The sequence below is a fragment of the Kitasatospora sp. NPDC033851 genome (assembly GCF_055576085.1).
Map to the genome: position 1 here is coordinate 1 of NZ_JBVIRL010000032.1, position 56,802 is coordinate 56,802.

Sequence of the window (56,802 nt, forward strand, 5' to 3'; positions counted from 1 at the left end):
TACTGCAGGGGGGACCCTGTGGGAGAGTAGGACGCCGCCGAACAATCATTCAGAAGAACCCCCATCCGGATCCCGGATGGGGGTTCTTCGCGTTTCCCGGAAAATCGGCCGGACCCCGCCGGCCGGCCCCTGCCGAGTGACCCCCGCCAAGTGGCTGGTCCACCGTCAATATGCCGCTAAAACCGCCTGATCAGTGCATTGATCAGCGGAAAATCGCTGCTCACGCCGTAGTCTCGAAGGGGCGGGGAACAGGTGTCCGGGGGTGGCTCCCGGGCATGGCCGGATCAAGAATGGTGCTCATGGGACGAGGCAGGCTGCGCATCTACCTCGGGGCGGCCCCCGGGGTCGGTAAGACGTACGCCATGCTCGCCGAGGCGCACCGGCGGCACGAGCGCGGCACGGACGTCGTGGTGGCGTTCGTGGAGGACCACGGCCGCCGGCGTACCGCGGACATGGTCGCCGGGTTGGAAGTCGTGCTGCGGCAGCAGGTGGTGCACCGGAGCGCGCGGTTCTCCGAGATGGACCTGGACGCCGTCCTCGCCCGTCGCCCGCAGGTGGCGCTGGTGGACGAGCTGGCGCACACCAACGTGCCCGGCTGCCGCAACGAGAAGCGCTGGCAGGACGTCGAGGAGCTGCTGGCGGCCGGGATCGATGTGATCTCCACCGTGAACGTGCAGCACCTGGAGTCGCTCGGCGACGCCGTCGCGGGCATCACCGGAGTGCGTCAGCGCGAGACGGTCCCGGACGAGGTGGTCCGGCGGGCCGATCAGATCGAGCTCGTGGACATGTCCCCGCAGGCGCTGCGGCGGCGGCTGGCGCACGGGAACGTGTACGCGCCGGAGAAGATCGACGCGGCGCTCGCCAACTACTTCCGCCCCGGCAACCTGACCGCGCTGCGCGAGCTGGCGCTGCTGTGGACCGCCGACCGGGTGGACGAGTACCTGCAGAAGTACCGGGCCGAGCAGGGCATCGAGGGCACCTGGCAGGCCCGGGAGCGGATCGTGGTGGGCCTCACCGGCGGAGCCGAGGGGGCGACGCTGATCCGCCGGGCGGCCCGGATCGCGGCCAGGGTCTCCGGCGGTGAGCTGCTCGCCGTGCACATCTCCCGTTCGGACGGCCTGGTGGGCTCCGGCTCGCCGCAGACGCTGATCGAGCAGCGCGCGCTGGTGGAGAGCCTCGGCGGCTCCTTCCACGCCGTACTGGGTGACGACCCGGCCGCCGGGCTGCTGGACTTCGCCCGGGGCGTGAACGCCACCCAGATCGTGCTGGGCACCAGTCGGCGGCCCGCCTGGCAGTACCTGTACGGGCCGGGCGTCGGCACCACGGTGACCCGGGAGGCCGGGGACATCGACGTCCACATGGTCACCCACGAGCACGCCGGGCACGGGCGCGGCAGGATTCCGGTCCGCCGGATCACCGACCTGGGCCGGACCCGGACCATCGCCGGCTGGTTGATCGGCCTGGCCGGTCCGCCGCTGATGGCGATCGTCCTGACGGCGATCGGCGGGCTGGGGCTCTCCACCGACATGCTGCTGTTCCTGTCGCTGACGGTGTGCGCGGCGCTGGTCGGTGGGCTGCTGCCGGCGATCGGCTCGGCGCTGGTCGGCTCCTCGGTGCTGAACTACTACTTCACGCCGCCGCTGCACACCTTCACCATCAACGAGCCGCAGAACATCATGGCGGTGGCGATATTCACCATCGTCGGCATATCGGTGGCGTCCGTGGTGGACCTGGCGGCTCGCCGGACCCACCAGGCGGCCCGCAGCCAGACCGAGGCGCAGACGCTCAGCGCGCTGGCCGGCACGGTGCTGCGGGGCGCGCCGAACGGGGACGGGGTGCTGACCGCGCTGATGGAGCAGGTCCGGGAGACCTTCGGGCAGGAGAGCGCCGCGCTGTTGGAGCGCCCGGAGCCGCTCGGCCCCTGGGTGCCGGTGGCCACCGCCGGGCCGCGGCCGCCGGAGCGGCCGGAGACGGCCGACGTGGACGTCCCGGTCGGCGAGAGCCTGGCGCTGGTGCTGCGCGGCCGGGTGCTGCCCGGGGCGGACCGGCGTCTGCTCGGGGCCTTCGCCGCGCAGGCCGCCGTGGTGCTGGAGCGCCGCCGGCTGTCCCGGGAGGCCGTCGCGGCCAGGCGGGAGGCCGAGGGCAACCGGATCCGTACGGCTCTGCTGGCCGCCGTCTCGCACGACCTGCGCACCCCGCTGGCGGGTATCAAGGCGTCGGTGAGCTCGCTGCGCTCGGCGGACGTCGACTGGGATCCGGAGGACGAGGCCGAGCTGCTGGCCGGGATCGAGGACGGCGCCGACCGGCTGGACCACCTGATCAACAACCTGCTCGACATGAGCCGGCTGCAGACCGGGACCGTCACCCCGCTGATCCAGGAGACCGACCTGGACGAGGTGGTGCCCTACGCGCTCGGCGGGGTGCCGCCGGACTCCGTCCGTCTGGACGTGCCGGAGACGCTCCCGATGATCCGGGCCGACGGTGGGCTGCTGGAGCGCTCGCTGGCCAACCTGGTGGAGAACGCCGTCAAGTACAGCCCGGACGGCGTCAAGGTGCTGGTCAAGGCCGATGCGCTGGTGCAGCCGGGGGTGCCGGGCCGGGTCGAGCTGCGGATCGTCGACCGCGGGCCGGGGGTGCCCGAGGAGGCCAAGGAGAAGATCTTCGCGCCGTTCCAGCGCTACGGCGACGCGCCGCGCGGCGCCGGCGTGGGTCTCGGGCTCGCGGTGGCGCGCGGCTTCGTCGAGGCGATGGACGGCAGCGTCACCGCCGAGGACACCCCCGGCGGCGGCCTGACCATGGTCGTCAGCCTGCCGGCCGTCGAGCGGCCGCCCGAGCCGGCGGAGTCGCCCGAGCCGCCGGAGCCGGGTGAGCCGAACGGCGGCGGGAGCGGCGCGGTCTCGGAGCTGATCACATGAGAAGGAAAGCCGAAAGCCGAAATCCCGTTCCACAGTCCTCAACTCACGACAAGCCCTGAAAGGCGGAGCCCGTAAATGACCCGGGTCCTCGTCGTGGACGACGAACCGCAGATCGTCCGCGCGCTGGTGATCAACCTCAAGGCCCGCAAGTACGAGGTGGACGCGGCCCATGACGGCGCGAGCGCCCTGGAACTGGCCGCGGCCCGCCATCCGGACGTCGTCGTCCTCGACCTCGGCCTGCCCGACATGGACGGGGTCGAGGTGATCCGCGGGCTGCGCGGCTGGACCCGGGTGCCGATCATCGTGCTGTCGGCCCGGCACGCCTCGGACGAGAAGGTCGAGGCCCTGGACGCCGGCGCCGACGACTACGTCACCAAGCCGTTCGGCATGGACGAGCTGCTCGCCCGGATGCGGGCCGCCGTGCGGCGGGCCGAGCCGGTGGCCGGGGAGGCCGACTCGCTGGTCGTCACCGAGAGCTTCACGGTCGACCTCGCCGCCAAGAAGGTCAACCGGGACGGCGCCGACGTACGCCTCACCCCGACCGAGTGGCACCTGCTGGAGGTCCTCGTCCGCAACGCGGGGCGGCTGGTCAGCCAGACCCAGCTGCTGCAGGAGGTGTGGGGCCCGGCCTACCGGACCGAGACCAACTACCTGCGGGTCTACCTCGCCCAGCTGCGCCGGAAGCTGGAGCGGGACCCCTCGCACCCGCGCCACTTCATCACCGAACCGGGAATGGGATACCGGTTCGAGAGCTGACCGCCGTTGCCCCCGGCGGCCGTACGACCTGCCGCCGGGGGCCCGGAAACCGGTACCCTTCCGACATGAGTGGTGACAACAGCAGTGGCCAGCCGCAGGGGCGGTTCCGCCGCATGCTCAGTCGGCTGACCTCCTCGGCCGAGGAACTGGACGCCGAGGACCTGCGTCAGGAGAGCGCCGCGGAGTCGGGATGCAGGCCGATCGCCGGCTGCGCGGACCGCGACCTGGTCACCGTCGCGGGCACGCTGCGCACGGTGACGCTCCGCCCGCGGGCCGGGGTGCCGGCCCTCGAGGCCGAACTCTTCGACGGCACCGAGGCCTTGGACGTGGTCTGGCTCGGCCGTCGCTCGATCGCGGGCATAGAGCCCGGCCGCAGGCTGGTCGCCAGCGGTCGGATCAGCCACGCGCGCGGGCGCCGCGTGCTGTTCAACCCCCGCTACGAGCTGCGTCCGGTCGGACACGGGAGCGAATGAGCGTGAGCAACCAGCCCGGCGGCGATGCCGCCCAGCTCGACCTGGCCCACGACGCGGCGGCCGAGGAGGCCGCCCGCAAGGCCGCCTCCAAGGAGGCCGCCGACACGGTCATGAAGGCCTTCGGCGGCGTGCGCGGCATGATCGACATGACGCTGCCCGGCCTGGTCTTCATCGTCACGTACAACCTCACCCACCAGGTCAGCACCTCGGCCTGGGCCGCGCTCGGCCTGAGCGCCCTGTTCGTGGTGGCCCGGCTGGCGAAGCGGGAGACCATCCAGCACGCCTTCAGCGGGGTGTTCGGCGTCGCACTCGGCGCCTGGATCTCGATGAAGAGCGGCAAGGCCGAGGACTTCTACCTGCCCGGCCTGCTCTGGAACGTCGCCTACAGCCTCGCCCTGGCGGTCTCCGCGCTGGTGCGCTGGCCGATGATCGGGGTGATGCTCGGCCCGATCACCGGCGAGATGTTCACCTGGCGCAAGGAGAACCCGGGTCGGCTCGCCGCCTACACCAAGGCGACCTGGGCCTGGGTGGTGATCATGGGCCTCAAGCCGGTGATCCTCTTCCCGCTGTACTTCACCCACAACGTCAACCTGCTGGGCTGGCTGAAGGTCGCCCTCGGCATCCCGCCGATGCTGCTGGCGATGTACGTCACCTGGCAGATCCTGCTGAAGGCGCCGCCGCCGATCAAGGCGCCGCTGGACGACGAGGAGGAGCCGGCGAAGTAGCCGTCTCCGCACGGCCGAGGGCCCGCACCCGTTCGGGTGCGGGCCCTCAGCCGTGTTTCGGGGTCCTACCGTCCTACTGGGCGCCGGAGGTGGCCGACAGCAGCTCCTCCAGCTCCTCCTCGCGCTCCTGGGCGGCGACGAAGAGCAGCTCGTCGCCGCCCTCCAGGGTGTCGTCCTTGCCCGGCACCAGCACCCGGCCCTCGCGGATGATGGTCACCAGCGCGGTGTCCTGCGGCCAGGCCACGTCGCCGACCCGGGTGCCGACCAGCTCGGTGTCGGAGGCCAGGGTCAGCTCGACCAGGTTGGCGTTGCCCTGGCTGAAGCGCATCAGGCGGACGAGGTCGCCGACGCTGACCGCCTCCTCGACCAGGGCGGACATCAGGCGCGGCGTGGACACGGCCACGTCCACGCCCCAGGACTCGTTGAAGAGCCACTCGTTCTTGGGGTTGTTCACCCGGGCGACCACCCGCGGCACCGCGTACTCGGTCTTGGCGAGCAGCGAGACGACCAGGTTGACCTTGTCGTCGCCGGTCGCGGCGATCACCACGTGGCAGCGCTGCAGGGCGGCCTCGTCCAGCGAGGTGATCTCGCAGGCGTCGGCCAGCAGCCACTCCGCCATCGGCACCCGCTCCACCGAGATGGAGTTGGGGTTCTTGTCGATCAGCAGGACCTCGTGGCCGTTCTCCAGCAGCTCGCCCGCGATCGAGCGGCCCACGGCACCGGCCCCGGCAATGGCGACCCGCATCAGTGACCCTCCTCCTTCGGCCCCTGCGCGAACGCGGCCTCGACGGCCGTCAGGTCGGCCCGGCGCAGCATCACGTGCACCAGGTCGCCCTCCTGCACCACCATCTGCGGCGTGGGCAGGACGCCCTCGCCGAGCCGGGTGACGAACGCCACCCGGGTGCCGGAGGCCTCTTCCAGCAGGCCGATCCGGTGGCCGACCCAGCGCGGGTCGTACGCGACCTCGGCCAGCTGCACGCCGCCGCTCGGGTCCTGCCACAGCGGCTCGGCGCCGCTCGGCAGCAGCCGGCGCAGCATCTGGTCGGCGGTCCAGCGGACCGTCGCCACGGTCGGGATGCCCAGGCGCTGGTACACCTCGGCGCGGCGGGGGTCGTAGATCCGGGCGGCGACGTTCTCGACGCCGAAGTTCTCCCGGGCCACCCGCGCGGCGATGATGTTGGAGTTGTCGCCGCTGGAGACCGCGGCGAACGCGCCGGCCTCCTCGATGCCCGCCTCGCGCAGGGTGTCCTGGTCGAAGCCGACACCGGTCACCCGGCGCCCCTTGAACCCGGCGCCCAGCCGGCGGAACGCGGTCGGGTCCTGGTCGACCACGGCCACCGAGTGGCCCTGTTTCTCCAGCGCTCTCGCGAGGGCGGACCCCACGCGGCCGCAGCCCATGATGACGATGTGCACCGGCGCTACCTCACCCGTTCCGTCGGGGTACTGACCTGCGCAAACACCGTTCATCTCCCTTTCTCGCCCGGCTGTCCGGGACGAGCGTTCTCGTGGGGCGCCGGCCTCGGCAACACCCGACAATCCGAGTGTTGCCCACCGACTCGTATCCGACACGCTAGCCGGTCCATAGAACGCAGTCGCGACGAAGGGGGGGACAAACGGCGGAGCCTTGTCCGGGAAGCCCCTACGATTCCTTAACGTGCCTATGCCGAAAGACCTTCCGAAACGCATCCTGATCGGGCGCGCGCTGCGCAGCGACAAACTGGGCGAGACCCTTCTCCCGAAGCGGATCGCGCTGCCCGTGTTCGCCTCGGACGCGCTCTCCTCGGTCGCGTACGCCCCCGAGGAGATCCTGCTCACCCTGTCCATCGCGGGCACCTCGGCGATTCACTTCTCGTGGCAGATCGGCCTCGTCGTCGCGATCGTCATGCTCGCCGTGGTGGCCTCGTACCGGCAGAACGTGCACGCCTATCCGAGCGGCGGCGGCGACTACGAGGTCGCGACCGTGAACCACGGGCCCAACTCGGGCATGGTGGTGGCGGCCGCCCTGATGGTCGACTACGTGCTCACCGTGGCCGTCTCCACCACCTCGGGCGTGGCCAACGTCGTCTCCGCCGTTCCCTCGCTCCGCGGCCACGAACTGACCCTGTCGGTGATCGTGGTCGTCCTGCTGATGGGCATGAACCTGCGCGGTGTGCGCGAATCCGGTACCGCCTTCGCCGTTCCCACCTACGCCTTCATGATCGGCGTCATCGGGATGGTCGGCTACGGGGTGTTCCGGCACTTCGCGCTCGGCCAGGACATGCCCGCCGAGAGTTCCGGCTTCCACCTCATGCCCACGCCCGGCAACGGTTCGCTGGCGGGCTTCGCGATGGTCTTCCTGCTGCTGAAGTCCTTCTCCTCCGGCTGCGCCGCGCTCACCGGCGTGGAGGCGATCTCCAACGGCGTGCCGGCCTTCCGCAAGCCCAAGAGCAAGAACGCCGCCACCACGCTGCTGATGATGGCGAGCATCGCCGTCGTGATGTTCATGGGCATCATCTGGCTGGCCCGCCTCACCGGCGTCCAGATGGCCGAGAACCCCGCCGAGCAGCTCGGCGGCGCCGCCTCCGACTACCACCAGAAGACCGCGCTGGCCCAGATCAGCGAGGCGGTCTTCAACAACTTCACGCCCGGCTTCTACTTCGTCGCCGCCGTGACCGGCCTGATCCTGGTGCTCGCCGCCAACACCGCCTTCAACGGCTTCCCGGTGCTCGGCTCGATCCTGGCCCAGGACCGCTACCTGCCGCGTCAGCTGCACACCCGCGGTGACCGGCTGGCCTTCTCCAACGGCATCATCCTGCTGGCGATCGCCGCGATCCTGTTCGTCATCGCCTTCGACGCCGACCCGAACCGGCTGATCCAGCTCTACATCGTCGGCGTCTTCGTCTCCTTCAACATGAGCCAGTCCGGCATGATCCGGCACTGGACCCGGCTGCTGCGCACCGAGGCCGACCCGGCCAAGCGCCGCCACATGCAGCGCAGCCGGGCGATCAACACCTTCGGCCTGGTGATGACCATGGCCGTGCTGATCGTCGTCCTGGTCACCAAGATCAGCCACGCCTGGATCGCGATCGCGGCGATGGTCGTGCTGTTCGTGATGATGAAGGGCATCCGGCGCCACTACGACCGGGTCTCCGCGGAGCTCATCGCCGCCGAGGAGGCGGACGACGTGGTGCTGCCCACCCGGGTGCACGCCATCGTGCTGGTCTCCAAGCTGCACAAGCCGGCGCTGCGCGCCCTCGCGTACGCCAAGCTGGCCCGCGCCCACACCCTGGAGGCCCTCACGGTCAACGTGGACCCGGCCGACACGGCGGCGCTGCGGCAGGAGTGGGACGAGCGCGGCATCGAGGTGCCGCTCAAGGTGCTGGACTCGCCGTTCCGCGAGATCACCGGGCCGATCCTGGACTACGTGAAGAACCTGCGGCGCAGCAGCCCGCGCGACGTGGTCTCGGTCTATATCCCCGAGTACGTGGTCGGCCACTGGTACGAGCACCTGCTGCACAACCAGAGCGCGCTGCGGCTCAAGGGCCGACTGCTGTTCAAGCCCGGTGTGATGGTCACCTCGGTGCCTTGGCAGCTGGAGTCCTCCGAGCGGCGCAAGCCGCAGAAGGCCTGGTCGGCGCCGGGTGCCGTCCGGCGTGGCGAGCCTCGGGCGCCGAAGGCCGTAAAGTCGAAGGATTCCGTCTCCACCGGTGCGAGCGCCGGCGACACCTCCGACCGCAGCAAGGACTCCTCCCAGTGACGCGCAACACTCCGCCCCGCTCCTCGGGCTCCTCCGGCAAGGGCTCCCACCGGGGCGGCTCCAAGCCCGGGCAGGTCGCCCGGCCGCGCTGGGGCCGGCCGTCCCGTCCGGAGGCCACCGACCGCGACGGCCTGACCGCGCGCACCGCGCCGGTCGTTCCGGGGGAACCGACCCCGTCGGAGGACCGGACGCCGGTCCGGGACGCGGGCGGCAAGAACGCGGGCAAGGGCACGGCCGGCAAGGGCGCCGGGAAGGGCGCTGCGAAGGGCGCGGGCGGCAAGGGTGCCGAGAAGGGCCCCGCCGGTACCGGCGGGGCCGCTCGGAAGGCGCCGCGCAAGCAGGCGGTGCGGCCGCCGAAGGCCCTGCGCACCGCCGCGCGGGTGCCGCGATCCGAGACGCCGTCCGGCGAGCCGCTGGCCGGACAGCGGTACGAGGTCGAGATCGGCCCGGTCGCGCACGGCGGCGGGCACTGCGTGGCCCGGCACGAGGGGCGGGTGCTGTTCGTGCGGCACGCGCTGCCCGGTGAGAAGGTCGTCGCGCTGGTGACCGAGGGCACCACCACTTCGCGGTTCCTGCGGGCCGACGCGGTGGAGGTCCTGGAACCCGCCAAGGAGCGGATCGAGGCGCCGTGCCCGTTCGCCGGACCCGGCAAGTGCGGCGGCTGCGACTGGCAGCACGTCACCCCGGGCGGGCAGCGCAAGCTCAAGGCGGCGGTGCTGACCGAGCAGCTGGCCAAGCTGGCCGGGCTCACCCCGGCCGAGGCGGGCTGGGACGGCAGCGTCGAGCCGGTCGGCGGCAAGCTCCAGGCCGGGGAGGTGCCGGCCTGGCGTACCCGGGTCCAGTACGCGGTGGACCCGGAGACCGGGAAGGTCGGCCTGCGCAAGCACCGCTCGCACGACCTGCAGCCGGTGGACCGCTGCCTGATCGCCGCCGAGGGCGTCACCGAGCTGGGCATCGAGGCCCGGGACTGGCCGGGCGTGGCCTCGGTCGAGGTGTTCGCCGCGTCCGGCTCCTCGGACCGCCAGGTGGTGCTGACCCCGCGGCCCGGCGCCCAGCTGCCGCTGGTCGAGCTGGACAAGCCGGTGTCGATCGCCCGGGTGGACGAGCAGGGCGACGTGCACCGGGTGCACGGGCGCAGCTTCGTGCGCGAGCGGGCGGCCGGGCGGACCTGGCGGATCAGCAACGGCGGTTTCTGGCAGATCCACCCGGAGGCGCCGGACACCCTGGTCGACGCCGTGCTGGACGGCCTGGACCCGCAGTGGGGCGAGAACGCGCTCGACCTGTACTGCGGCGTCGGCCTGTTCGCGGGCGCGCTGGCCGACCGGGTCGGCGAGGAGGGCGCGGTGCTCGGCATCGAGTCCGCCAAGCAGGCCGTGGTCGACGCCCGGCACAACCTGGCCGCGCTGGACAACGTGCGGATCGAGTGCGACCGGGTCGAGACGCTGCTGCCGCGCACCGGCATCACCGCCACCGACCTGATCGTCCTGGACCCGCCGCGTTCGGGCGCCGGGCGCGAGACCGTGGCGCACCTGGTCGGCCTGGAGGCGCGCCGGATCGCGTACGTGGCCTGCGACCCGGCGGCGCTCGCCCGGGACCTGAAGTTCTTCAGCGAGGGCGGCTACCGGCCGGTGTCGCTGCGGGCCTTCGACCTGTTCCCGATGACGCACCACTTCGAGTGCGTGGCGATCCTGGAGCCGACCGGGAAGTGACCCGTTCGGCCTAATCGGCCGATTCGGCCTCATCGGTAGGTTCGGTCGGTCTGACGCTGGTCGGAGGCTGGTCGGACTCAGGAGGCGGTACCCGCTCGGCGGGTGCCGCCTCCTCGTCGTTGCACGGCGGGGCAGGGCAAGGCAGGGCGGGCCGGATCGGGCCGGTCAGGGCTCGTTGTGTTCCTCCTCGTCGGCGCTGTGCGGAAGGTCGATGCCGTGCTGGGAGGCGAGCCGGAGGAGCGAGGCGACCCGGCCCTCGTACGCCTGGACGCCGTCGGCGTCCCCTTCGGCCCGCGCCGCCATGAGGTCCCGGCGGGCCTGGGCGAGCTGCTCGCGCAGCTCCTGGTCGAACATGGCTGTCATTGCCGGCCTCCACACCGGTCGGTGCCGCTCAGTGGATCGCTCAGGGGAGTTCAGAGTCCCGGATGGTGAAGGACTCTTCAAGTCTCGCTCCTCCTGCCGGGGGTGGGGTGGCGGTGGGCGGGTATGGGAGATGGGCGGCCCGGAGCGGTGGCGGGTGACGGCTTCGGCTGCGGATGGCGGGTTCGACCACGGCTTCGGTGACGGGGAGGTTGCGTGGGGGCGTGCGGCAGGTGTGCGGGCGGTGGGCGTGCGCCCTTGTTGTGCTAGCACTTCGGCGCTAGCTTGAAGGGCATGGCCAAGAAGCAGCTGAACGTCCGTGTGGACGCCACGACCGCGGAGATGGCCCGGGAACGGGCGGAGCAGCAGGGGATCAGCATGAACCAGTACATCGAGCGCCTGGTCCAGCAGGACATGGGCGAGTCCGGCCGGGCCTTCGTCGACGCGGCCGCGCAGTTCATGAAGGAGTACGAGTCGGCCTTCCTCGCCGAGTTCGGGGAGCCGGGCGATATCCAGGACGTGCGCCGTTGAAACTGGAGGTCGACCTCTCGTGGCTGCTCATGACCGCCGAGCAGTACACGCCCGGTGACCCGCAGGTCACCGACTACGGCTCGCTGCTCGCGGCCGTCACCCGGCACCAGGCCGAGATATTCGACATCGCGGTCTACCCCGAGCCGCAGGACCGCGCCGCGGCGCTGATGCACCAGCTGATCCGGGTGCCGGCCCTGGAGAAGACCAACGAGCTCTTCGCGACCGCCGTCGCGTACGCCTACCTCGTCGCCAGCGGCTGCACCGTCGCCACCACCGCCCGCGAGGTGCGCAGCCTCTCCCGGGCCATCCGCGAGGGACGGCTCGGGGTGTCCGGCGTCGCCGAGCGGCTGGCGGCGTGGGTGGTGGACGAGGCCGAGGGGGAGGGTGTCACCGGGGCGGACGAGGAGGACGAGGACGACGACTGACCTTCGTGGCCGTCGTCCCCATCGGCCCCATCGGCCGCATCGTGGCTGCTGTCCCCGCCGTCGCCGTCGTGTCTCGCTGGGGTGTGTCCGCTGCGCCACCGGCCCGGCTAGGCCTGGGGCGAGGCGGGCTCCGCGATCAGGGCCGTCGCGAACAGGCGGAAGCCGGCCCGGCGGTAGATCCGGGCGACGTCCTCGTCGGAGGCGGACAGGAACACCGTCCGTACGCCGTTGGCCCGGGCGTGAGCGACCAGGGCCGCCGTGACCGCGAGGCCCAGGCCGCGCCGACGGGCGGAGGGCAGGGTGCCCACGCCGACCAGCTCGCCGACCGGGCCCACCGGGTTGTACTGGCCGGCGGACAGGACGTCGCTGCCGTCCAGCGCGGCGGCTAGGGCGGTGACGCCGTCGGTGATCCGCTGCACGGTCCGCGCCACCCCGCCATCGGCCGTCAACCTCGCCGCGCTCTCGGCCAGTTCGGCCGCGCCGGCCGCGCCGATGGCGGTGCCCGGGGCGCCGAACGCCACGTGCGGAACGGCCACCGCCTCGGCCAGCTCGGGCGCGTCCGCGGCCAGTACCCGCACCTCGACCCCCTCCGCCGGTACCGGCGCCGGGGCCGGCTCGTCCTGCGGGCCCAGCACCAGCAGCGGGTGCTCGTGCACCGTCAGGCCCGCCGCTTCGGCCGCCGCGCGCAGCTCGGGGTTCTGCTCGGCCACCCACTCGAAGGCCTCCGGAACGCCCAGCTCGCGCTGCCGCTCCAGCACCCGGCGGACGTCCTCGGCGGTGGCGGCCGGGCCGTCGTGACCGAGCGTCGGGCGGGCGTAGTAGTGCCAGCCGGTCTCGCCCCTGCGGACGAAGAGGGTCAGCGGGCCGAAGTCCTCAGTACGGGCGGCGCTGCGCGGTACGGCGTCGTAGTAGTGCTCGATCTCGTCGAGCAGCGGGCGGTCGGGAGCATGATCGTCAGAAGTCACGGCGTGCATCCAAGCAGGCGCGCGGGTGGGCTGCCACCGATTTGCGGGCGCCGATCCGGCCGGTCGGGGGTCGGACGGGAGCGCTTCGGGCGGCGATTGTTGCCGAACGCTTACCGGTCCGCAGCGATCTTGTGCGCACACAGCGTGCATGCTGATGCTTTTACAGCTCTGCCGAGGGGGACGGCGGACGTCTGAACTCGGCGAGGCAAGGGGGAAGACAGGCCCATGAGGCTCTGCTTTCTGGTGGAGGAACACTACCGGCACGACGGCATGCCGCTCGATGTGGCACGCCAACTCACCGCGTGGGGGCACCGGGTCGACGTGCTGCGCCCCGGGGACTCGCTGCTGGCGATCTCCGAGGCGGTCCGGGCCGGCAGCCACGACGCCTGGGTGCTCAAGACCGTCTCCGGCGGGCCCGGGCTGACCCTGCTGGAGGCGGCCGCCGCCGTCGGCCTCACCACGGTGAACGACGTGCGCTCGATCCGCGGCGTCCGGGACAAGGCGCTCGCCGCGGTGATCGGCCGTACCCGAGGGCTGCCCGTCCCGGTGACGTACGCGGCCGCGCGGTGGGAGCGGCTCGCGGAGATCCCGGCGGCCGAGTACCCGCTGGTGGTCAAGCCCGCCGACGGCAGCTCCGGGCGCGCCGTCCGGCTGGTGCGCAACCCCGACCACCTCTTCGAGGTCGGGCCCGAGCTGGCCGGGGAGGGGCTGCTGATCGCGCAGCCGTACGTGCCGAACTCCGGCACCGACCTCAAGGTGTACTGCGTCGACGGCGACCTCTTCGCGACGGAACGTTCCTCCCCGCTGCACCCCGGGCAGGGCGTGCGGGAGCGGCAGGTGCCGCTGCCGGCGAGCGTCGCGCGGATCGTGGCGCAGGTCGGCGAGGTGTTCGGGCTGGACCTGTTCGGGGTCGACGTGCTGCTCGGGCCGGACGGGCCGGTGGTGGTCGACATCAACGACTTCCCGAGCTTCCGGCAGGTGCCGGACGCCGTGGCGAGGGTCGCCCGGGCGGTGCTGCGGCTCGCGCGCAGCGGGACGGCCGTCTCGGTGCCCGGCGAGCCCGCCGCCGCACTGGTGTCGGCGGGCGGGGTGCCGTACGGGCAACTGGGCTTCGGCGAGGGGGAGCTGCTGTGAGGGTCGGGCTGATCGCCGGGGACCCGGGGCACCCGGTGCTGGCGGCGACCGCCGCGCTGCTGGTGGAGCGCGGCCATGAGGTGGTGGCCGTTCCGCCCGTGGGGCCGGTCGGGGAGGCCCCGGGACTCGCGGACCTTGCGGGACTTGCGGGACTCGCGGACCTTGAGGGACTTGCGGATGTCTACCTGCTCAAGGCTCGTACGCCCCAAGCGCTGGCGCTGGCCGGTGAGTTGGAGCGACGGGGCGCGCCGGTGGTCAACTCGGCGGCGGCGACGGAACTCTGCCAGGACCGGGTGCGGATGGCCGACCTCGCGCGTGCCGCCGGACTGCCGTTCACGGCGACGGTCGACGCCGGACGACTGGGCGAACTCGCCGTCCCCGCCTACCCGTTCGTGGTCAAGAGCCGGCACAGCAGGCGGCGCGACCTGGTCGCGCGCGTCGACGGCCCGGACCGGCTGCGCGAACTCGCCGAGCGCTGGGCCGAGGAGCCCGTCGTCACCCAGCCGTTCGTCCCCGGGACCGGCTGGGACCAGAAGCTGTGGGTGATCGACGGGCAGGTGTTCGCCGCCCGGCGGCGGTCCGAGCTCGCCTCCGAGTCGGGGGAGTCGGGGCCGGCGGCGGACTGGGAGCCGCCCGCCGAGCGGGCAGCGCTCGCGCTGCGCGTGGGCGAGGTGTTCGGGCTCGACGTGTACGGGGTCGACCTGCTCGACGGGCCGGCCGAGCCCGTCATCGTCGATGTCAACGCCTTCCCCGGGGTCCGGGGTCGGCCCGGCGCGCCCGAGGCGCTCGCCGGGCTCGCGCTGCGGGTCGCGGCGGAGCAGGGGCGACCGCTGGTGGGGCGGGGGTGAACGCCGGCGGAGCCGGGCCGGCTGCTGGTGGGGCCGGGGTACCAGGCCGGACGCCGGGCCGGTTCGCACGGTCAGGCAGGAGGGGTCGTTAGGCTGGCTGGCGCCCCGACCGGCCGGGGCGCACGGCGAGAGAAGACGGAACGTTGCTGCAGGACATCGAGCGCTACCTGGCCTGCCCCCTCTGCGCGCAGGCCCTCACCCGGCACGACCGCAGCCTGCGCTGCACCGCCGGGCACAGCTTCGACCTCGCCAAGCAGGGCTACGTCAGCCTCCTCGCCGGCGACGCCCACACCGGCACCGGGGACACCGCCGAGATGGTCGCCGCCCGCGCCGACTTCCTCGCCGCCGGGCACTACCGGCCCATCGCGGACGCCCTCGCCGAGGCCGCCACTGAGGCCGCCCTCGACGAGGCCGCCGCCGCCGCGCCCGCCGGTGAGCCCGACGGGCTGGTCGCCGACCTCGGTGCCGGCACCGGCCACTACCTGGCCCACGTCCTCGACGCCCTGCCCGACCGGGTCGGCGCCGCCCTCGACATTTCCAAGTACGCGCTGCGCCGCGCCGCCAAGGCGCACCCGCGGATCGGCGCCGTCGTCTGCGACGCCTGGCGCCCGCTGCCGCTGCTCGACGGCTCCGCCGAGCTGATGCTCAACGTCTTCGCCCCGCGCAACGGGCCGGAGATCCGGCGGGTGCTGCGCCCCGGCGGCACCCTGCTGCTGGTCTCGCCCACCGCCCGACACCTGCGGGAACTCGTCGACGCCCTGGGGCTGCTGTCGGTGGACGAGGAGAAGCAGCGGCGGATCGACGAGAAGCTCGGCCCCTACCTGACGCCGGTGGGGCGGCGGGAGGTCGAGTTCACGCTGCGGCTCGGCCCGCAGGACGTGCGTACCGTCGTCGGCATGGGGCCCAGTGCCTGGCACACCGATCCGGAGCGGCTCGGTGCCGCGCTCGCGGCGCTGCCGGACCCGGTCGAGGTGACCGCCTCGGTGACGGTGGCCGCCTACCGGCGCTGAGCGCTTCGGGGCAGCTCGGGCCGCTTCGGGGCGCGAGCGGGGTGGGCGGTCAGCGGGTCGGGGTGGGGCGCCACGTTGGGATGAATCTGCCGTGCAGGCACGTTTCTGCCGGTCGGCCTGAGGCTAACGTCCGACGGGTGAACCGCGACGCCACCAGGCCTGCCGGGCCGGCCCCCCTCCGACCGGACGCCCCAGGGCCCGACCGGCCGCCCGTGCCACGCCCCACCGTCGAGGAGCTCCGGCTCACCTCGTTCAAGTCCTACCGGCGTGCGGTCCTGCCCCTCGCGCCCCTCACCGTGCTGCACGGGCCCGCCGGGGTCGGCAAGTCCAACGCCCTCGACGCGCTGGCGGTGCTGTCCCGGCTCGCGCTCGGCGAGGAGATCGCCGACTCGCTGGACGGGCTGCCCGACCGCACCGGCCCACTTGCCCTGCCCGTCCGGGGCGGACTGGACGGTTGCGTCCCGCACGGGCGGGACGCGATCATCCTCGGCTGCACCGTCCGCTCCCCGCACGGCCGGATCCGGCTCGACGTCGTGATCCGCACCGACGGCCCGGTCCGGATCGCTCGGGAGTCGCTCACCCTCGACGGCCGGACCCTCGTGGACACCGGCGAGCAGGACGTCCGCAACCGGCGGGTCAACGTCTGCTGGCACAACGACACCCGGCAGGGCGACATCCGGGCGCCCTTCCCCAGCGGCACCATGATCACCGCGCAGCTGCCGCTGCGGGTCGCGGGCTCCTCGGCCGGCGAGTGCCTGGTCCTGGCCGCCACCGAGGACCTGCTCACCGCGCTGCGCGAGGTCTTCCCGCTGCACCCCGTCCCCGCCCTGATGCGCGGCTGGGCCCGGGCCGACCCGCAGGCCCGGCTGCGCGGCAACGCCGCCAACATCTCCGCCGTCATCGCCCGGCTGGGCAACGAGTGCCCGCGCCGGTACGGGCAGCTGCTGCGCGTCGTGCAGTCTGCCGCGCCGCACCCACTGCTCGGGCTCACCGTGGCCGAGCGCGAGAGCGACGCGGGCGTACGGCGCGTCCTGGCCGTCTTCGACGAAGGCGTCCTCGGGCGCACCGGCGCCGACCAGGCCTCCGACGGCATGCTGCGCCACCTCGCCTTCGCCGCGGTGCTGCTGACCGGGGCCGGGGTGCTCGACCTCGACGTGGCCGCCGAGGTGCCGTGGGCGCACCGGCAGCTCATCGTGCTGGCCGAGGACCTGGGGGCCGGGCTCTCCACCGAGCAGGCCGCCTCGCTGCTGCGACTGGCCCGGGAGATGGCGGAGCGCAGCCAGCTCCGGGTGGTGGCCGCGCTGCAGGAGCCGGCGGCGGCACGGGAGGCACTGGGCGGTGCGGGCGAGGTGCGGTCGGGGGACGTTCGGGCGGCGGACGTTCGGGCGGGCGAGGTGCGGTCGGGTGCGGTGGTGGTCGTCGAGTGCCGGAGGGACCCGGACTCGGGGTTCACGGTGCTGCGGCCGGAGACGGGCCGGGTACCGGTCCAGGGCGGACGCGGGGAGGGGACGGACGGGGCCGCGGAGGGGGAGCGGTCGGCGGTGGAGGGGCCCGGGCCGGCGGCGGGCGGCGATGGGGTAGACCTGGAGGGGTGAGCGAACGAGTGACGGGACCGGGGGAGCCGACCCTGGAGGCCCTGCGGCAGCGGCTGGTGGACTTCGCGGCGGCCCGGCGGTGGGAGCCCTTCCACACGCCGAAGAACCTGGCGGCGGCGCTGAGCGTCGAGGCGGGGGAGCTGCTGGAGATCTTCCAGTGGCTGACGCCCGAGCAGGCGGCCGCGGTGATGTCCGAGCCGGAGCGTGCGCACCGGGTGCGGGACGAGGTCGCGGACGTGCTGGCGTACCTGCTGCAGTTCTGTACGGCGGTCGGGGTGGACCCCCTGGAGGCCCTCGCGGCCAAGATCGAGCGGAACGAGCACCGCTTCCCGGTGCCGGACGGATCGGCTGACGTCAACTCGGACGTGGGCGACCAACCCTTGTGAGGGACAGAAGTTATCCACAACCCCGGACTTGTCCACAGCTTCTGACAAGACGGATGCGGGCCCTCGCCCTCCCTCGCACGCTTACGCCGTGACCACCCGGCCGCCCCCTCGGCGGCCCGGGTCGACGGCGACAGCGAGCGAGAGGAGCGGTGGCCATGGAGGCACTGCGACTGATCAAGACGGCCCGGTACGCCCTGACCGAGGCCAGGCACGTACCGGATGTGCTGGCCGAGGCGCGGCAGGCGGCGCTGCTCACCGAGGCGGTGGGCGCGCGGCTGGCGGAGTCGGAGGACGAGGAGCTCACCGGGCTGGGCCAGCGGCTCTCCGAGGCCGGGGCGCATGCGGCGCTCTGCCTGGACCGCTCCGTCGTCCGGGCCGCCCTGGTGAGCGGCGGCCGGGCCGCGCGGCTCACCGAACTCGGGGAGCCGGCAGCGGCTCTGGGGGCGTTGGACGGGCTGCTGCAGGAGGTCGGGGAGACGCTCGTGGTGCTGGCCTGCGGGGCCGACACCGAGAGCCTCTACTGGACGTGCATCGACGGTGTTGACGCGGTGTCGGAGTGCAAGGACCTGGCCGGGCGGCTGTGGGAGGCGGCGCTCCGGGTCGAGGGGACGGAGTGTGTGGCGCTCGGCGGGGCGGAACCCGAACGGGCCGACTGTGGTTCGCCGTTACTCGTCGTCCGGCTCGGACCGCCGGACGGCGAAGGGTCACCGGACGGCGAAGGGGCACTGGGCGGCGAAGGGGAGCCGGGCAGCGAAGGAGCACTGGACGGCGGCCCTCCGCCGGGCGACACCGGTCCGCCGGACGACATCGGCCCGCCGGGTGAGGGCGGGCCGACGGAACGGCAGCGCGCGGCCGGCTACCGGGTGCCCGGCGCGGCCGTGGCCTCGGAGGTGTCCGTGCCGGTCGGGTAGGGGGTGGGGTCGATGGTCGGGAAGGCGATGGGGTCGGCGTTCCGGGCGCCGGAGGACTGCAGCGCGGCGAGATCCGCGGTGACCGAGGCGAGCAGTTCCTGCATCCGGTCCAGCAGGCTCTTGGGGGTGGCGGGCCCGGCCCAGGCGCCGTCGGCCGAGCCCGTCGGGCTGCTCGGGAGCTGCGGCGTGGCAGATGGTTCGGACATGGCGGGACCTCTTCGGATCGGTGGTGCGGTGTGCCGCAACGGCCAACGACCCGCGCCGGTGGCGGGTCACCGGGCACCACCCGATGCGGTCCGACTCCGGTACGCCGTAAGCCTCCCGGGTGAGCCGGGGTTGCCGCCCCGCCACGGCCTGGGCTAGGCGGCGGCCTGGCGCAGCGCGATGCGGACCGGCACGGCACGGCGGTGAGGAGAAACAGAGGTGGGGGAAGGCGGAGAAGGGGGAGTACCCACCCCTTGCCACTCTCAACGTATAGCGCATGGGGGGTCTTGCGGCAAGGCCCCCGTGGTGCCGCACAATCGCAGGCCTCAGATCGGAGCTGATGCCATGACCCCCCTGACCACCAGCGCGTTCGACCTTCCCGACCGCCTCGTCGCCAAGGCCGACCCGGCGCTGATCGGCGGCGACGAGCGGCACTTCGCCGCCGTCGCGGAGAGCCTCGAGCAGGCGATCGCCGAGCTGTCCGACCGCCTCGACGCCCTGCGCCGGGCGCCGGGCGGTCTGGGCCGGGAGGCGATGGACCGGGACATCGAGGTCCACAGGCTGACCGGTCGGCTGCGCGCCCTGCGCCGCTTCGGCCTGGACCTGTGCCTCGGGCACGTCGTCGGCGCGGACGACCCCGAGCCGGTGTACATCGGGCGGCTCGGCCTCACCGACAGCGAGGGGCGCCGACTGCTGGTCGACTGGCGCTCGCCCGCGGCCGAACCGTTCTTCGCGGCGACCCACGCCGACCCGATGGGGCTGGTGAGCCGACGCAGGTACCGCTGGACCGGCGGCCGGATCGGCGACTACTGGGACGAGGTGTTCACCGCCGAGGCCCTGGAGGGGCACGCCGCGCTGGACGACCAGTCCGCGTTCATCGCGGGCCTGGGCGGCAACCGCTCGGCCCGGATGCGGGACGTGCTGGCCACCATCCAGTCCGACCAGGACGCCATCATCCGGGCCGGCTCCCGGGGCGCCCTCGTGGTCGACGGCGGCCCGGGCACCGGCAAGACCGTCGTCGCGCTGCACCGCTCCGCCTACCTGCTCTACTCCGACCCGCGGCTCGGCCACCGGCGCGGCGGCGTGCTGTTCGTCGGCCCGCACCAGCCGTACCTGGACTACGTCGCCGATGTCCTGCCGAGCCTCGGCGAGGACGGTGTGCGGACCTGCACCGTGCGGGACCTCGTCGCCGAGGGGGCGAAGGCGGGGGTCGAGGCCGATCCGGAGGTGGCCCGGCTGAAGTCCTCGGTCGACCTGGTGAAGGCGATCGAGAAGGCCGTCCGGTTCTACGAGGAGCCGCCCACCGAGGGGATGGCGGTCACGACCTACTGGTCCGACGTCTGGCTGAGCGCCGAGGATTGGTCCGACGCCTTCGACGCGCCGGACCCGGGCACCCCGCACAACGAGGCGCGCGAGCAGATCTGGGAGGAGCTCGCCACGATCCTCATGGAGAAGCTGGACGCGGACGAGGAGGAGGTGTCGCCCGAGCTGTTCCGCCGGTCGCTGCGGCAGGACCGGGAGCTGGTGGAGACCCTCAACCGCGCGTGGCCGCTGCTCGAAGCGGCCGACCTGGTCGGCGACCTCTGGTCGGTGCCCGCCTACCTGCGGATGTGTGCGCCGTGGCTCGACCCCGAGGAGGTCCGCAAGCTGCAGCGCAAGGACGCGCCCCAGGCCTGGACACTGTCCGACCTCCCGCTCCTGGACGCCGCCCGGCAGCGGCTCGGCGACCCGGAGGCGGCCGGGCGGCAGCGCCGGCGCGAGGCCGCGGCTGCCGCCGAGCGCGCCCGCATGGCCGACGTCATCGGGGACCTGCTCCAGGCCGACGACGACGGCGAGGGAGCGGTGACGATGCTGCGCGGACGCGATCTCCAGGACACCCTCGTCGACGAGACCGCCCTGCCCGTCGCCGATCCCGAGCCGCTGGCGGGCCCGTTCGCGCACATCGTCGTGGACGAGGCCCAGGAACTGACCGACGCGCAGTGGCAGATGCTGCTCCTGCGCTGCCCGTCCCGGAGCTTCACCATCGTCGGGGACCGCGCGCAGGCCCGGCACGGCTTCGCGGAGTCCTGGCCGGAGCGGCTGGAGCGGATCGGACTCGACCGGACCACGGTCGCCTCGCTGAGCATCAACTACCGGACGCCGGAGGAGGTCATGGCCGAGGCCGAGCCCGCCATCCGGGCCGCGCTGCCGGACGCCAACGTGCCGACCTCCGTCCGCAGCAGCGGCATCCCCGTCGTGTACGGGTCCGTGTCGGAGCTGGACGACGTCCTGGACGGCTGGCTCGCGGAACACGCGGAGGGTGTCGCCTGTGTGATCGGCGCACCGGACGTCCGGGACCGGCCCCGGGACCGGCCCCGGGTCCGGTCGCTGACCCCGGAGCTGTCGAAGGGGCTCGAGTTCGACCTGGTCGTCCTGGTCGATCCGGAGGCGTTCGGAGGAGGCATCGAGGGAGCCGTCGACCGCTATGTCGCGATGACCCGGGCGACCCAGCGGCTCGTGATCCTCAGGAGTACGTGAGACCGGGGAGTCGAGAACCGGAGAGCCAAGAACGGACAGAAGGGACAGGAGATACGCGAGGGAGCGGAGGGAGAAACGGGCCGGAACGCCCGTCGCCCGGTCGAGTGACGCGGGTGTCGGCCGACGGTGTCCGGACGCCAGACTGGGGCGATGGACGAGGAGGAATCGCTGGCGTCGTGGGCGGCCAGGCGGGAGCAACGGCTGCGGCCGGTCGGTCAGTTGCGGGCCGTACGGCTCGCGGGCAGGCAGCGGGGCGCCCATGTGGCGCCGGGCGAACCGAGGCTGATCGTGCGCTGGGACGGCTACCAGTGGTTGCCGGAGACGGTGGCCGAGGACTACGCCGCCGCCCAGCGGATCCTGCACGGGATCGAGGGTGACGGCCTGCTGCGCCCCGCCTTCCCGGTGCAGCGGCCGAAGAAGGCGCCGGGGCGCCACCGCAAGCCCCGAGAGGTGTGAGCCGCCGGGCGCCCGGAAATGCGAACGGGGTCCGGCGCCGCCCGGCGCCGAACCCCAACCGCCTCTGCCCGTAGGTCAGTTGTGGGCGTGCAGGTCCGCGTTCAGGCCGCCCCAGGAGCCGGAGCGGGCGATGACCTCGACCGCGCCGGTCTGCGAGTTGCGGCGGAACAGCAGGTTGTCCTGGCCGGACAGCTCGACGGCCTTGGCCACCGTGCCGTCCGGGGTGGTGACCCGGGTGCCGGCGGTGACGTAGAGGCCGGCCTCGACCACGCAGTCGCTGCCGAGCGAGATGCCGATGCCCGCGTTGGCGCCGAGCAGGCAGCGCTCGCCGACCGAGACGACCTGCTTGCCGCCGCCGGACAGGGTGCCCATGATCGAGGCGCCGCCGCCGATGTCGCTGTGGTCGCCGACGACGACGCCCGCGCTGATCCGGCCCTCGACCATGGAGGTGCCCAGCGTGCCGGCGTTGAAGTTGACGAAGCCCTCGTGCATCACGGTGGTGCCGACGGCCAGGTGCGCGCCGAGCCGGACCCGGTCGGCGTGGGCGATGCGCACACCGGTCGGGGCGACGTAGTCGGTCATCCGCGGGAACTTGTCGATCCCGTACACGGCCAGCTGGCCGCCCTGGGCGCGCACCGCGAGGCGGGCCTGCTCGACCTTGTCCACCGGGACGGGGCCGATGCTGGTCCACGCGACGTTGGCCAGCAGGCCGAAGATGCCGTCCAGGTTCTGGCCGTGCGGCTTGACCAGGCGGTGGCTGAGCAGGTGCAGGCGCAGGTACACGTCGTGCGTGTCGAGCGGCTTCTCGTCCAGCGAGGCGATGGTGGTGCGCACGGCGACCACCTCGACGCCACGGCGCGCGTCGGCGCGCAGCGCCTCGGCCGCGCCGGCGCCGAGCTCGGCCTCGGCCTGCTCGGCGGTCAGCCGGACGGTGCCGGCCGGGCCGGGCTCGGCGGCCAGCACGGGGGCGGGGTACCAGGTGTCGAGGACGGTGCCGTCGGCGGCGATGGTGGCCAGACCGGCGGCCACGGCGCCGTTCGCCGGGGAGGTCGATGCGAGGGAGGTGGATTCAGCAGTCACATCGTGCACGTTAACCAATGCTGGGCCCCGGTGCCGAACACGCCCACCGTGCGGACCTGCCCACCGTGCGGCCGCGCCCGACGGATGTCCCGGCCACCGGGGGGCGGGACGGGAAAACCCGGTGCTCAGGGCCTGTCCGCTGGGCAATACTTCGGCGGGTGTTCATGTCGATCTCCACCACCGGCAGCGCCGAGAACCCGGCCACGGATCTCGGGTTCCTGCTGCACAAGCACCCCGGCAAGGTCCAGCGGTTCACGACGTCGCACGGCGAGGCCCACGTCTTCTACCCCGAGGCGGGGGACGAGGTCTGCACGGCGGCGCTGCTGCTGGACATCGACCCGGTCGCGTTGGTCCGCAAGGGCCGGGGCGACGGCAAGGGGCGAGGCGGTTCGCCCGACTTCGCGCTCGCCCAGTACGTCAACGACCGCCCGTACGCCGCGTCCTCGCTGCTCGCGGTGGCGCTGCGGACGGTGTTCCGGTCCGCGATGAAGGGCGCCTGCCCGGCCCGCCCCGAACTGCCGGGGCAGGCCCGCCCGCTGCGGATCGAGCTGCCCGCCGTGCCCGCGAACGGCGCGGGCGAGGGCGGCGGCCCGGCGATGGTGGCCCGGCTGTTCGAGCCGCTGGGCTGGCGGGTCGAGGCGACGGCGATCGCGCTGGACGAGGCGTTCCCGGAGTGGGGCGACTCCCGGTACGTGCGGATCGCGCTCGCCTCCGACACCGTACGGCTCGCCGACGCGCTCCAGCAGCTCTACGTGCTGCTGCCGGTGCTGGACGGCGCCAAGCACTACTGGGTCGCGCCGGACGAGGTGGACAAGCTGCTCGCCGCCGGCGAGGGCTGGCTGGCCGTCCACCCGGAGCGTGCCCTGATCACCCGCCGCTACCTCGCCCGGCGCTGGTCGCTGACCCGGGCCGCGATGGAGCGCCTGGAGCTGGCCCGGCTCGCGGAGGCGGACGACCGCGAGGCCGAGGAGATCGACAACGCGGTCGACGACCGGCCCGCGGAGGAGACCGGTGGGGACAACGGCGGGGAGCGCAGCGAGGAGACCGCCGGATTGACCGGCCGGCAGGACGGCCGGGAGCACGCGGAGCCGGCGCAGCCCCGCCCGCCGTCCCTCGCCGAGCAGCGCCGGACCGCGATCCTCGACGCCCTCCGCGAGACGGGCGCCACCCGTGTCGCCGACCTCGGCTGCGGCCAGGGCGAGCTGATCGGCGAACTGCTGAAGGACACCCGGTTCACCGAGATCCTCGGCGTGGACGTGTCCGTCCGGGCACTGCAGGCGGCCAACCGCAAGCTGCGCCTGGAGCGCCTGCCGGAGCGGCAGGCCGCCCGGGTGAAGCTGGCGCAGGGTGCGCTGACGTACACCGACGCCCGGTTGAAGGGCTTCGACGCGGCGGTGCTGTGCGAGGTGATCGAGCACCTGGACCTGCCGCGGCTGCCTGCCCTGGAGCACGCCGTGTTCGGCGCCGCCCGTCCGGGGGCCGTCGTGGTCACGACGCCGAACGCCGAGTACAACGTCCGCTGGGACACCCTGCCGGCGGGCAGCGTCCGGCACGCCGACCACCGCTTCGAGTGGTCCCGCGCCGAGTTCCGCGCCTGGGCCGAGAAGGTCGCGGCCGCCTACGGCTACACCGTGCTGCTGCGCCCGGTCGGCCCGCAGGACGGGGAGGTCGGCGCACCGACCCAGCTCGCCCTGTTCACCGCCGCAGCGTCGACCGACACAGTGACGACCGCCGCAGCCACGACGACCGACACAGCCACGACCACCGCCACGACGATGCCCGAAGGAGGCGACCCCCGATGACCGACGCCGCAGTCGACGAAACGGCCGAGAGCGCCGCCCCCCGCCGCCTCCCCGTCACCGACGTCTCCCTCGTCGTCCTGATCGGCACCAGCGGCGCGGGCAAGTCCACCTTCGCCCGCCGCCACTTCCTGCCCACCCAGGTCGTCTCCTCCGACTTCTGCCGCGGCCTGGTCGCCGACGACGAGAACGACCAGTCCGCCTCCGCCGAGGCCTTCGACCTCCTGCACTGCATCGTCGGCAAGCGCCTGGCGGCCGGCCGGCTGACCGTCGTGGACGCCACCAACGTGCAGCCCGAGTCGCGCCGCCAGCTGGTCCGGATCGCCCGCGAGCACGACGTGCTGCCGATCGCGATCGTCCTGGACGTCCCGCCGGGGGTGTGCGCCGAGCGCAACCGGTCCCGTCCGGACCGCCAACTGCCCGCCCACGTCATCCCGCGGCAGAACCGCGAGCTGCGCCGCTCCTTGCGCGGCCTGGAGCGCGAGGGCTTCCGCAAGGTGCACGTCCTGCGCGGCGAGGCCGAGGTCGCGTCGGCCGGGATCGAGCTGGAGAAGCGTTACAACGACCTGCGCCACCTCACCGGCCCGTTCGACATCGTGGGTGACATCCACGGCTGCCGCTCCGAGCTGGAGACGCTGCTGACCCGTCTCGGCTACGCCCTGACCCGGGACGCCGAGGGCCGTCCGGTGGACGCCGCGCATCCCGAGGGCCGGACCGCCGTCTTCGTCGGCGACCTGGTCGACCGGGGCCCCGACACCCCGGGCGTGCTGCGCCTGGTGATGGGCATGGTGGCGGCCGGCCACGCGATCTGCGTGCCTGGGAACCACGAGAACAAGCTCGGCCGGGCGATGGACGGCAGGAAGGTCACCGTCTCGCACGGCCTGCAGGAGTCGCTGGACCAGTTGGCGGGCGAGTCCGAGGAGTTCAAGGCCCAGGTGCGTGCCTTCATGCGCGGCCTGGTCAGCCACTACCTGCTGGACGGCGGCGCCCTGGTGGTCTGCCACGCCGGGCTGCCGGAGAAGTACCAGGGCCGCAACTCGGGCCGGGTCCGCTCGCACGCGCTGTACGGGGAGACCACCGGCGAGACCGACGAGTACGGCCTGCCGGTGCGCTACCCGTGGGCGGAGGAGTACCGCGGCCGGGCGCTGGTGGTCTACGGCCACACCCCGGTGCCGACGGCGAGCTTCGTCAACAACACCATCTGCCTGGACACCGGCTGCGTCTTCGGCGGCAGCCTGACCGCGCTGCGCTACCCGGAGCGCGAGCTGGTGAGCGTCGAGGCCGAGCGCGAGTGGTACGCCCCGGTGCGCCCGCTGATCACCGACGCGCCGGGCGCCCGCGAGGGCCGTCCGCTGGACCTCGCCGACGTGGCGGGGCGCCGGATCGTCGAGACGGCCCTGCACGGGCGGGTCGCCGTCCGGGAGGAGAACGCGGCGGCCGCGCTGGAGGTGATGAGCCGCTTCGCGCTGGACCCGCGGCTGCTCGCCTACCTGCCGCCGACCATGGCGCCGAGCGCCACCTCCCGCCGGGACGGCTACCTGGAGCACCCGGAGGAGGCCTTCCTCGCCTACCGCGCGGACGGCGTGCGGCACCTCGTGTGCGAGGAGAAGCACATGGGCTCGCGCGCGGTGCTGCTGGTCGCCCGGGACGGGGCCGCGCTGGAGCGCCGCTTCGGCGTGGCCGGCCCGGGCGCGATCTGGACCCGCACCGGCCGCGCGTTCCTCGCCGACGACGGGCTGACCGCCGCCGTGCTCGACCGGGTCCGGGCGGCCGCCGAGCGCGCCGGCCTCTTCGAGGAACTGGGCACCGGCTGGCTGCTGCTGGACGCCGAGCTGATGCCGTGGTCGCTGAAGGCGGTGGAGCTGCTGCGCCGTCAGTACGCGGCGGTCGGCGCGGCGGCGGGCGCCGCCCTGCCGGAGGTGCTGTCCGCGCTGGAGCGTGCGGCCGGGCGAGGCCTGGACCTGGCCGGGCTGACCGCCCGCCAGCGGCAGCGCTCCGCCGACGCGCGGGCGTTCACCGAGGCGTACCGGCGCTACTGCTGGCCGACCGAGGGCCTGTCGGGCATCCGGCTGGCGCCGTTCCAGCTGTTGGCCGCCGAGGGGGCGAACCTCGCGGTGCGCCCGCACGACGAGCACCTGGCCTGGATCGACCGCCTGGTGGCCGCCGACGACGCGGAGGAGCCCGTGCTGCGCCGCACCGGCCGGATCCTGGTGGACACCGAGGACGAGGCCTCGACGGCCGCCGCCACCGCCTGGTGGGAGGAGCTGACCGGGGCGGGCGGCGAGGGCATGGTGGTCAAGCCGCTGGCCTCGCTGGTGCGGACGTCGCGAGGCGAGGGCCGTCCGGGCGGGCTGGTGCAGCCCGGGGTGAAGGTGCGGGGCCGGGAGTACCTGCGGATCATCTACGGCCCGGACTACACCGAGCACCTCGACCGGCTGCGGCAGCGCGCGCTGGGCCACAAGCGCTCGCTGGCGCTGCGCGAGTACGCGCTGGGCCTGGAGGCGCTGGACCGGCTGGCGGCCGGGGAGCCGCTGTGGCGGGTGCACGAGCCGGTTTTCGCGGTGCTGGCGCTGGAGTCCGAGCCGGTCGACCCGCGCCTGTAGCGGCGGCGGCTCCGGAGCACGGGTGAGGGGAGTCCCATCGGGTGGGGCTCCCCTCACCCGCTCCGCTTCTGTATAGAAATTCCGAGTATCGTATACACTTGCCAGCCTTCCCCTCGTCCCGTCACCCCAGGAGCCCGGTATGGCCTTCAACCTCCGGAACAGGCACTTCCTCAAGGAGCTCGACTTCACGCCCCAGGAGTTCCGCTTCCTGGTGGACCTCGCCGCCGGGCTCAAGGCGGCGAAGTACGCGGGCACCGAGCAGCCCCGGCTGCGTGGGAAGAACATCGCGCTGATCTTCGAGAAGACCTCCACCCGCACCCGTTGCGCCTTCGAGGTCGCCGCCCACGACCAGGGCGCCACCACCACCTACCTGGACCCGTCGGCCTCGCAGATCGGCCACAAGGAGTCCATCAAGGACACCGCCCGGGTGCTCGGCCGGATGTTCGACGGCATCCAGTACCGCGGCCACGGCCAGGAGGTCGTCGAGGAGCTCGCCGCGCACGCGGGCGTGCCGGTCTGGAACGGCCTCACCGACGAGTGGCACCCCACCCAGATGCTGGCCGACGTGCTCACCGTCACCGAGCACACCGTCAAGCCGCTGACCGACGTCGCCCTCGCCTACCTCGGCGACGCCCGCTCCAACATGGGCAACTCGCTGCTGGTCAGCGGCGCCCTGCTCGGCATGGACATCCGGATCGTCGCCCCGCGCGCGCTCTGGCCGACGGAGGACGTGCAGAAGTCGGCGCAGGCCCTGGCCGAGTCGACCGGCGCCCGGATCACCCTGACCGAGGACGTGGCCGAGGGCGTGGCCGGCGTCGACTTCCTCTACACCGACGTCTGGGTGTCGATGGGCGAGCCCAAGGAGGTCTGGGCCGAGCGGATCGAGCAGCTCAAGCCCTACCAGGTCTCCATGGACACGGTCCGGGCCACCGGCAACCCGGCCGTGAAGTTCCTGCACTGCCTGCCCGCCTTCCACGACCTCGGCACGGTGGTCGGACGGCAGATGTACGAGGCGACCGGCATGACCGAGCTGGAGTGCACCGACGAGCTGTTCGAATCGCCGCACTCCATCGTGTTCGACCAAGCCGAGAACCGCCTGCACACCATCAAGGCGGTCCTGGTCGCCACCCTCGGCTCCTGAGCGGGCGGGCCGCTTCGGGGCACCGCCGGCAGCCGCGGTCCACGTCTCGAGAAGGCTCGAGAAGGCTCGAGAAGCTCCTGCGGGCTACTTCGCGAGCTTGACGCAGGCCACCCGGTCGCCCGCCGCGTGCGGGCCGGCCGGGGTGCCCGCGTGCAGCACCAGTGAGCGCGCCTCGCCCGGCCGCGGCTGCCAGTCCACCGCGGTCGTGGCGGTGCCCTCGCCGGCCCCGTCGGTGCGCAGTACCAGTCGCAGTTCGTTGCGCGCGTTGGCGAACGCCGGGTCGGTGGACGGCTGCACCGGGTCGGCCACGTCCTGGTAGTGCGGCCCGGAGGACGCCGGGTCGGCCCCGCAGCTGCCGGTGTGCAGGTGCGCCGGGAACTCGTGGTCGGGGGCGAGCCCGGACACCGTCAGGGTGAGCACCGTCCGCCCGGGCAGCGAGCGGTCGGTGACGACCCGGGCATGCGAGCCGTACGGCACCAGGTCGTCCGCGTAGCTGATGGCGGCCGGCGGGACGAAGGCGGTGGCCGGGTCGAAGTCGGCCTCGACGACGGAGACCGGCGAGGCGGCGGGGGCGAGCAGGGCCAGTGGCAGCAGGGCGGCGGCGAGCGGAGCGGTCATCGGTCGGGCCTTCCACGGGCAGGGCGACGGTCACCCTGCTAACGGCCCCGGCCCCCGAAGGACACCGCCGGCCCGTGACGGACACCGCCGGCCGGGAGGGAGAGCCGGCCGGGAGGGAGAGGCGGCCGGGAGGGAGAGGCGGCCGGGAGGGCCGGCAACCGCCCTCAGGCCGACTCGCGCCGGATCCCCCGGATCTCGCAGCGCGGCCCGCTGGCCCGCATCAGCCGCAGGTCGGCGGTGATCAGCGGCGCCCCGTACCGTTCGGCGACCGCGACGTAGGCGGCGTCGTCCGGGGTCAGGTTGTCCTTGAGCTCCCAGATCCGGCCGAGCAGCGGCGCCACCTCGACCTTGCGGATCGCCACCGCGGCCAGCTCGCCGGTGAGTTCGGCGACCCGTTCGGCGGTCAGTTCCTTGGCGAGGTAGAGCCCGCGCAGCGACTGCATCACCTCGACCACGATGTGCTCGGGCGCCAACCACTCGCCGTCGGCGGCGAGTTCGGCCCGGGCGGCGGCCCCGCGCGGGCCCTCGTCGGCCAGCGCCAGCACCAGCGCGGACGCGTCCACCACGATCATCGAAGGCCCCCTCTGCCGGTCACGTCACGGGTCACCGTACCCGGCCCCGGACTCGGCCCGCGGAGGCGGATGTCGACAGCGGTTCAGCGTCCGAGGAGGACTCCGGGCAGGAGTCCCGGCAGGAGCCCGGGCAGGAGGCCGGTGAGCATCGAGGCGGCGTTGGCGGTGGCGGAGGCGGCCCAGGGGAGTGCGGTGCGCGGCGACAGTCCGGTGAGCGGGGTGAGCAGGGCGCCCTCGACCAGGCAGACGCAGGCCTCGCCGAGCCCGAAGGCGGTCCAGTACGCTGCGGCGGGCCCGGTGGAGTACGGCCGCAGGGAGTGCCACAGCAGCGGGTGCGTCGCCAGGTTGACCAGGACGGCGGCAACGGCGGCGCGGGACGCCCGCAGGCCGCCGGCCCGGGTGAGCGCGACGGTGTAGACGGGGACCTCGACCAGCAGGGTCAGGGCCAGGGCGAGGGCGTAGGGCACGGCGGGGATCGTGCCACGGGGAGGGGACCATGGCCACCGAGGTCGCACCCGTACCGGTGTCGACGGCCGCGCCGGTGTGGCCCGCGCCCGGGCCGGCGGCCCGCCTGGGCGTCGCGCCGTTCGCGGGTTTCGCACTGTCGGCGGCGGTGGCGCTGACGCTGGCCCTGCGGGCACCGACCGGCCTGGCGGTGCTGGGGCTGGCCGCCTTCGGCCTGCTGCACAACGTGCTGGAGCTGCGCTACGTGGCGGGCCGTTTCGCCACTGTGCTGGCCGGCCCGCTGCTGCGGCTGCTGCTGGCGCTGGTGACCGGCATCGTGGTGTGCCGCCTGCTGCCGCCCTCCCGGGTGTCCCAGGGGGCGGAGATCCTGCTCGGGTACGGTCTGCTGGCGGCGGCCTGCCGGTACGGGCTGCGCGGTCGGCCGCGGCTGCTGGCGGGGAGCGCGGTGCTGCTGGTCGGGGCCGGCGCGGCCTCGCTGGCCTTTCCCGCGTACCACTTCGTGGTGCTGGCCCACCTGCACAACGTGGTCCCGCTGCTGTTCCTGGCCGAGTGGTCGCGCCGGCTGCGGCGGGGGCGGGCGGCGTTCCTGGTGTTGCAGGGCGTCTGGGTGCTGCTGGTGCCGGCCCTGTTGCTGAGCGGTCTGTCGGACGGCCTGTTGTCGCAGCGCCCGGGTGGTTGGACGGAGCGGCTGGCGGCCGCCTACACCCCGCCGGCCTGGCTGACGCCGGAGGCGGGCCTGCGCTTCCTGGCGGTGTTCGCCTTCCTGCAGACGATGCACTACGTCGTCTGGGTCTGGTTCCTGCCCAGGTACGCGCCGGAGGCGGCGGAGCGCTTCGACGCCCGGGTGCCCGCGTTGCGCGGTGTGCGGGCGTGGGCGCTGGGTGCGGGGGCCGGCGTGCTGTTGGCGCTGCTGTTCGCGGTGGACTACGCGCAGGGCCGGTCGCTGTACGCGGCGCTGGCCGGGTACCACGCGTATCTGGAGTTCCCGGTGCTGTTGATGCTGGTTCTGGGCCTCGGCGCGGAGCAGGCGCCTACCGAGCGGAGCGCGGATGGAGGGGAGGTGAAGACATGAGGACGATCCTGCTGGCGGACATCGCCCCCTCGCCGACCGGCGGTTCCGGTGGTGAGCTTGTGGTGGTGCTGCTGATGGCAGCCGCGGTGGTGGCGGGTGCGGTCTGGCTGATCAGGCTGGAGCGCAAGCGGCGCGGCCCGGACGACGAGTGAGTCACGGCATGCACTATGGTTTATCTCGACATCGAGATAACTGCCCCTTACGATATATCTCGACATCAAGATACTTGCCGAGAGGCGCTCACCGGCGATGCGGGCAAGGTCGGCCTAAGTAAGGCTGACCTTACCACCGCGTGGCGGCCGGATATCGCACGAAGCACCCAGAAGGAGTCAGTCGTGTCCGCGAACAGCTTCGACGCCCGCAGCTCGCTGCAGGTGGGCGACGAGTCGTACGAGATCTTCAAGCTCTCCGCCGTCGAGGGTTCCGAGCGGCTGCCGTACAGCCTCAAGGTGCTGCTGGAGAACCTGCTCCGCACGGAGGACGGCGCGAACATCACCGCCGACCACATTCGCGCCCTCGGCAACTGGGACAACAACGCCCAGCCGAGCCAGGAGATCCAGTTCACCCCGGCCCGCGTGATCATGCAGGACTTCACCGGTGTCCCGTGCGTGGTCGACCTCGCCACCATGCGTGAGGCCGTCAAGGAGCTGGGCGGCGACCCGGCCAAGATCAACCCGCTGGCCCCGGCCGAGCTGGTCATCGACCACTCGGTCATCGCCGACAAGTTCGGCACCAAGGACGCGTTCACCCAGAACGTCGAGATCGAGTACGGCCGCAACAAGGAGCGCTACCAGTTCCTGCGCTGGGGCCAGACCGCCTTCGACGAGTTCAAGGTCGTCCCGCCGGGCACCGGCATCGTCCACCAGGTGAACATCGAGCACCTGGCCCGCACCATCATGGTCCGCGGCGGCCAGGCCTACCCGGACACCTGCGTCGGCACCGACTCGCACACCACCATGGTCAACGGCCTGGGCGTGCTGGGCTGGGGCGTCGGCGGCATCGAGGCCGAGGCCGCCATGCTCGGCCAGCCGGTCTCCATGCTGATCCCGCGCGTGGTCGGCTTCAAGCTGACCGGTGAGCTGCCGGCCGGCACCACCGCCACCGACCTCGTGCTCACCATCACCGAGATGCTGCGCAAGCACGGTGTGGTCGGCAAGTTCGTCGAGTTCTACGGCGACGGCATCGGCTCGATCCCGCTGGCCAACCGCGCCACCATCGGCAACATGTCGCCGGAGTTCGGCTCGACCTGCGCGATCTTCCCGATCGACACCGAGACCATCAACTACCTGCGCCTGACCGGCCGTGACGAGCAGCAGCTCGCCCTGGTCGAGGCCTACGCCAAGGAGCAGGGCCTCTGGCACGACCCGTCGGTCGAGCCGGTCTACTCCGAGTACCTCGAGCTGGACGTCTCCACCGTCGTCCCGTCGATCTCCGGCCCGAAGCGCCCGCAGGACCGCGTGATCCTGGCCGAGGCCGCGAGCAAGTTCGCCGAGGCGCTGCCGACCTACTCCGCCGAGGCCTCGAAGCCGACCGCCGTCACCGCCCCCGACGGCTCGACCTACGAGATCGACAACGGCGCGGTCGTGATCGCCTCGATCACCTCCTGCACCAACACCTCCAACCCCTCCGTCATGCTGGGCGCCGCCCTGCTGGCGAAGAAGGCCGTGGAGAAGGGCCTCACGGTCAAGCCGTGGGTCAAGACCACCCTGGCGCCCGGCTCCAAGGTCGTCATGGACTACTACGAGAAGGCCGGCCTGCTCCCGTACATGGAGAAGCTGGGCTTCAACCTGGTCGGCTACGGCTGCGTCACCTGCATCGGCAACTCGGGCCCGCTGCCCGAGGAGGTCTCGGCCGCCGTCAACGAGGCCGACCTGGCGGTCGTCTCGGTGCTCTCCGGCAACCGCAACTTCGAGGGCCGGATCAACCCCGACGTCAAGATGAACTACCTGGCCTCCCCGCCGCTGGTAGTCGCCTACGCCCTCGCCGGCAACATGAACGTCGACATCACCAAGGACGCCCTGGGCCAGGACGCCGACGGCAACGACGTCTTCCTCGCCGACATCTGGCCGACCGAGCAGGAGGTCGCCGACACCGTCGCCGGCTCCATCGACGAGGCCATGTTCGACAAGGGCTACCAGGACGTCTTCGCCGGCGACCACCGCTGGCAGTCGCTCCCGGTCCCGACCGGCAACACCTTCGAGTGGGACGCCGAGTCCACCTACGTCCGCAAGCCCCCGTACTTCGAGGGCATGGCCAAGACCCCGAGCCCGGTGACCGACATCGCCGGCGCCCGCGTCCTGGCCAAGCTGGGCGACTCGGTCACCACCGACCACATCTCCCCGGCCGGCAACATCAAGCCGGGCACCCCGGCGGCGCAGTACCTGACCGCCAACGGTGTCGAGAAGCGCGACTTCAACTCCTACGGTTCCCGTCGTGGCAACCACGAGGTGATGATCCGCGGCACCTTCGCCAACATCCGCCTGCGCAACCAGATCGCGCCGGGCACCGAGGGCGGCTACACCCGCGACTTCACCCAGGCCGACGCGCCGGTGTCGTTCATCTACGACGCTTCGCAGAACTACCAGGCCGCCGGCACCCCGCTGGTCGTCCTGGCCGGCAAGGAGTACGGCTCCGGCTCGTCCCGCGACTGGGCCGCCAAGGGCACCGCGCTGCTCGGCGTCAAGGCCGTCATCGCCGAGTCCTACGAGCGCATCCACCGCTCGAACCTGATCGGCATGGGCGTCCTGCCGCTGCAGTTCCCGGAGGGCGAGAACGCCGACTCCCTCGGCCTCACCGGCGAGGAGACCTTCTCCTTCACCGGCGTGACCGAGCTCAACGAGGGCCGCACTCCGAAGACCGTCAAGGTCACGGCCGTCGCCGCGGACGGGGCCGTCAAGGAGTTCGACGCGGTCGTCCGCATCGACACCCCCGGTGAGGCGGACTACTACCGCAACGGCGGCATCCTGCAGTACGTGCTGCGCTCGCTCATCGGCTGAGCCGACGCCTAGCGCCTGAAGGGGCCGGACCGCACACCGCGGTCCGGCCCCTTCCGCATGCCGCACCGGCCTCCGCGGGCACCACCGGCGCCGACTTCCGCGTGCCGCACCGGCCTCCGCAGGCAGCACCGCCTTGGGCACGCCATGCAGAAAGGGGGCCCACCGCACGGGTGGGCCCCCTTCGCGCGAGGACCGTCAGGCCCGGTCGCAGGCCTGCGCCCGCAGCGCGCGGGCCAGGTCGTCACGGCGCTCCAGCACCAGGCGGCGCAGCGCCGGCGCGGCCTGCGGGTGCCCGTCCAGCCAGGCGTCGGCCTCGGCCAGGGTCTGCTCGTCGGTGTGGGCACCCGGGAAGAAGCCGGCGACGAAGCGGATCGCGATCTCGATGGTCCGATCGGCCCAGATCTTCTCCAGCAGCTTGAAGTACGGGGCCGCGTAGAGGGTGGTCAGGTCGCGGTGGGCGGGCAGGGCGAAGCCCGCGATGTTGGCCTCGACCAGGGCGTTCGGCAGCTCGTCCGAGTCGACCACGGCCGACCAGGCGGCGGCCTTGGCCTCCGGGGTGGGCCGGGCGGCCAGGCACTGGGTGTACTGGCGCCTGCCGCTCGCGGTGTTGTCGGCGGCCAGCTCGGCTGCCAGCTCCTCGTCGGTGGCCTGGCCGGCGGCGGCCAGGGCCAGCCACAGCGACCAGCGCAGCTCCTGGTCGACGTCCAGGCCGTCGATCCGGGCGCTGCCGGCCAGCAGGCCGCGGACCAGGCCGAGGTGCTCGGCGCCGCCCGCGGTCTGGGCAAGGAAGCGGGCCCAGGCCAGCTGGTGGTCGCTGCCGGGGACGGCGTCGCGCAGCTCGCGCAGGGCGCCGTCGGCGAGCAGCCGGCCGCCCTCGCCGCGCCAGGCCGGGTCGGCGTACAGGTCGACGGCGGTCTTGGCCTGGCCGTGCAGCGACTGCAGCACGCCGATGTTGCCCTCCTGGCCGGCGAAGCGCAGCACCAGGGCGACGTAGTCGCGGGCCGGCATCAGGCCGTCCCGGGTGAGGTTCCAGACGGCGGACCAGGCGAGGGCGCGGGACAGCTCGTCGTGGATGTCGCCGAGGCCGGCACGCAGGGTCTCCAGGGAGTCCCCGTCGAAGCGGATCTTGCAGTAGGTCAGGTCGTCGTCGTTGAGCAGGACGAGCGCCGGGCGGGGGCGGCCGGCCGCCTCGGTGACGACGGTGCGGGCGCCGGTGACGTCCAGCTCGATCCGCGCGGTGCGCACCAGGGCGCCGTCGGCGTCCCGGTCGTACAGGCCGACCGCGATCCGGTGCGGGCGGAGGACATCGCCGTCCTGCAGGACCGCGAGCTCGGTGATCCGGCCCTCGGCGTCGGTGGTGACCTGCGGGGTGAGCGCGTTGACGCCGGCGGTCTGCAGCCAGGCGGCGGCCCAGGTCTTGAGGTCGCGGCCGCTGGTCTCCTCCAGGATGTCCAGCAGGTCGGTGAGTTCGGTGTTGCCGAAGGCGTGGCGCTTGAAGTAGCGGCGGGCGCCCTCGAAGAAGGCCTCCGAACCGGCGTACGCCACCAGCTGCTTGAGGACGGAGGCGCCCTTGGCGTAGGTGATGCCGTCGAAGTTGAGCTTGGCGTCCTCGAGGTCGCGGATGTCCGCGGTGATCGGGTGCGTGGTGGGGAACTGGTCCTGCCGGTAGGCCCAGGCCTTGCGCTGGTTGGCGAAGGTGACCCAGGCGGAGGAGTAGCGGGTGCGGGCGCCGATCAGGCCGTAGGAGCCCATGAAGTCGGCGAAGGACTCCTTCAGCCACAGGTCGTCCCACCAGCGCATGGTGACCAGGTCGCCGAACCACATGTGCGCCATCTCGTGCAGGATGACGTTGGCCCGGCCCTCGTAGGCGGCGTCGGTGACCTTCGAGCGGAAGACGAACTCCTCGCGGAAGGTGACGCAGCCGGGGTTCTCCATCGCGCCGATGTTGTACTCGGGGACGAAGGCCTGGTCGTACTTGCCGAAGGGGTACGGGTAGTCGAACTCCTCGTGGAAGAAGTCGAGTCCGAGCTTGGTGACGCCGAGGATCTCGTCCGCGTCGAAGTACGGGGCGAGGGACTTGCGGCACATCGCGGAGAGCGGGATCTCCAGGGTGGTGCCGTCGGCGAGTTCGCGGCTGTAGTGGTCGCGGGCGACGTGGTACGGGCCGGCGACGACCGCGGTGAGGTAGGTGGAGATCGGCTTGGTCGGCGCGAACTCCCAGGTGCGACTGCCGCCCTGCCCGGTGCCGTCCTGCCCGGTGGCGTCCTCGGCGGTGACGCCCTCGTGCGGGGCGTTGGACCAGACGTCCCAGGCGGCCGGGGCGGTCACCGTGAAGGTGAACGGGGCCTTCAGGTCGGGCTGTTCGAAGGTCGCGAACACCCGGCGGGCGTCGGCCGGCTCGTAGTGGGTGTAGAGGTAGGTCTCGCCGTCCACGGGGTCGACGAAGCGGTGCAGGCCCTCGCCGGTGCGGCTGTACGCGCAGTCCGCCTCGATGGTCAGCACGTTCTCGGCGGCGAGGCCGTCGACGTGCACCCGGGCGCCGTCGTAGGCGGTGGCCGGGTCGAGGGCGCGCCCGTTGAGGGTGACCGCGCGGACGGCCGGGGCCAGCAGGTCGAGGAAGGTGTCCGCGCCGGGCTCGGAGCAGCGGAACGTGATCGTGGTGGCGGAGCGGAACGTGGCGGCGGCCGGGTCCGGGGCCGAGGTCACGTCGAGCCGGACGCGGTAGCCGTCCACGGCCAGGATGCTGGCCCGCTGCTGGGCTTCGTCGCGGCTGAGGTTCTTGCCCGGCACGGCGGTACTCCTTTGTCCGGCTCGCACGGTGGTGCGCGGGTGGGTGGTGCGGTCTCGGTGCGCGGTGTCCTCCGCGCACGCGGGGACATCCTTTCACGCTCCTCGCCGTCGGTACCATTGCACAGACCGACGCGTCGGTACCGGAATCAGCGGCGCCGGGCGGGTGTTGAGCCTCTGGGGGAGTTCACCCCTGCCCGGATCACCTGACGAAGGACGACTCGCAGTGACGACTGCCGCTGAGCGCAAGACCGCCGACTTCTGGTTCGACCCGGCCTGCCCGTGGGCGTGGATGACCTCCCGCTGGCTGATCGAGGTTCAGCAGCTGCGCCCGGTCGACGTGCGCTGGCACGTGATGAGCCTGTCGGTGCTGAACGAGCACCGGGACCTCCCGGAGAACTACCGGGCCCTGCTGGACAACGCCTGGGGCGCGGTGCGGGTGTGCATCGCCGCCGCCGAACAGCACGGCGAGGAGGTGCTCGGCCGGCTCTACACCGAGCTGGGCCTGCGCTTCCACAACCAGGGCCTGCCGCAGAACCGGGAGACCATAACCGCCGCCCTGGTGGCCGCGGGCCTGCCCGCCGAGCTGGCCGACGCGGCCGACACGGACAAGTACGACGAAGCCCTGCGCGCCTCCCACAAGGAGGGCATCACCCTGGTCGGCGAGGACGTCGGCACCCCGGTGATCGCGGTCGAGGGCGTGGACGGCGACCGGGTCGCCTTCTTCGGCCCGGTGGTCACCCCCGCCCCGAAGGGCGAGGCCGCGGCCCGCCTGTGGGACGGCACCCTGCTGGTGGCCTCCACCCCCGGCTTCTACGAGATCAAGCGCACCCGGACGGCAGGCCCGTCCTTCGAGTAGCCCTGGCGTCGAGCAGCTCCGGCTTCGGGTAGCCCCGGCGTCGAGTGGCTGTGACGCCGGCGACGGCGACGCGACAGGGCCCGGTACCGAGCGTCGGTACCGGGCCCTGTCGCATGTGCGGGACTCAGCCGGCGGCGGCGTCCCGGCGCTGCTTGAGCAGACCGGAGACGACCAGCACCGCGACCAGTACTCCGGCCGCGTACAGCTGCTGCCGGTTGCCCTCGGTGGTGGTCATCAGCGCGAGGATGCCGGCCACGCCGGCCATCGCGACCCAGGTCAGGTACGGGTAGCCCCACATCTTCACGGTGAGCAGCTCGGGCGTCTCGCGCTCCAGCCGGCGTCGCATCCGCAGCTGGACCACGCAGATGAACAGCCAGACCACCAGGATCGCCACGCCGGTGGTGTTCATCAGCCAGGTGAACACGGTGTCCGGCCAGAACTTGGCGGCCAGGACGGCGCCGAAGCCGAACAGGCAGGAGGCGAGCACGGCCCGGCGCGGCACCCCGCCGCTGACCTTGGCCAGCGCCTTGGGGCCCTGGCCGCGGCCGACCAGCGAGTACGCCATCCGGGAGGCGCCGTAGATGTTGGCGTTCATCGCGGACAGCAGTGCGATCAGCACCACGACCTGCATGATCGCCCCGGCGCCGGGCACCCCGAGGTGGCGCAGCACGGTGACGTACGGGCCGTCGGCGACGACCGCCGGGTCCTTCCAGGAGACCAGGGTGACCACCAGGGCCATCGAGCCGATGTAGAAGATCGCGATCCGCCACACCGCGGTGCGCACGGCGTTGGCGACGTTCTTCTTGGGGTCGTCGGACTCGGCGGCGGCGATGGTGACGGTCTCCAGACCGCCGTACGCGAAGACCGAGGCGAGCAGGCCGACGATCAGTCCGCTGACGCCGGTGGGCAGGAAGCCGCCGTGGCCGGTGAGGTTGCCGGTGCCGGGGGCGCCGGGGCCGATCACCCCGGCGATGCCGAGTCCGCCGAGCACCAGGAAGGCGATGATCGCGGCGACCTTGACGGTGGCGAACCAGAACTCGAACTCGCCGAAGTTCTTCACCGCGGTGAGGTTGCTGGCGCAGAAGAAGACCATGAACAGGGCGACCCAGACCCAGGAGGAGACGCCCGGTACCCAGCCGTTGACGATCTTCCCAGCGGCGGTGGCCTCGGCGGCGACGCCGCAGCAGAGCATCACCCAGTACATCCAGCCCGCCGTGATTCCGGCCCACGGGCCGATCTCCTTCTCGGCGTGCACCGAGAACGAGCCGGAGGCGGGGCGGGCCGCGGACATCTCGCCGAGCATCCGCATGATCAGCATGACCAGCAGGCCGGAGAGCACGAAGGCCAGGATGATCGCCGGGCCGGCGGCCGCGATGCCCGCGCCGGAGCCGACGAAGAGGCCCGCGCCGATCACACCGCCGAGGGCGATCATCGACAGGTGGCGCTGCTTCAGCCCGTGGGAGAGCTGCTGGCTACCCGACGCCGGTTGGGTGGCATCGGCGGTCCCGGACGCCGGGGGCGCGGAGGTGGGGGCCATAGGGGCGGTTCCAGACTGTGCGGTATCCGGCATGAGTTGTCCAATATCCGGGGCCACCTCTGTCCATGCCAAGCACGTTCGGCCCGGGCCCACATTGCGGACCGGGCGGCCACACGGAGTGGCCGAGGCGTGACCGCGCGTCGTTTCGGGCCGGTTCCGACAACACCCGAGGGCGGGGCTTTGTCCGAAACCGTGAACGGTCGCGCAGTGGATCACCACGTAGGTTCACAGGTGTTCACTCACCCGGACCCACGGAGGAGCCCCCCGATGGCCACTGCCACCACCCCGACTGCCGGCACCTCGATAGGGCGCCGCGTCGTCCTCGCCGACCTGCTGCCCGACGCCGCCACCCGCCTCGGCGGCCAGGTCCGCGACCTGGCCCTGGTGGCCGGCGGCGCCGCGCTGACCGGCGTGGCCGCCCAGCTGTCGGTGAACGTCCCCGGCTCGCCGGTGCCGGTCACCGGCCAGACCTTCGCCGCCCTGCTGGTCGGCACCGCGCTCGGCGCCCGCCGCGGCGTGGCCTCGCTCGCCCTCTACCTGCTCGCCGGCATGGCCGGCCTGCCCTGGTTCGCCGAGGGCACCTCCGGCTGGGCGATGCCCTCGTTCGGCTACGTGCTCGGATTCGTCCTCGCCGCCGCCCTGACCGGCGCGCTGGCCCGCCGTGGCGCCGACCGCACTCCGGTGAACACCGCGGTCACCATGGTCCTCGGCAGCCTCGCCATCTACGCGGTCGGCGTCCCGTACCTGGCCCTGTCGCTGCACGTGTCGCTCGCCCGCGCCGCCGAGCTCGGCCTCTACCCGTACCTGGTCGGCGACGCCCTCAAGGCCGCCTTCGCCGCCGGCGCCCTGCCGCTGGCCTGGAAGCTCCTCGGCCGGCGCTGAAGCCCGCGTCGTCCGTCCGGTGGGCGGGCCCCGGCCCCCGTTGTCGGGCCCGGGCGCACGCGCATGCCACACTCATGGCATGCGCGTGTACCTGGGCTCCGACCATGCCGGATACGAACTGAAGAACCACCTCGTGGAGTGGCTGAAGGAGGCGGGCCACGAGCCGGTCGACTGCGGGCCGCACATCTACGACGCCGAGGACGACTACCCGCCGTTCTGCCTTCGCGCCGCCGAGCGCACCGCCGCCGACCCCGAGGCGCTGGGCATCGTGATCGGCGGCTCGGGCAACGGCGAGGCGATCGCCGCCAACAAGGTCGAGGGCGTCCGGGCCGCGCTGGCCTGGAGCACCCAGACCGCCGAGCTCGGCCGCCAGCACAACAACGCCAACGTGATCTCCATCGGCGGCCGCATGCACACGCAGGAGGAGGCCACCAAGTTCGTCGAGGTCTTCCTCAACACCCCCTACAGCGGCGAGCCGCGGCACACCCGCCGGATCGAGATGCTGAGCGAGTACGAGACCACCGGCGAGCTTCCGCCGATCCCGGCCCACCACCCCCAGGGCTGATCTCCCCCCACCCCCGTCCTCCACGGCCGGCCGCACCCTCCCGTGCGGCCGGCCGCCGCCGTCCCGGGCGCCCCGGCCCTGCCCGCCCTGTGGGATCGGCCACAGGTCACCGGCGCGCGCACGATCCCGCGCGCGGGGCGCACGCGCCGCCCGCAGGTTTCGTCCGCCCAACGGGCGTACGCCTCCTGACGGCCCGCCCGCCACCACGCCCATCGGCCGAAACCCGCCGAGCGCCCCGCACTCCGGCGCCCCCGTCCGCGTCCGAGCCGTCGACGCCGGGCCGTGCCCGTGGATAGGGTCGTGCCCCATGGCTGGCAGACCGCCGGGCGCACCGCCCCAGACGACTGCGACGAGGCCCGGCGCCGCCCCGGCGTCCGACCCCGTGACGGCCCGGTTGCGCAAGAAGCTCCGCCGGGTCCGCCGAAGGCTGCGCACGGCCGGTGTCGACTACTTCCGCGGCGGCGCCGCCGACTGGCCGGTGCTCTGCGCGCTCGCCCTGCTCGTCCCGCTGCTGATCCTGCTCAACATCTGGCTCCCCGACTGGGCCCCGCCCACCTCCCTGGTCCTGCCGATCCTGGCCGGCGCGCTGCTGCTGCGCCCCGGCAGCCTGGTGGTGCTCTACGCGCTGGCCGCGCTCGGGCTGTCCGCCGAGTCCGTGATCCACACCGGCCAGCGGGTCGCCAGCGACAACCCGGAGGCCTACGTCTACGGCGTCACCCCGGGCGCGGCCCTGGTGGTCGGCGCCGCCGGGGTGGGCGGCCTGCTGCTGGCCCAGTTCCGGGCCCGGGTCGGCGTGCCCTGGTGGGGCGGCTCCACCATGCTCTTCGACCTGCGCGAGCGGCTGCGGGTGCAGAGCCGGGTGCCCGAGCTGCCGGACGGCTGGCACGCGGACATGGCGCTGCGCCCGGCCGGCGGCCAGTCCTTCTCCGGGGACTTCGTGGTCGCCGCCCGGACCGGCCCTGGCCGGCGGCTGCTGGAGGTGGTCCTGGCGGACGTCTCCGGCAAGGGCATGGACGCCGGCTCCCGCGCGCTGCTGCTCTCCGGCGCCTTCGGCGGCCTGGTCGGCTCCCTGCCCGCGCACGACTTCCTGCCCGCCGCCAACGGCTACCTGCTGCGCCAGTGCTGGGAGGAGGGCTTCGCCACCGCCGTCCACCTGGTGCTGGACCTGGACACCGGCGAGTACGAGCTGCTGTCGGCCGGGCACCTGCCGGGCATGCAGCGCCTCGCGGGCGCCGGCCGCTGGGAGGTCAAGGAGGCCGAGGGCCCGCTGCTCGGGATCTACGACGGCGCCAAGTTCGAGGGCGTGCGGGGCCGGCTGAACCGGGGCGACGTCCTGCTGCTGTGCACCGACGGCATGGTCGAGGCGCCGGGCCGGGACCTCACGGAGGGCATGGACCGGCTGATGGGGGAGGCGGACCGGCTGGTGCCGGGCGGCGGCGGGGGCGCGGGCGCGGGTGCCGCGGCCGGACTGATCGAGACGGTCGCCCGGGACATCAACGACGACCGCGCGGTGCTGCTGCTCTGGCGCGACTGAGCGGCTGAGCGTCCGCGCGACCGCGGGTCTCCGGGCACATGCCGCGGGCAGTGACTGTCAAGCCGGGCAGCTGATCTTCGGCCAAATCGGACGGCCCGTCGGCAGACCGGACCAGCGGCTTCCGTTCACCGCCCCCGACCGCTTCCCGGCCGCTCAGCACAGCCCCGCCGACGATCCGTCAGGACGGCTCGGCTATCGTCCCGGTCGGCGGAAACTCGTCTCGCATCGCAGGATATCGGCGTTGGGCTGACTGTCAGACCTTTACGCAATCGGCACGGTCGACCACACTGAGTCCGGGCGGGACTGTTCAGGATTCGGGGGATAGGGGGCGGCACGTGCGGCACGACAGACAGCGGTCGACCGTGGGCTCCCTCACCGGCGGTGTGTCGGACGGTCCGCGATTCCGCCTCGGGACCGTGGGACATGCCGGGGTCCGGCTTTCGCTGGTGTCGCCGGGTGGTGGCACCCCGCTATGAAAACGAGGAAGTGAGTCCGGGTGGCACTCTCCGTCTCCGCGCTGGTCCTGTTCGCGATCCTGTGCATCATCTTCATCCGCAACAAGCAGCTGAAGATCCCGCACGCGATCGTCGCCGCCCTGTTCGGCTTCATGCTGCACGAGACCACGGTCGCGACCTCGATCAACTCCCTGCTGGCGAACCTCGCGCACAGCATCTCCAGCATCACCGGAGGCTGATCCGGGCGCATCGCCCACCCCGAGCCGAAGAGCGCGCCGGTGCCGACGACCGTCGGCACCGGATCCCGAGCGCCCGGAGGCGAGCGGGCGAACAACAGTCACCGGCCGGCCCGTCTGGCCTCCCGCCAGCGAGCGAACAGACCCCGGGCGCGCGCCGCCGCCGGGGCCGGGACGCGTATCCGTGCGGGTGCCACGGCACCCGCCGACGCGGCCTGCTCCGGTGCTTCCCGTTCGGCCGTCAACAGGACGAACATCCGTGCCCAGCACAGCCGTTCGCCCCGGGGCCAGTCCAGCGCGCGCAGCGCCGCCGACGCCGCCTCCGACACCTCGCCGCCCACCCGGACCTCGGCGACGTCGTCCCCCGCCTTCCCGCCCAGGAAGAGCTTCACCCCGACCGGCCCGGGCCCGGCCAGCTCCGACCGCAGCGCGGGCGCCAGCGCCGACAGCACCCGGTTCTCGGCGAGCCAGCCCGCCAAGTGCTCGTTGCCGAAGCCGAACACCGCCGCCGGCCCCTGGACCGCGCGCCAGCCCGGGAGTTCGGGCAGGTCCGGGCGGTCGGCGTGGACCCCGCGCCCCTCCGCGAGCTCGACCAGCACCGAGGCGGTGGTGGTCGCCCACATCTTCACCGCGTTGGCGAGCTTCTCCTCCTCGGTCTTGCCGAGGCCGGCCGCGCAGTCCCACACCACCGGCGCGTCCGCCCGTCCGAGCTGCAGCACGAAGCCGAGGTCCACGTGCCCGGCGCCGCCGTCCCCCGGGTGCTCACGCACCGCCACCGCCGTGGTGCCCGGACCGCGCACCACCTCGCCGTCCAGGCGGAACACCTGGCCCAGTCGCGCCATCTCCCGGACCACACAGAGCTGTATGACGGCCAGTCGCTCGTGTGGACGCACCGGGACTCCTCCACTTCGGGAGCGCGGCTGCTGAGCTCGCGCTCGAACTGCGCTCGAACGCCGCCGAGGCTATCGGCCCGGAACCCAGCGGGGAAACCATCCGGACTCTCCGACCCTCCGGTCGCGGAAATGTCCTGAGTGCCCCACTTTGGGCAGCGGAACCCGCAAGCCTTCCGCCCGGAGAGCCCGCATGCCCCGCACCACCGACCTGACGACCCCTCCGCCCCCGGCCCGACCACTGCTGTCCGGCCCGGACGGCTCCGGCCTGGTCGCCGAGATCGAGGCCTACCTCGCCTCGCTGCCCGCCCCCGCCCGCACCCCGCTGCCGTACGTCTGCCCGTACGGCAGTGCCCCGCAGCCCTGGCACGCCGGCCACCCGGTGCCCCGGGCCACCCTGCTCGACCGGGCGCTGCGCCGCCCCGCCCGCCCCGTCCCGGTCACCGCGGCCGACCACCTCCGGCTCGCCTCCCGCTACATCGGCGCCCACGGCTGGCTGCAGGGCGCGATGTGGGACGAGGCCGGCCGGGTCTGCCTGCTCGGCGCCCAGGCCGCCGTGCTGGCGTACGGCTACGGCACCCCGGTCACCGTCCGCACCGCCCGGGTCCAGCTGATGGAGGTGCTGCACGGCACCGGCCGCCCGGCGCGCTCCCCGGACGAGTACAACGACCGCCCCACCACCCGGGAGGGCGACGTCCACCTGCTGCTCGACCGCGCCGCCGCCCGGGCCACCCGCCTCGGGCTCTGAGCCGCGCGGGGGAGGGCCGGGGGAGGCCGCGGGAGGCCCGTAAGGCCCCGGAAACGCAGCCGGCCCCGCTGCGCGGAATGCGCACCGGGGCCGGACGAGGAGCGGGCGACGAGAATCGAACTCGCGTGACTAGTTTGGAAGACTAGGGCTCTACCATTGAGCTACGCCCGCGCGATCCCCCAGCCGTGACCGGCCGGAAGTTCGGGGAACAGCGTACCTGGTCCGGCGCCCCGCGTGCACACCCCATTTCGAGCACCCCCTGCGCGCCCGCGCGGAACGTCGCCGCCGTCGCGCCCGCGCGCGAATAGGCGGCGAGCCGAACAGGCCCGCCGTGTACGCTTCCTCTCGGCACCACGGGGTGTGGCGCAGTTTGGTAGCGCGTCCGCTTTGGGAGCGGAAGGCCGTCGGTTCGAATCCGGCCACCCCGACAGTGCGGCAGGGTCTCGCCAACCGTGGCGGGGCCCTGTTCTGTTCGCCGGTACGGCGGCGCCTGGCGTGCGCCTTTCGTGGTACCGGTAGGATGGGGCGCTGGCGGTAGTCCCTGCGGCGTCCACCCAGGTCAACCGCACGAGGGCGAGGAGTCAAGCTCACCGTCCACCCCACGGGAGATGCAGCTCCAACCGCCCATCGCCCGTCTCGTCCGACCCACCCGTACGGCTCCGGCCGGGCGGCGGGGGCCGGGCGGAGACAACCTGACCGCAAGCCCCTAGGAGACCTAACCGTGAAGAGCGCCGTCGAGACTCTGAACCCGACCCGGGTTCGACTCACCGTCGAGGTGCCCTTCGAGGAGCTCAAGCCCAGCCTCGACGCGGCGTACAAGAAGATCAACCAGCAGGTCACGGTTCCGGGCTTCCGCAAGGGCAAGATCCCGGCTCGCGTCATCGACCAGCGTTTCGGCCGTGGCGCCGTGCTGGAGGAGGCCGTCAACGACGCCCTGCCGCGCTTCTACACGCAGGCCGTCGACGAGGGCAAGATCGAGGTCCTCGGCCAGCCCGACATCACCAACATCGAGGGTGTCGAGCAGATCGCCGACGGCGGTGACCTGAAGTTCACCGCCGAGGTGGACATCCGCCCGGAGATCACCCTGCCGGAGTTCTCCTCCATCGAGGTGACCGTCGACCCGATCGTCGTCTCCGACGAGGACATCGAGAAGTCGCTGGAGCAGCTGCGCGAGCGCTTCTCGTCGGTCAAGGACGTCGAGCGCGCCGCGGCCGCCGACGACATCGTGGTCGTGGACCTCGTCGCGAAGGTCGACGGTGAGGTGCCGGAGGACGGCACCGCCACCGGCGTCAGCTACGAGATCGGCTCGGGCCGCCTGATCGACGGCATCGACGAGGCCGTCATCGGCCTGTCCGCCGGCGAGGAGAAGACCTTCGAGACCGAGCTCAAGGGTGGCACCCAGGCGGGCAAGACCTCCGAGGTCTCCGTCACCGTGACCGCCGTCCAGGAGAAGGAGCTGCCGGAGCTGGACGACGAGTTCGCCCAGCTGGCCAGCGAGTTCGACACCCTGGAGGAGCTGCGCGCCGACTCCCGCAAGCGCCTGGAGCGCATGAAGGAGTACGACCAGGCCACCCAGGCCCAGGAGAAGGTGCTGGACGCGCTGCTCGCGCTGGTTGAGATCGAGTACCCCGAGAAGCTTCTCAAGGACGAGATCGAGACCCGCAAGCACAACGTCGAGCACCACCAGCTCGAGCCGATGGGCCTGAACATCGAGGCCTACCTGGAGACCCAGGGCAAGTCCCGCGAGGAGTGGGACGCGGAGATCGAGGAGCAGGCGAAGAAGGGCATCAAGACCCAGTTCGTCCTGGACCAGATCGTCGCCGACGAGGAGCTGGGTGTTAACCAGGAGGAGCTGACCGAGCACCTCATCCGCCGCGCCGCCGGCTCGGGCCTCACCCCCGACCAGTTCGCGCAGCAGGTCGTCCAGGGTGGCCAGGTGCCGCTGCTGGTCGGCGAGGTCGCCCGCGGCAAGGCGCTGGCCACCGTGGTCGAGGCCGCCAAGGTCGTCGACACCGAGGGCAACGAGATCAACTTCGACGACGAGGACGAGACGGGCGAGACCGTCGAGGCCGCCGCCGCCGAGGAGACCGCCGAGGAGAAGACCGAGGCCTGAGCCCCGGCAGCCCCCTGAGGCACACAGCGGGCCCGGACGCCGTCATGGTGTCCGGGCCCGCTGTCTTCCCTCCCGCGGGACGCCGCGACCCTGCGCTCACAGCGAACAGTTCTGCGTGAGGGATTCTGCGGCCGGGCCTGCGCGTTAGGGTCCTTGGACAGCAACAATCACGACGTGATACCCGGAAGCTGTGCGACATCGTGACGGCCGTGGATCGACCGTCCAAATCGACTGAGCAGGTGGCTAAGTGACGTTCCCGCAGATGCAGATGCCTGGCCCGATGGCGCCGCACGCCGCCGCTGGTGACGTACTCGGCGGCCTTGGCGACCAGGTCTACAACCGACTGCTCAACGAGCGGATCATCTTCCTCGGCCAGCAGGTCGACGACGACATCGCCAACAAGATCACCGCCCAGCTGCTGCTGCTGGCCGCGGACCCGGACAAGGACATCTTCCTCTACATCAACTCCCCGGGCGGCTCGATCTCGGCCGGCATGGCGATCTACGACACCATGCAGTACATCAAGAACGACGTCGTCACCATCGCGATGGGCATGGCCGCCTCGATGGGCCAGTTCCTGCTCACCGCCGGCGCCAAGGGCAAGCGCTTCTCGCTGCCGAACGCCAACATCCTGATGCACCAGCCCTCCGCGGGCCTCGGCGGCTCCGCCACGGACATCCGCATCCAGGCCGAGCAGCTGCTCCGCACCAAGAAGCGGATGTCCGAGCTGATCGCCTTCCACAGCGGCCAGTCCTTCGAGCAGATCACCAGGGACTCCGACCGCGACCGCTGGTTCACGCCGGAGGAGGCCCTGGAGTACGGCCTGATCGACGCGATCATGCACAGTGCCGCGGACGTCCCCGGCGGCGGCGGCACGGGCGCCTGAGCCTCGGCCCGGCCAACGAGACCACAGCCCCAACGCCCCGGAGGACAAGAACCCCCATGAACATCCCCAGCCTGTCGGCCGCCCAGGCCCGCGTCGAGGACATGCGCGCCGAGGGCCGCTACATCGTCCCGCGCTTCGTGGAGCGCACCACGCAGGGCATCCGCGAGTACGACCCGTACGCCAAGCTGTTCGAGGAGCGCATTATCTTCCTCGGCTCGCAGGTCGACGACGTCTCGGCGAACGACATCATGGCGCAGCTGCTGTGCCTGGAGTCGATGGACCCGGACCGCGAGATCCAGATGTACATCAACTCGCCCGGCGGCTCGTTCACGGCCCTGACGGCCATCTACGACACCATGCAGTACGTGAAGCCGGACATCACCACGGTCTGCATGGGCCAGGCGGCCTCCGCCGCGGCCGTGCTGCTCGCCGCCGGCACCCCCGGCAAGCGGATGGCGCTGCCGAACGCCCGGATCCTGATCCACCAGCCGTACACCGAGACCGGCCGCGGCCAGGTGTCCGACCTGGAGATCCAGGCCAAGGAGATCTTCCGGATGCGCGAGCAGCTGGAGGAGATGCTCTCCAAGCACTCCAACAAGTCGGTGGAGCAGGTGCGCGAGGACATCGAGCGCGACAAGATCCTGACCGCCGAGGAGGCCGCCGAGTACGGCCTGATCGACCAGATCATCTCCACTCGCAAGACGTCGCTGACCTCCTGAGGTCGGCTCCCTCCGCGCCCGCAGCCGGGCGGGAGGGAACCCCCGGGGCGGGGCGCGCACCCCTGGTGCGCGTCCCGCCCCAACCCGTCGGCGGGTCCGTGGCACGGCATCTGTTCGGTATCAATTCGCCCAGGGCGTAGGGCAGACCCGGCGAAGAGGACGGAATCACGGGCCCGGCAGAGTACCGTCGGATAGCGAGACCGAGCGCCGTCGGCGTTGACGGTCCACAGCACCAGGCCCCGGAACCCCTGCGGGGCCCCTGGCGAAGGGGAAGCACCTCGTGGCACGCATCGGAGACGGTGGCGACCTGCTCAAGTGCTCGTTCTGCGGCAAGTCGCAGAAGCAGGTGAAGAAGCTGATCGCCGGCCCAGGCGTGTACATCTGCGACGAGTGCATCGACCTGTGCAACGAGATCATCGAGGAGGAACTCGCCGAGACCTCCGAGGTGCGCTTCGAGGAACTCCCGAAGCCGCGCGAGATCTACGAGTTCCTGGACCAGTACGTGGTCGGCCAGGACCTCGCCAAGAAGGCGCTGTCGGTGGCCGTCTACAACCACTACAAGCGGGTCCAGGCCGGCGAGGCGGGCCGCAGCGGCGGCAACGGCCGCGAGGACGCCATCGAGCTGGCCAAGTCCAACATCCTGCTGCTGGGCCCCACCGGCTCCGGCAAGACGCTGCTGGCGCAGACCCTGGCCCGGATGCTCAACGTGCCGTTCGCGATCGCGGACGCCACCGCGCTGACCGAGGCCGGCTACGTCGGCGAGGACGTCGAGAACATCCTGCTCAAGCTGATCCAGGCGGCCGACTACGACGTCAAGAAGGCCGAGACCGGGATCATCTACATCGACGAGATCGACAAGGTCGCGCGCAAGAGCGAGAACCCGTCGATCACCCGGGACGTCTCCGGCGAGGGCGTGCAGCAGGCCCTGCTGAAGATCCTGGAGGGCACCACCGCCTCGGTGCCGCCACAGGGCGGGCGCAAGCACCCGCACCAGGAGTTCATCCAGATCGACACCACCAACGTGCTGTTCATCGTCGGCGGCGCGTTCGCCGGCCTGGAGCGGATCATCGAGGGCCGCGCGGGTGCCAAGGGCATCGGCTTCGGCGCCAACATCCGCTCCAAGCGGGAGTCGGACGCGAGCGACCACTTCCGCCAGGTGATGCCCGAGGACCTGGTGAAGTTCGGCATGATCCCCGAGTTCATCGGCCGTCTGCCGGTGATCACCAGCGTGCACAACCTGGACCGCGAGGCGCTGCTGCAGATCCTCACCGAGCCGCGCAACGCGCTGGTCAAGCAGTACCGCAAGCTCTTCGAACTGGACGGCGTGGAGCTGGAGTTCTCCCGGGACGCGCTGGAGGCGATCGCCGACCAGGCGATCCTGCGCGGCACCGGCGCGCGCGGTCTGCGGGCCATCATGGAGGAGGTGCTGATGTCCGTGATGTACGAGGTCCCCTCGCGTCAGGACGTCGCCCGCGTGGTGGTCACCGGGGACGTCGTCTCCAAGCACGCCATCCCCACCCTCGTCCCGCGCGACATGATCAAGCGCGAGCGCCGCGAGAAGAGCGCCTGACCGAGCCCGTCACGCACCGGCGCCCGTCACGCGAAGGGGCCCCGCACCGGATCCGGTGCGGGGCCCCTTCGCATGACCGGGGGGTGCTACTTGGCGACGACCATGGCGTCGCGGATCGTCCGGGTCTTGGCGGCCGCCTGCTCGGCGGTGAGCGGCTGGCCGCTGCCGCCGCTCAGGCTGACCTTGGTGAAGGAGACCCGGCCGGTGGTGGACTTGTCCGCCCACACACAGATCGTCGGGCCGGGCTTGCCGAGCATGGTCGACGTGCCGCAGGAGAGCTTCGCCGAGGAGTTGTTGGCGTCCTGTGCCGGGAAGTCGGTCATCGTCGTGGACAGGCCGTCGCCGTCCTTCTTGGAGTCCTCGATGATCTGCGCGGGGTCGTTGAGGTTGCCGTAGACGCCGACCACCGAGAAGGTGTCCAGCGCGTCCGAGCCCTTGCTGTAGCTGGCCACCAGGACCTGCAGGTCGGTGCCGAACTTGGACGCCCCGGGCTTGCTCATGTCGGCGGCCTGCTCCTTGGCCGACTTCTGGACGTAGCCGTCGGCCAGGGTCTGCGGGGCGGTGATCTTGTACTTGCCGCCCGCGTCGCCGCCGAGGAACTTCCAGGCGGCGAAACCGCCGCCGCCCAGCACCAGCGCGCCGATCACCAGACCGATCACCAGGCCGCCCTTGCCCTTCGGCGGCGGCGCCACCGGGTAGCCCGGCTGCCCGTACGGCGCCTGCGGCGGCACGCCGTACGGCTGCTGGGGCGCGCCGTAGGGCTGCTGCTGCGGCGGGTAGCCGTACTGGGGCTGCGGGGCGCCGTAGGGCTGCTGCTGCGGCGGCTGGCCGTACTGCGGCGGGCCCCCGTAAGGCTGCGGCTGCGGCTGACCCTGCGGATACTGCTGTCCCTGGCCGTACATCTGCTCTGTGCTCCCCCGCCGCACCCGCGGCCTGTCGTGGTGTGGAGTCGTTCCGTGCACGTCCGGTCAACCGGACGAGTGCCCGGGCACGGTACCGCACGGTGCCCGTCCGGGGCCCGTTCGGGCGTGGCGCGTCCGCGGACCGAAAGCGGTTCGTAACCCGCCCCCCCGGTTACGTAAACTGTGCGTCGTGACCGACACGACGAACCAGCGCCCCGTGAGCACCACCGGGGACGAAGCAGCAACCCTCCCGACGACCTACACCCCCGCGGACGTAGAGGGCGAGCTGTACGAGCGCTGGGTAGAGCGTGGCTACTTCACGGCCGACGCGAAGAGCGAGAAGCCGCCGTTCACCGTCGTCATCCCCCCGCCGAACGTCACCGGCAGCCTGCACCTGGGCCACGCCTTCGAGCACACGCTTATCGACGCCCTGGTCCGCCGCAAGCGCATGCAGGGCTTCGAGGCCCTGTGGCAGCCCGGCATGGACCACGCCGGCATCGCCACCCAGAACGTGGTCGAGCGCGAGCTCGCCAAGGAGGGCAAGTCCCGCCACGACCTGGGCCGCGAGGCCTTCGTCGAGCGCGTCTGGAAGTGGAAGGCGGAGTCCGGCGGCCAGATCTCCGGTCAGATGCGGCGCCTGGGTGACGGCGTGGACTGGTCCCGCGAGCGCTTCACCATGGACGAGGGCCTGTCCCAGGCCGTCCAGACCATCTTCAAGAAGCTCTTCGACGACGAGCTGATCTACCGCGCCGAACGCATCATCAACTGGTGCCCGCGCTGCCTGACCGCCATCTCGGACATCGAGGTGGAGTACCAGGACGACGACGGCGAGCTGGTCTCGATCCGCTACGGCGAGGGCGAGAACTCCATCGTCGTCGCCACCACGCGCGCCGAGACGATGCTGGGCGACACCGCGGTCGCCGTCCACCCGGAGGACGAGCGCTACAAGCACATGGTCGGCACCGAGATCGAGCTGCCGCTGACCGGCCGCCGGATCCCGATCGTCGCCGACGCCCACGTCGACCCGGAGTTCGGCACCGGCGCCGTCAAGGTGACGCCCGCGCACGACCCGAACGACTTCGAGATCGGCCAGCGCCACGACCTGCCGAACATCGCCGTCATGGACGAGCACGCCGTCATCACCGTGCACGGCCCCTTCCTCGGCCTGGACCGCCTGGAGGCCCGCTCGGCGATCGTCGCCGCGCTGCGCGCCGAGGGCCGGATCGTCGCCGAGAAGCGCCCGTACGTCCACTCGGTGGGCCACTGCTCGCGCTGCAAGACCACCATCGAGCCGCGGCTGTCCATGCAGTGGTGGGTCAAGGTCGGCCCGCTCGCCCAGGCCGCCGGTGACGCGGTCCGCGACGGCAAGGTCAAGATCCACCCGCAGGAGATGGAGAAGCGGTACTTCGACTGGGTCGACAACCTGCACGACTGGTGCATCTCGCGCCAGCTGTGGTGGGGCCACCGCATCCCGGTCTGGTACGGCCCGAACGGCGAGATCGTCTGCGTCGGCCCCGACGAGCAGCCGCCCACCGGCGAGGGCTGGCACCAGGACACCGACGTCCTGGACACCTGGTTCTCCTCCGGCCTGTGGCCGTTCTCCACGCTCGGCTGGCCGGAGCAGACCGACAGCCTCGCGAAGTTCTACCCGAACTCCGTCCTGGTCACCGGCTACGACATCCTGTTCTTCTGGGTCGCCCGGATGATGATGTTCGGTCTCTACGCGATGGACGGCACCCCGCCGTTCCACACCATCGCGCTGCACGGCATGGTCCGTGACCAGAACGGCAAGAAGATGTCGAAGTCCTTCGGCAACGTCGTCAACCCGCTGGACTGGATGGACAAGTACGGCTCCGACGCGCTGCGCTTCACGCTCGCGCGCGGTGCCAACCCGGGCGTCGACGTGCCGATCGGCGAGGACTGGGTCCAGGCGGCCCGCAACTTCGCCAACAAGATCTGGAACGCCACCCGCTTCGCGCTGATGAACGGCGCCACCGTCGAGGGCCCGCTGCCCGCGCCGGAGGAGCTGACCGCGGCCGACCGCTGGATCCTGTCGCGGCTCAACAGCACCGTCGCCGAGGTGGACGGGCTGTACGAGGACTACCAGTTCTCCAAGCTCTCCGAGGCGCTGTACCACTTCGCCTGGGACGAGGTCTTCGACTGGTACGTCGAACTTTCCAAGACCACCCTGGCCAAGGGCGGCCCGCAGGCCGACGCCGCGCGCCGGGTGCTCGGCGAGGTCCTCGACGTCACCCTGCGGCTGCTGCACCCGATCGTGCCCTTCGTCACCGAGACGCTGTGGACCACGCTCACCGGGGCCGAGTCGGTCGTCATCGCCGACTGGCCGACCGACAGCGGCTACCGCGACGCCGCGGCCGAGGCGGAGATCGCCACGCTGCAGCAGGTGGTCACCGAGGTCCGCCGGTTCGCCGTGAGCCAGGGCCTCAAGGACCGGCAGCGCGTCCCGGCCCAGCTGGACCTCGACGGCACCGTGCTGGCCGTCCACGAGGACGCGATCCGCTCGCTGCTGCGGCTGACCGTCCCCGAGGAGGGCTTCGTGGCCACCGCCTCGCTCCCGGTCGCCGGCGCCACCGTCTCGCTGGACCTCTCCGGCACCATCGACGTCCCGGCGGAGCGCAAGCGCCTCGCCAAGGACCTCGCGGCCGCCGAGAAGGAGAAGGCGCAGACCACCGCCAAGCTCGGCAACGAGGCGTTCCTCGCCAAGGCGCCGGACGAGGTGGTCGCCAAGATCAAGGTCCGCCAGGAGGCGGCCGAGGCCGACATCGCCCGGATCACCGCCCAGCTCGCGGCGCTGCCGCAGGGCTGAGCCCGTACCGGCCCGTGAGGGGCCGCACTCCGCGACGCGCGGGGTGCGGCCCCTCGGCGTTTCGCGGTCTCCGCTGCCGGTTTTCCGCCGAGGGACGCTTTCATTACGCCTAATAGCGCAGGAACATTGCTCCCTTCCGGCGAATATTCATCCTGGACCGGGTGAGGTCCTATTCCGAGCGAATTGATTCCGGTCTTGCCCGCGCGCGTTCGCGGAAGTTTGCAGGTTCGGATGTGTACGGTGTGCACGGAGTTTCCGAAGGACGTTTCCGCTGAGCGTTCCTGCGGGGTGTCCCTGATGGGCGACGGACGGGAGGGCACGGCGTGGTGGTGACCGAGGAGTTGGCCGACGAACTGCCTGCCGAGATGGTCGAGGAGGCGAAGGCCAGGGCGGCGACCCTGCTGCTCGCCTTCCGGCACGGGAATCAGCTCGCGTTCGACCAGGAGCTGGACCTGCTGTTCGCCGAGCAGGCCGAGCGCGAGGTGACCACCCTGCTCACCTGGATCGCCGCCGAGGCCGTCCGCAAGGCGTACGCCCCCGAGGTCGGCGACAGGGTGCTGCGGGCGATGGCCCGGCGGGCCCCGGCCGACACCGGCGCGGTCGCGGTGGACGAGGAGGGCGCGGACGCCGCCCGGCTGATCGAGGCGGTGGCGGCCGGCGAGGTGGCCGAGGTCCGCGGTCTGGTCGCCTCGACGGCCGACACCACCTTCCTGCTGGGCGGTCTGCTGCAGGGCGTCGCGATGATGCTGCCGCTGCTGCCCGAGGGCGAACTGGCCGAGATCACCGCCGAGTTGCGCCGTCGGCACGGCGGCGCCGCGCACGTGCCGGAGGCCCGGGCCGGGGTCTGAGCCCCGGGCCGGGCCCGCCGCAGGCCGCTGCCTGCCGCGCCTACGGCATGGCGTGCAGGTGGGCGCCGATCGTGCCGGCGACCGGGTTGCCCGCCCTGGCGTCCCAGTTGGTGGACCAGGTCATCGCACCGCCGATGCCGGGCCAGGTGGTGTCGGGCTTGTAGCTGCCGCAGCCGGTGCCGGAGGCCAGGCAGTCCAGCGCGTTGACGACGGTGCCGGCGCCGAGGTAGCCGCCGCCCGCCGCGCTGGTCGAGGCCGGCACCCCGAGGCCCACCTGGTCGGGCCGCAGCCCGCCCTTGAGCTGGATACAGGCCAGCGCGGTGAGGAAGTTCTCGGTGCCCTGCGCGTAGACGTTGCCGTCGCAGCCGTTCATCGCGCCGGAGTTGTAGTACTGCATGTTGACGATGATGAGGATGACCTGGAGAACGGCATCAGCGCCACCTCCATGAGCCAGGCTCTGCACGCCCTGGCGGCGAAGGCAGGCAGCGGATTCATCCTCACCATGGCGCCGCAGACCATCGACATGCAGTCGACCGGCATGGAGTACTTCAAACTGGCGCTGAACGTGAAGGACTCGAGCGCGGTGGGGGCGCCGAGGGCGACCTTCTCGGCGTTGCGGCGGGTCTTGGCCCAGCCGTTGCGTCCGAGCAGCAGCCGGACGGCGGCCCGGGCGGCGACCACGAAGAGGTGGTAGGCGTAGAGCCAGACCAGGACGCCCCAGAGCAGCCCGGTGAGCCGGCCGCGGTCGGGGTGGACGGCCTTGCGGTAGGCGAGGCCCCAGAACACCATCGGCAGCGTGGCGAGGACGAAGGCGAGCAGCATCCACGGCCCGAAGCGGAGCTGGAAGTCGGCGGTCTCGGCGGGGAAGAGCACCAGCCCGGCGGTGGTGATCGCGAGCGAGAGCGGGACCAGCAGCACCAGCAGCACGCAGACCACGGGCTGCAGGAAGGTGTACATCACCTCGGCCTTGCCGGACCAGGTGTAGTGCGGGGAGCGCAGCACCCGGCCGGTGTAGCGCAGGCACTGCATGTTTCCCTGGGCCCAGCGGGTGCGCTGGGTGAGGAAGCGGCGCGGCGAGACCAGGCCCTCCTGGGAGACCTGGGTCTCGGTGACGTGGGTGAGCCGCCAGCCGGCCAGACGCAGGTCCAGCCCGGACTCGTAGTCCTCCAGCAGCGCGCGCTCGGGCCAGGGGCGGCCGGCCCGGCCCTCCTCGGCGGTCAGCGAGTCGAGGGCGGTGAGCCGGACGAACTGGCCGTTGCCGCCGAGGCCGACGCTGCCGGTGCGGCGGCGCAGCAGCTGCATGCCGGCGTTGTTGGCCTGGAACTCGACGTCCTGCATCCGTACGAGCGCGCGGGCGAGGGCGTTGGCGGCGCGGCCGCGCCCGGGAAGCGGGTGTTCGTCGTCGGCGTTGCGCATCCGGACGCCGATCTGGACGGCGCCGGTGTCGGGGCGGCCGAGTGCCTTGTCGTTGCAGACCTGGGCGAGGGTGCCCGGGTCGAGTCGGCCGTCGGCGTCGACCACGCCGATCACCACGCGGGAGCGGTCGGTGCCCTCCGGCAGCCAGGCGGAGATCTCCCGGTAGGCGGCGTTGAGGGCGGCGCCCTTGCCGATCCGGGCGTGCGGGCGGCGGCGCTGGACGAGGTGGACGCGCGGGTCGCGGGCGGCCGCGGCGAGCACGAGGTCGCGGGTGGCGTCCTCGCTGTCGTCGTCGATCACCCACAGGTGGGCCTCGTGCGCACTGGTCCGCAGGCCGTCCAGGGTCTGGGTGACCACGGCCTCCTCGTCGCGGCAGGGGATCACCAGGTGCCAGCGGAAGGCGGCGGGGTCGCCGGGCTCGGCGGGCCGGTTGTGCCGGAAGGCGTGGCGGGAGCCGGCCCAGTACACGAGGAAGCGTCCGAAGACGAGCACCATGTAGCCCACGAGGGCCAGCGAGATCAGTCCGGCGACCCAGACGATGGCGTCCTGGCGCAGCGTGATCCAGTCGTGCAGGGCGTCGGGCATGGCGCGGTGCTCCTCGTAATCAAAGGCTGGCGGCTCCCGTTGGTTGCGAATCGATGCTTCATTGCGGGTCAAACTCGCTAAATGAATAGTAAAGGGATCAAACTGGTTGGTAGTGGCAAAGACGGGTCAAAGTGGCCGTTCTCACCCCGGCCCTCACCCTGTGAGGACGGCCCGCCACCGCTCCGTAGACTGTGGTCGTGAGCGACAAGGCCGACCCGAACCCGTACACCATCCGCCCCGCCGACAGCGGCACCGGCGACGCCCTGCGCGACGTGGAGACGGAACTCTCCCAGCGCTGGCCGGAGAACAAGCTGGAGCCCTCGCTCGACCGGATCGAGGCGCTGATGGACATCCTGGGCCAGCCCCAGCGGTCCTTCCCCTCCATCCACATCACCGGCACCAACGGCAAGACCTCCACCGCCCGGATGATCGAGCAGCTGC

Annotated in this window: 49 protein-coding genes, 2 tRNA genes and 1 pseudogene (1 of these 52 only partly in view); 36 read left to right on the plus strand and 16 right to left on the minus strand. The window is 72.4% G+C overall.

What is annotated here, in order from left to right:
• Nucleotides 1-299: 299 nt before the first annotated feature.
• The 4 genes from ACZ51D_RS37170 (at nt 300) to ACZ51D_RS37185 (ending at nt 4,869) form a co-directional block, all read left to right on the plus strand.
• Nucleotides 300-2,915, plus strand: coding sequence for an ATP-binding protein (locus tag ACZ51D_RS37170; RefSeq protein WP_465664740.1), 2,616 nt, complete (start codon nt 300-302; stop codon nt 2,913-2,915).
• A 75-nt stretch (nt 2,916-2,990) separates the two neighbouring features.
• The gene (locus ACZ51D_RS37175) at nt 2,991-3,671 is read left to right on the plus strand and encodes a response regulator (protein ID WP_049657530.1); all 681 of its coding nucleotides are present in this window, start codon (nt 2,991-2,993) and stop codon (nt 3,669-3,671) included.
• A gap of 65 nt (nt 3,672-3,736) precedes the next feature.
• A complete protein-coding gene (locus ACZ51D_RS37180; protein WP_360504025.1) occupies nt 3,737-4,144 on the plus strand; it encodes an OB-fold nucleic acid binding domain-containing protein in 408 nt (135 codons plus the stop codon).
• A complete protein-coding gene (locus tag ACZ51D_RS37185; protein WP_465620027.1) occupies nt 4,141-4,869 on the plus strand; it encodes a DUF3159 domain-containing protein in 729 nt (242 codons plus the stop codon). Before ACZ51D_RS37180 ends, ACZ51D_RS37185 begins: the two co-directional genes overlap by 4 nt.
• Nucleotides 4,870-4,942: 73 nt before the next feature.
• Here ACZ51D_RS37185 and ACZ51D_RS37190 read toward each other — a convergent pair whose 3' ends face one another.
• Nucleotides 4,943-5,614, minus strand: coding sequence for a potassium channel family protein (locus ACZ51D_RS37190; RefSeq protein ID WP_030060763.1), 672 nt, complete (start codon nt 5,612-5,614; stop codon nt 4,943-4,945).
• Nucleotides 5,614-6,282 (minus strand): potassium channel family protein, encoded by a 669-nt coding sequence (locus ACZ51D_RS37195; RefSeq protein WP_465620029.1) that lies wholly within the window; start codon nt 6,280-6,282, stop codon nt 5,614-5,616. Before ACZ51D_RS37195 ends, ACZ51D_RS37190 begins: the two co-directional genes overlap by 1 nt.
• A gap of 247 nt (nt 6,283-6,529) precedes the next feature.
• On the opposite strand from ACZ51D_RS37195, the gene ACZ51D_RS37200 reads away from it, so the two are divergent.
• Both ACZ51D_RS37200 and ACZ51D_RS37205 read left to right on the plus strand, forming a co-directional pair.
• Nucleotides 6,530-8,605 (plus strand): APC family permease, encoded by a 2,076-nt coding sequence (locus ACZ51D_RS37200; protein WP_465620287.1) that lies wholly within the window; start codon nt 6,530-6,532, stop codon nt 8,603-8,605.
• A 380-nt stretch (nt 8,606-8,985) separates the two neighbouring features.
• Nucleotides 8,986-10,314: a class I SAM-dependent RNA methyltransferase gene (locus ACZ51D_RS37205; RefSeq protein WP_465620289.1), complete on the plus strand. Its 1,329-nt coding sequence runs from the start codon at nt 8,986-8,988 to the stop codon at nt 10,312-10,314.
• Nucleotides 10,315-10,479: 165 nt separating this feature from the next.
• Here the strand turns inward: ACZ51D_RS37205 and ACZ51D_RS37210 are convergent, their stop codons facing one another.
• Nucleotides 10,480-10,677, minus strand: coding sequence for a hypothetical protein (locus tag ACZ51D_RS37210; protein ID WP_360504031.1), 198 nt, complete (start codon nt 10,675-10,677; stop codon nt 10,480-10,482).
• A gap of 291 nt (nt 10,678-10,968) precedes the next feature.
• Between ACZ51D_RS37210 and ACZ51D_RS37215 the strand changes: the two genes are divergently transcribed.
• Together ACZ51D_RS37215 and ACZ51D_RS37220 are read left to right on the plus strand one after the other, a co-directional pair.
• A complete protein-coding gene (locus tag ACZ51D_RS37215) occupies nt 10,969-11,205 on the plus strand; it encodes a toxin-antitoxin system HicB family antitoxin (RefSeq protein WP_360504033.1) in 237 nt (78 codons plus the stop codon).
• Entirely contained in the window at nt 11,202-11,630 is a 429-nt protein-coding gene (locus ACZ51D_RS37220; RefSeq protein ID WP_224284003.1) for a fic family toxin-antitoxin system, toxin component, read from the plus strand. The genes ACZ51D_RS37215 and ACZ51D_RS37220 overlap by 4 nt, the downstream gene beginning before the upstream one ends.
• A gap of 107 nt (nt 11,631-11,737) precedes the next feature.
• On the opposite strand, the gene ACZ51D_RS37225 is transcribed toward ACZ51D_RS37220, so the two are convergent.
• Nucleotides 11,738-12,595 (minus strand): GNAT family N-acetyltransferase, encoded by an 858-nt coding sequence (locus tag ACZ51D_RS37225; protein ID WP_465620031.1) that lies wholly within the window; start codon nt 12,593-12,595, stop codon nt 11,738-11,740.
• A 225-nt stretch (nt 12,596-12,820) separates the two neighbouring features.
• Here ACZ51D_RS37225 and ACZ51D_RS37230 point away from each other — a divergent pair, with 225 nt between their 5' ends.
• From ACZ51D_RS37230 to ACZ51D_RS37255, 6 genes are all read left to right on the plus strand, one after another.
• Nucleotides 12,821-13,729 carry an ATP-grasp domain-containing protein gene (locus tag ACZ51D_RS37230; protein ID WP_360504037.1) on the plus strand — a complete coding sequence of 303 codons (909 nt, stop codon included), beginning with the start codon at nt 12,821-12,823 and terminating at the stop codon, nt 13,727-13,729.
• Complete coding sequence (locus ACZ51D_RS37235; RefSeq protein WP_465664741.1) at nt 13,726-14,577, plus strand: ATP-grasp domain-containing protein; 852 nt, start codon at nt 13,726-13,728, stop codon at nt 14,575-14,577. The genes ACZ51D_RS37230 and ACZ51D_RS37235 overlap by 4 nt, the downstream gene beginning before the upstream one ends.
• A 143-nt stretch (nt 14,578-14,720) precedes the next feature.
• Entirely contained in the window at nt 14,721-15,587 is an 867-nt protein-coding gene (locus ACZ51D_RS37240) for a putative RNA methyltransferase (RefSeq protein WP_465620034.1), read from the plus strand.
• 212 nt (nt 15,588-15,799) lie between these two features.
• Nucleotides 15,800-17,182 (plus strand): AAA family ATPase, encoded by a 1,383-nt coding sequence (locus tag ACZ51D_RS37245; protein ID WP_465620036.1) that lies wholly within the window; start codon nt 15,800-15,802, stop codon nt 17,180-17,182.
• Nucleotides 17,179-17,568, plus strand: a complete 390-nt coding sequence (locus ACZ51D_RS37250) for a nucleotide pyrophosphohydrolase (protein ID WP_360504045.1) — start codon at nt 17,179-17,181, stop codon at nt 17,566-17,568. Before ACZ51D_RS37245 ends, ACZ51D_RS37250 begins: the two co-directional genes overlap by 4 nt.
• Nucleotides 17,569-17,723: 155 nt before the next feature.
• On the plus strand, nt 17,724-18,479 hold the full coding sequence (locus ACZ51D_RS37255; protein WP_465664742.1) for a DUF6099 family protein: 756 nt from the start codon (nt 17,724-17,726) through the stop codon (nt 18,477-18,479).
• Here ACZ51D_RS37255 and ACZ51D_RS37260 read toward each other — a convergent pair.
• Nucleotides 18,425-18,685, minus strand: a complete 261-nt coding sequence (locus ACZ51D_RS37260) for a hypothetical protein (RefSeq protein ID WP_360504049.1) — start codon at nt 18,683-18,685, stop codon at nt 18,425-18,427. The two genes, ACZ51D_RS37255 and ACZ51D_RS37260, sit on opposite strands and share 55 nt — an antisense overlap.
• 343 nt (nt 18,686-19,028) lie before the next feature.
• Here ACZ51D_RS37260 and helR point away from each other — a divergent pair, with 343 nt between their 5' ends.
• A complete protein-coding gene (gene helR / locus ACZ51D_RS37265; protein WP_465620041.1) occupies nt 19,029-21,200 on the plus strand; it encodes an RNA polymerase recycling motor ATPase HelR in 2,172 nt (723 codons plus the stop codon).
• Nucleotides 21,201-21,350: 150 nt separating this feature from the next.
• Nucleotides 21,351-21,656, plus strand: a complete 306-nt coding sequence (locus ACZ51D_RS37270; protein ID WP_465620042.1) for a DUF6087 family protein — start codon at nt 21,351-21,353, stop codon at nt 21,654-21,656.
• Nucleotides 21,657-21,731: 75 nt separating this feature from the next.
• Here ACZ51D_RS37270 and dapD read toward each other — a convergent pair whose 3' ends face one another.
• The gene (gene dapD, locus ACZ51D_RS37275) at nt 21,732-22,736 is read right to left on the minus strand and encodes a 2,3,4,5-tetrahydropyridine-2,6-dicarboxylate N-succinyltransferase (protein WP_465620044.1); all 1,005 of its coding nucleotides are present in this window, start codon (nt 22,734-22,736) and stop codon (nt 21,732-21,734) included.
• A gap of 158 nt (nt 22,737-22,894) precedes the next feature.
• Here dapD and ACZ51D_RS37280 point away from each other — a divergent pair, with 158 nt between their 5' ends.
• From ACZ51D_RS37280 to argF, 3 genes are all read left to right on the plus strand, one after another.
• Complete coding sequence (locus ACZ51D_RS37280) at nt 22,895-24,538, plus strand: 3' terminal RNA ribose 2'-O-methyltransferase Hen1 (RefSeq protein ID WP_465664743.1); 1,644 nt, start codon at nt 22,895-22,897, stop codon at nt 24,536-24,538.
• Nucleotides 24,535-27,138, plus strand: coding sequence for a polynucleotide kinase-phosphatase (locus ACZ51D_RS37285; protein WP_465664744.1), 2,604 nt, complete (start codon nt 24,535-24,537; stop codon nt 27,136-27,138). Before ACZ51D_RS37280 ends, ACZ51D_RS37285 begins: the two co-directional genes overlap by 4 nt.
• A gap of 139 nt (nt 27,139-27,277) precedes the next feature.
• The gene (gene argF / locus ACZ51D_RS37290; protein WP_465620050.1) at nt 27,278-28,279 is read left to right on the plus strand and encodes an ornithine carbamoyltransferase; all 1,002 of its coding nucleotides are present in this window, start codon (nt 27,278-27,280) and stop codon (nt 28,277-28,279) included.
• Between the two features lie 84 nt (nt 28,280-28,363).
• Here argF and ACZ51D_RS37295 read toward each other — a convergent pair whose 3' ends face one another.
• From ACZ51D_RS37295 to ACZ51D_RS37305, 3 genes are all read right to left on the minus strand, one after another.
• Complete coding sequence (locus ACZ51D_RS37295) at nt 28,364-28,897, minus strand: superoxide dismutase family protein (protein ID WP_465664745.1); 534 nt, start codon at nt 28,895-28,897, stop codon at nt 28,364-28,366.
• Between the two features lie 164 nt (nt 28,898-29,061).
• Nucleotides 29,062-29,469, minus strand: coding sequence for a type II toxin-antitoxin system VapC family toxin (locus ACZ51D_RS37300; protein WP_360504064.1), 408 nt, complete (start codon nt 29,467-29,469; stop codon nt 29,062-29,064).
• An 83-nt stretch (nt 29,470-29,552) separates the two neighbouring features.
• Nucleotides 29,553-29,936 (minus strand): hypothetical protein, encoded by a 384-nt coding sequence (locus ACZ51D_RS37305; protein WP_465664746.1) that lies wholly within the window; start codon nt 29,934-29,936, stop codon nt 29,553-29,555.
• Nucleotides 29,937-29,965: 29 nt separating this feature from the next.
• Between ACZ51D_RS37305 and ACZ51D_RS37310 the strand changes: the two genes are divergently transcribed.
• The 3 genes from ACZ51D_RS37310 to acnA all read left to right on the plus strand — a co-directional run bounded on the left by ACZ51D_RS37310 (nt 29,966) and on the right by acnA (nt 34,002).
• Nucleotides 29,966-31,006: a hypothetical protein gene (locus tag ACZ51D_RS37310; protein WP_465664747.1), complete on the plus strand. Its 1,041-nt coding sequence runs from the start codon at nt 29,966-29,968 to the stop codon at nt 31,004-31,006.
• Nucleotides 31,003-31,158, plus strand: a complete 156-nt coding sequence (locus tag ACZ51D_RS37315) for a hypothetical protein (RefSeq protein WP_360504070.1) — start codon at nt 31,003-31,005, stop codon at nt 31,156-31,158. Before ACZ51D_RS37310 ends, ACZ51D_RS37315 begins: the two co-directional genes overlap by 4 nt.
• 183 nt (nt 31,159-31,341) lie before the next feature.
• A complete protein-coding gene (gene acnA / locus ACZ51D_RS37320) occupies nt 31,342-34,002 on the plus strand; it encodes an aconitate hydratase AcnA (RefSeq protein WP_465620056.1) in 2,661 nt (886 codons plus the stop codon).
• A 195-nt stretch (nt 34,003-34,197) separates the two neighbouring features.
• On the opposite strand, the gene pepN is transcribed toward acnA, so the two are convergent.
• Nucleotides 34,198-36,792 carry an aminopeptidase N gene (gene pepN, locus ACZ51D_RS37325; RefSeq protein ID WP_465620058.1) on the minus strand — a complete coding sequence of 865 codons (2,595 nt, stop codon included), beginning with the start codon at nt 36,790-36,792 and terminating at the stop codon, nt 34,198-34,200.
• Nucleotides 36,793-37,015: 223 nt separating this feature from the next.
• Here pepN and ACZ51D_RS37330 point away from each other — a divergent pair, with 223 nt between their 5' ends.
• Complete coding sequence (locus tag ACZ51D_RS37330) at nt 37,016-37,648, plus strand: mycothiol-dependent nitroreductase Rv2466c family protein (protein ID WP_360504076.1); 633 nt, start codon at nt 37,016-37,018, stop codon at nt 37,646-37,648.
• Between the two features lie 124 nt (nt 37,649-37,772).
• Here the strand turns inward: ACZ51D_RS37330 and ACZ51D_RS37335 are convergent, their stop codons facing one another.
• A complete protein-coding gene (locus ACZ51D_RS37335) occupies nt 37,773-39,185 on the minus strand; it encodes an amino acid permease (protein ID WP_465664748.1) in 1,413 nt (470 codons plus the stop codon).
• Between the two features lie 267 nt (nt 39,186-39,452).
• On the opposite strand from ACZ51D_RS37335, the gene ACZ51D_RS37340 reads away from it, so the two are divergent.
• The 4 genes from ACZ51D_RS37340 to ACZ51D_RS37355 all read left to right on the plus strand — a co-directional run bounded on the left by ACZ51D_RS37340 (nt 39,453) and on the right by ACZ51D_RS37355 (nt 42,860).
• Nucleotides 39,453-40,067: a biotin transporter BioY gene (locus ACZ51D_RS37340; protein WP_465620063.1), complete on the plus strand. Its 615-nt coding sequence runs from the start codon at nt 39,453-39,455 to the stop codon at nt 40,065-40,067.
• 79 nt (nt 40,068-40,146) lie between these two features.
• Entirely contained in the window at nt 40,147-40,632 is a 486-nt protein-coding gene (locus tag ACZ51D_RS37345; RefSeq protein ID WP_360504080.1) for a ribose-5-phosphate isomerase, read from the plus strand.
• A 307-nt stretch (nt 40,633-40,939) separates the two neighbouring features.
• Complete coding sequence (locus ACZ51D_RS37350; protein ID WP_360504082.1) at nt 40,940-42,166, plus strand: PP2C family protein-serine/threonine phosphatase; 1,227 nt, start codon at nt 40,940-40,942, stop codon at nt 42,164-42,166.
• 496 nt (nt 42,167-42,662) lie between these two features.
• Entirely contained in the window at nt 42,663-42,860 is a 198-nt protein-coding gene (locus tag ACZ51D_RS37355; RefSeq protein ID WP_360504084.1) for a hypothetical protein, read from the plus strand.
• Between the two features lie 98 nt (nt 42,861-42,958).
• Here the strand turns inward: ACZ51D_RS37355 and ACZ51D_RS37360 are convergent, their stop codons facing one another.
• Complete coding sequence (locus ACZ51D_RS37360; RefSeq protein WP_465664749.1) at nt 42,959-43,750, minus strand: DUF6348 family protein; 792 nt, start codon at nt 43,748-43,750, stop codon at nt 42,959-42,961.
• A gap of 190 nt (nt 43,751-43,940) precedes the next feature.
• Here ACZ51D_RS37360 and ACZ51D_RS37365 point away from each other — a divergent pair, with 190 nt between their 5' ends.
• The gene (locus ACZ51D_RS37365) at nt 43,941-44,495 is read left to right on the plus strand and encodes a DUF6197 family protein (RefSeq protein WP_465620068.1); all 555 of its coding nucleotides are present in this window, start codon (nt 43,941-43,943) and stop codon (nt 44,493-44,495) included.
• A gap of 100 nt (nt 44,496-44,595) precedes the next feature.
• Here the strand turns inward: ACZ51D_RS37365 and ACZ51D_RS37370 are convergent.
• Nucleotides 44,596-44,666: transfer RNA gene (locus ACZ51D_RS37370), tRNA-Gly, on the minus strand.
• A 183-nt stretch (nt 44,667-44,849) separates the two neighbouring features.
• On the opposite strand from ACZ51D_RS37370, the gene ACZ51D_RS37375 reads away from it, so the two are divergent.
• The 5 genes from ACZ51D_RS37375 (at nt 44,850) to clpX (ending at nt 49,783) form a co-directional block, all read left to right on the plus strand.
• Nucleotides 44,850-44,923: transfer RNA gene (locus ACZ51D_RS37375), tRNA-Pro, on the plus strand.
• Between the two features lie 293 nt (nt 44,924-45,216).
• Nucleotides 45,217-46,608, plus strand: coding sequence for a trigger factor (gene tig, locus ACZ51D_RS37380; protein ID WP_360504090.1), 1,392 nt, complete (start codon nt 45,217-45,219; stop codon nt 46,606-46,608).
• Nucleotides 46,609-46,876: 268 nt separating this feature from the next.
• On the plus strand, nt 46,877-47,494 hold the full coding sequence (locus ACZ51D_RS37385; RefSeq protein WP_380303373.1) for an ATP-dependent Clp protease proteolytic subunit: 618 nt from the start codon (nt 46,877-46,879) through the stop codon (nt 47,492-47,494).
• Between the two features lie 56 nt (nt 47,495-47,550).
• Nucleotides 47,551-48,213: an ATP-dependent Clp protease proteolytic subunit gene (locus tag ACZ51D_RS37390; RefSeq protein ID WP_218204740.1), complete on the plus strand. Its 663-nt coding sequence runs from the start codon at nt 47,551-47,553 to the stop codon at nt 48,211-48,213.
• 280 nt (nt 48,214-48,493) lie between these two features.
• Nucleotides 48,494-49,783 (plus strand): ATP-dependent Clp protease ATP-binding subunit ClpX, encoded by a 1,290-nt coding sequence (gene clpX / locus ACZ51D_RS37395; protein ID WP_045696864.1) that lies wholly within the window; start codon nt 48,494-48,496, stop codon nt 49,781-49,783.
• Nucleotides 49,784-49,869: 86 nt separating this feature from the next.
• On the opposite strand, the gene ACZ51D_RS37400 is transcribed toward clpX, so the two are convergent.
• Nucleotides 49,870-50,685: a hypothetical protein gene (locus ACZ51D_RS37400; RefSeq protein WP_465664750.1), complete on the minus strand. Its 816-nt coding sequence runs from the start codon at nt 50,683-50,685 to the stop codon at nt 49,870-49,872.
• A 190-nt stretch (nt 50,686-50,875) separates the two neighbouring features.
• Between ACZ51D_RS37400 and ACZ51D_RS37405 the strand changes: the two genes are divergently transcribed.
• Nucleotides 50,876-53,512, plus strand: coding sequence for a valine--tRNA ligase (locus ACZ51D_RS37405; RefSeq protein ID WP_360504094.1), 2,637 nt, complete (start codon nt 50,876-50,878; stop codon nt 53,510-53,512).
• Between the two features lie 323 nt (nt 53,513-53,835).
• Entirely contained in the window at nt 53,836-54,360 is a 525-nt protein-coding gene (locus ACZ51D_RS37410) for a hypothetical protein (protein ID WP_360504096.1), read from the plus strand.
• A gap of 40 nt (nt 54,361-54,400) precedes the next feature.
• Here the strand turns inward: ACZ51D_RS37410 and ACZ51D_RS37415 are convergent.
• Together ACZ51D_RS37415 and ACZ51D_RS37420 are read right to left on the minus strand one after the other, a co-directional pair.
• Nucleotides 54,401-54,775 (minus strand): annotated as a pseudogene (locus ACZ51D_RS37415) (chitinase); the annotation flags it as partial.
• On the minus strand, nt 54,730-56,361 hold the full coding sequence (locus ACZ51D_RS37420; RefSeq protein WP_465664751.1) for a glycosyltransferase family 2 protein: 1,632 nt from the start codon (nt 56,359-56,361) through the stop codon (nt 54,730-54,732). The gene ACZ51D_RS37420 and the pseudogene ACZ51D_RS37415, both read right to left, overlap by 46 nt.
• Nucleotides 56,362-56,558: 197 nt before the next feature.
• Between ACZ51D_RS37420 and folC the strand changes: the two genes are divergently transcribed.
• A protein-coding gene (folC, locus tag ACZ51D_RS37425; protein ID WP_465620079.1) for a bifunctional tetrahydrofolate synthase/dihydrofolate synthase crosses the window boundary here: on the plus strand, nt 56,559-56,802 show its 5' end (the start). 1,148 nt of this gene lie beyond the right edge of the window; the window shows 244 of its 1,392 coding nt (coding positions 1-244); the start codon lies at nt 56,559-56,561; the stop codon falls past the right edge of the window.

Bases quoted from the DNA above. Each gene is read 5' to 3' on its own strand.
- ACZ51D_RS37170 (WP_465664740.1), top strand. From the start codon at position 300: ATGGGACGAGGCAGGCTGCGCATCTACCTCGGGGCGGCCCCCGGGGTC.
- ACZ51D_RS37175 (WP_049657530.1), top strand. From the start codon at position 2,991: ATGACCCGGGTCCTCGTCGTGGACGACGAACCGCAGATCGTCCGCGCG.
- ACZ51D_RS37180 (WP_360504025.1), top strand. From the start codon at position 3,737: ATGAGTGGTGACAACAGCAGTGGCCAGCCGCAGGGGCGGTTCCGCCGC.
- ACZ51D_RS37185 (WP_465620027.1), top strand. From the start codon at position 4,141: ATGAGCGTGAGCAACCAGCCCGGCGGCGATGCCGCCCAGCTCGACCTG.
- ACZ51D_RS37190 (WP_030060763.1), bottom strand. From the start codon at position 5,614: ATGCGGGTCGCCATTGCCGGGGCCGGTGCCGTGGGCCGCTCGATCGCG.
- ACZ51D_RS37200 (WP_465620287.1), top strand. From the start codon at position 6,530: ATGCCGAAAGACCTTCCGAAACGCATCCTGATCGGGCGCGCGCTGCGC.
- ACZ51D_RS37210 (WP_360504031.1), bottom strand. From the start codon at position 10,677: ATGACAGCCATGTTCGACCAGGAGCTGCGCGAGCAGCTCGCCCAGGCC.
- ACZ51D_RS37215 (WP_360504033.1), top strand. From the start codon at position 10,969: ATGGCCAAGAAGCAGCTGAACGTCCGTGTGGACGCCACGACCGCGGAG.
- ACZ51D_RS37230 (WP_360504037.1), top strand. From the start codon at position 12,821: ATGAGGCTCTGCTTTCTGGTGGAGGAACACTACCGGCACGACGGCATG.
- ACZ51D_RS37255 (WP_465664742.1), top strand. From the start codon at position 17,724: ATGGAGGCACTGCGACTGATCAAGACGGCCCGGTACGCCCTGACCGAG.
- ACZ51D_RS37260 (WP_360504049.1), bottom strand. From the start codon at position 18,685: ATGTCCGAACCATCTGCCACGCCGCAGCTCCCGAGCAGCCCGACGGGC.
- helR (WP_465620041.1), top strand. From the start codon at position 19,029: ATGACCCCCCTGACCACCAGCGCGTTCGACCTTCCCGACCGCCTCGTC.
- ACZ51D_RS37270 (WP_465620042.1), top strand. From the start codon at position 21,351: ATGGACGAGGAGGAATCGCTGGCGTCGTGGGCGGCCAGGCGGGAGCAA.
- ACZ51D_RS37285 (WP_465664744.1), top strand. From the start codon at position 24,535: ATGACCGACGCCGCAGTCGACGAAACGGCCGAGAGCGCCGCCCCCCGC.
- argF (WP_465620050.1), top strand. From the start codon at position 27,278: ATGGCCTTCAACCTCCGGAACAGGCACTTCCTCAAGGAGCTCGACTTC.
- ACZ51D_RS37295 (WP_465664745.1), bottom strand. From the start codon at position 28,897: ATGACCGCTCCGCTCGCCGCCGCCCTGCTGCCACTGGCCCTGCTCGCC.
- ACZ51D_RS37300 (WP_360504064.1), bottom strand. From the start codon at position 29,469: ATGATCGTGGTGGACGCGTCCGCGCTGGTGCTGGCGCTGGCCGACGAG.
- ACZ51D_RS37310 (WP_465664747.1), top strand. From the start codon at position 29,966: ATGGCCACCGAGGTCGCACCCGTACCGGTGTCGACGGCCGCGCCGGTG.
- ACZ51D_RS37315 (WP_360504070.1), top strand. From the start codon at position 31,003: ATGAGGACGATCCTGCTGGCGGACATCGCCCCCTCGCCGACCGGCGGT.
- ACZ51D_RS37335 (WP_465664748.1), bottom strand. From the start codon at position 39,185: ATGGCCCCCACCTCCGCGCCCCCGGCGTCCGGGACCGCCGATGCCACC.
- ACZ51D_RS37340 (WP_465620063.1), top strand. From the start codon at position 39,453: ATGGCCACTGCCACCACCCCGACTGCCGGCACCTCGATAGGGCGCCGC.
- ACZ51D_RS37345 (WP_360504080.1), top strand. From the start codon at position 40,147: ATGCGCGTGTACCTGGGCTCCGACCATGCCGGATACGAACTGAAGAAC.
- ACZ51D_RS37350 (WP_360504082.1), top strand. From the start codon at position 40,940: ATGGCTGGCAGACCGCCGGGCGCACCGCCCCAGACGACTGCGACGAGG.
- ACZ51D_RS37365 (WP_465620068.1), top strand. From the start codon at position 43,941: ATGCCCCGCACCACCGACCTGACGACCCCTCCGCCCCCGGCCCGACCA.
- ACZ51D_RS37385 (WP_380303373.1), top strand. From the start codon at position 46,877: ATGCCTGGCCCGATGGCGCCGCACGCCGCCGCTGGTGACGTACTCGGC.
- ACZ51D_RS37390 (WP_218204740.1), top strand. From the start codon at position 47,551: ATGAACATCCCCAGCCTGTCGGCCGCCCAGGCCCGCGTCGAGGACATG.
- ACZ51D_RS37400 (WP_465664750.1), bottom strand. From the start codon at position 50,685: ATGTACGGCCAGGGACAGCAGTATCCGCAGGGTCAGCCGCAGCCGCAG.
- ACZ51D_RS37420 (WP_465664751.1), bottom strand. From the start codon at position 56,361: ATGCCCGACGCCCTGCACGACTGGATCACGCTGCGCCAGGACGCCATC.